The organism is Alteromonas sp. AMM-1, from assembly GCF_047290655.1.
Classification (GTDB): domain Bacteria; phylum Pseudomonadota; class Gammaproteobacteria; order Enterobacterales; family Alteromonadaceae; genus Alteromonas; species Alteromonas mangrovi.
The window spans coordinates 1-57,671 of record NZ_JBLBUE010000008.1; the positions used below are offsets into that span (position 1 = coordinate 1).

The following is a 57,671-nucleotide window of genomic DNA, read 5'->3' on the forward strand; positions in this document are numbered from 1 at the left end:
GCGCACCACTTCTGAAGAATGAAAGAAAAGCATACGTGCGACTTCTGCTAGTGGTAACCAATATACCTTTTCGTCAGTTGAGATTCTGTACAGAACGCAATTGTCGAATTGACCTGAAAGACCATGAGCACGTTTTAAAGTGCCTGGTAAGTCTTTGAAAGTAGCCTTTTGCCAACGTTCCTGAGTTGGCAACATAACTGTTTCCGTCCAACCCTGGGCCTTGTTTTCTGTTGATGTTCTTGGAAAAACGGTCCCTGGAGTTAAAGCGGGAAGTAGGTCAATAGGTAAGGATCTTCTGATGTTACCCGTGTCTTTATTATGGAAATAACAAACAACTCTCCATTCTTTCCCAGGTTTCTGGTACCAATCACCCAGTAAGAGCAACTTAGATTCTTTGGGGATTCCACGAATTCCAATTTCATCGACCTCTGACATAGATCTGGCTATCCGTTCCTTTGTTCTAGTGCTGCTATTTCAGTTTCAATCTTTGGGGTTACCAACTCTTCACGAATGTTAGCAACTCTGAGCAAACGCCATCGCTTAACCTCATGATTATTAGATTTAATTTGTTCATAAGCAATCCTCAATCTGCGGAGTTGAAAGTCTTCTACCGATTCTTCATGGTCAGTGAGCCATTGGCTCGTCGCTGGTAGATCAGACAAATGTTTCTCAACTGAATTTGACCGGGGCAGTTCCTTAATGATTCGAGTTCTTGTCAAACGCGGTCTATTACGCACGTTAGCCATGACCTCATATACTGATTCAAGATGCGTAACGTTTTTTGCATCCCAATCACGGTAGTTGACGGCGTAGTGGCTTTGCGAATTTACTTTTCGTTTTGGCCGATTAGACATCAGCCAGCTCTTGTCGTTGCGATACAACCAAGAATAGATAGCACCGCCACTTTCGATACTTCGAAGCTCTTTAACGCCTGCGCTTGGGTGCCGCCTCAACATGCGTACCCAACTCGATCTGTATTCTGCAACGTCGTCCCGCACTGTCACTTTTTTACTAGAATAGCTGGGCACCAAAATTCTATCCGGAAGACTGCGAACTTTTTCCAATAACTTAGTGACAGACAATTCGGGAACCAGTGCAGTGACAACAAGTAAATGGCGCAAAGGGTGAAATGACTTACGATGTTTTCGAAACAAGTTAGTCAGCCAGTAGTTGTTTTCTGAATAGTTGAATTGATTTTCAAATGTTGTTCCAGCCCATGTTCTCTTAAGTAGCCTATGTATTTCCTGGTGGCAGATCCGGGTCTTCTTCATTAGACCAAGTTCAACTGCTAAATTTCTGTAAAACAATGTCCAGCGATTAAAGCCAAGACCTTCAGATTGAGAAGCTTTAAGTAATTGCTCGTACCGGTCATGCAGTGCCCTTTCGAAACCTTTCAACTCTACTTGTCTGATATCCGCATTCAATTTACTCTCGTTCGCCACAATAAAAAGATGTTTCTTTTTTGGATGGAAAGATATCGTTGAGTATTCCAGAAAGCATGAATGCTTCCCGCAAAATACCAAGGCAGGCAACTGGTGGATTCGCTGCCAATAACACTCACCGAAAATCCCTAACTGCTCTCTCAAGCATTGAGGGCAATAGCGAAAATATTCCTGTTGTTTTACTGCACTTGCGGCAATACCAGATCGAGTATGAATGTCACCTCCTGAATCTGAGCGCATGGAAAGAATCGTTTTCATAGCTTGTTGCTGAGAGAGAAAAGGCAAATAAATTGGCGCCAAAGTGAATGAGTTAATAAGCTCCATCACGGTTGTCGGCCACACAAATTGAATGTTATTAACCAGAGAATTCAAGTGGCTTGGTAAATCTGGGACAGCGACAGCGGTAGAAGAGGAAAATACTTCCCGAACAATAGCTTTTTGATTACCAGCTAAGCCAGTATGTTGCGCATACCTAGCAACCATGCTGTACAGCAATTCGTCCTGATAAGGAACAGGGAAGTAGCCAAGCATGTTATCCAGCCAGTAATTTTTGGACAGGGTAAATAAGACATTTCTCCTTCATCACCGCATACATAGATCCTGATTTATCCGCATAAATCTTCCTGAGGTCTTGCTCAGATAGTTGGCCCCAACTGTCTCGTTTTGTATAGGCTGGCTTGGAGTCATCCTTTGAATTTTTTGCCTTTTCTTCGCCCCTTTGTGTAAGCGCGGTTGTCGCCAATTGTATAATCTGAATCAAGGTAAGATCTGGACTCCTCGTTAAAGCATCTGTAACGAGAGGCATTGCAATGTCTTCGGAAATGCCCATTGAGACGATCGTTTGTATCGCTGAATTAGCAATATTCGTCTCATCAGACTCTCCCAATTCGATCGTTTTAGGTTTTCCTAGAGGCTGTGATACTAGCTTATCCATCGCATTTATCATGCTACTTTCAAATTTTGGAAAAATGAGATCATTGCAATCTTCAAGTTTCTTCCTGTTGCCTGTCCGCAATGCATCAAGCAAAGGTTTAACGATTGAAAACTCATCTTCAAACACTTGCTCCAAGAGTTCGGGAGATAAAATTTCGTCTTCTTGAGTGGATGCTAATAATACGGCGCGAGCCTGGGCAAGACAAAAGAGTTTCACAACAATGTCAGGCACGCCTTGCGTTAACTCGTACAGTTTATTTGTCAGCGTCTCATTTCTCTCAACCTTATTGCTAAGCCACTGGTAAGGCCATAGCTCTTCAAGAAAATCTTCCCAGCTTTCATCTCTAGGTAATCGATCCCAGACCAGACTTCCGTCTCCGCTTGCACGCCTTGCCTGCCGGAACTCGCTCGCAAATAGTCGCAAAGCTTTGGGCGTACCAATCAGTACAACAGAGACTTCTACGACATTTACTAGCGTTACCAAAAAGTTGATCATTTTCTTTTCACCGCCGCTTTTCGCGAGACTCATATGCTGAAACTCATCGATGACAATTAAACCAATGGCGTGTATCAGACAAAGATCAGCAACATCTGCCATCATTTTTGCTATTGTTGGTCTGCCGGATGCATAAGTGCTTCGATAATCGAGATTAAGACGACGGTCTAGTGCGATAAAAAAACTTAAGCAGAAGTCGGAAAGTGAACCATCGTATGGGCAATCAACTTTAAGCCAGGGCACCTGGAGCATATGAAGGTCTGGATGATATATCACGCGCGGATAAGTGTTCAGTACAAGGTTTGTCGTGGTTGATTTCCCCGCTCCGGATATTCCTGCAATCGTCATAGATGAAGCTGGAGAGTCCACATCATCATGCATATAGGTGGTTAGATTTTCGTTCTGAATCAAGCCACGAATTGAATTTAGCTTTCGCTTGAATGTTGCGGTTTTTGGGTTCCTATTGAGGTAGCTGCATCTGATCAGTTTCGACAGCTTCTGCTCGATAATGATGTGGTTGGTTTGGGGAACAAAAAAATCTCGCGTTAAGCGGTTTATTGCATGAGTTCGAATGTGGCATGGTAAATTGATTTCTTCAGGTTGAAAGTGGGGTCTCTTCCTCAAGGACTTTGCCACTTGAATGGGGCTCATTATTGCCGGAAGAGCCGCGATCAGCGGGTTTTCATCGTACTCAGGCAAACCTGTTTTTTTGTATTCTGCTTCAGGGAACCTAGTTGTTTTTGTATTAGTCATCTGAGTCCCCTTCTTTCAATAGATCCTTCAACCGAGTCGGAAGTTTAAAGCTCTTTTGCCCAGCATTTGCACCATGAATCGGTGTTACAGTCGCCGATGTCCTTTCAAAAGGCTCATTCCGTTCTGCTGTTCTATTGCTTCGTTCAAACTGCCTTTCTTTACGTTTATTGTCCGCAATCCCTTTCGCTCTTTTCGCTTTCTCTGTTTTCGTATAATTTGGTTGATTCTGCTTGGATTCGTCTTTGATTTGCTGAAGTTCACTAGCCAAATTAACCGAGCCCGATCGTTTCTTAAGTTTTGATGTGGCAGCTACGTCCAATCGAATGTCCTGAATAACCCATAGCTCCCATATCGTTATATTGGCGTAAGCGCGACTTCGGGACGTTAAGTTTGCAGGTATAAATTCAGCATACGAGTCAGTGGGGCGAAGATAAATTGTATTCGTACTGTATAAGTCATAAGCAACGGTAACCGTTCTGGCTCCTCTGTAATTTTCTTCAAACCAACCCCATTCTAGGGCTTGTTTACAGCTGTAATAACAGCCAAAAAGCTTCAGACCGTGTTCAGTTACAGTTGCATTTGTGTGAGGCAGCAGGTTCACCTTTACCAGTTGAGGAGCAGGTCTTCTTAACATGCCTGTACGATATTCAATACCCCAGTTCCAGAGGGACAGAGGATTCGCTGGGAACTGTTTCGGAATATCAGAGTCAATATCGTAAGTTCTAATAACATGATCATTATTATAGTGAAGCACTATCTTAATCATCATTTTCGTGAACTCTTTTAGAGTAAGTATTCCATCTTGCCGATAATCATTGCCATGCCGTTTCTTGCCAATTGGATTTTTGGTTACATAACCTTCAACAAACGGTTTCATTTTAGTCTGAACAGTTCGGAAATAGCGTTCTACAATTCCTTTCCAGTCAGCTCGGTATGCAGGCGTATTTTGAATCTCGACGTGAAAAGCTTTACTGAGTACTTCGACATGTCGACCAAGCATTTCACCTTTGTCGCCAATTATATGTTCTGGCAAACCCTGCATTGGCCACAGGTCAGGTGTGATATCAATGCCATGCTCTGCACAATAATCGACTTTATTTGCCATAGCATTTCCAAGCGCCTCCATTGCACTGACCCAGGAAGCATTTTCCAAGCCTATGTACATACCAACAATCGCTCGACTGAATACATCGACAACAAAATACATAGTAGGTCGGCCAACTATTTCTGCGCGGTCCTGCTCTGACACAAGGTATAAATTAGCAATGGTGGCATCAATTTGATAAAGGTAGCCAGGGCCTGGCACTTCGGCTGTCGAGGTACCAATACTGGGACTGAAATCTTTCAGGTAATTAATTTCACCTTCACGCTTCTTGGTCACTTCGATAGATGTATATTCTTTCTGAAAAAAATATTTAAATTGACGCTCAGTCGGCACATTGATTAAGTCCTCCGGCGATGCTGGAATTTTAACCCCATAAGCGATCAATAATTGGTTGTACGCATAATCGAAGTCATATTTATTTTCGTTGAGATAACTTTTTTGGATGACCACCCTGAAAAGAGATTTGACTTGATCGGTGATCGGGACACCTTCACCCTGATTACGTGTGCGAATGGGTCCGTTTCTCTTACCTTTAAATGTTTTCGGTTTTCCTCGTCCCCCACACAAATCATAACGTCCACTCAATGAATTTGCACACATACCAAATTGCCAATATTTTCGCAGCCAACGATACAAAGTTTGTTTGGTAACTTTGTTCTCTTCCATGATCTTACACATCAGCAAGCCACGGGCTTTCCTCTCATAAATACCGGGCTCCGACTTGACCATATCCTTGATAGCAATCCATGCTTTTTGTTGCACTTCCTCAGATTTCGAACCTGCCTTAGGCGCGCTCATGCTGATATTTACGTAAGGGTCATTGATTACTTTAAGATCGGCTCTAGCCAACAAGTGTTCAAATTGTGATTTCAGTGTTACTTGTGGTAGGGCTCTTTCGTCATCTATATTTATCCAATAAATTACTTGCGGATTACTCCAGAGTATCCTGATTCTCTGGGTATCCCACTGATAAACATCATTTGGCATGAACATAATTTGCCTCCTGATTTAACCAGTACTCTGACAGTTCTATATCCTTTGCTTTTAGCTTGGTGTGCAGTGTTCCGTGAATATCCCAAAGAAAAGCCTGTTGTGCGGCTAAATGCCTGAAGTATTGGAGGTGAGCGCCGGGCACCTGAGCATAGTTGTCATCCAGCTCTCGTAATGGTACTGGCAATTTTTCCTCTGAATTGCCATCAAGCGCTTTGGCGATTCGTTCGAAAATGCCCATTCTTTCGGAAACTTCAAGGTCATAACTGTGCATGTGAGACGCTAGCCAGCGGATATTTTTTACCGACGTAACTGGCACATCGTGTTCTGTAAATGCGTACCAAGCTACTTTTTCATTCTCCCAAAAGCGACGCTCAATCTCCTGCTTTTCTAGTGTGCGCGCATCCTCTAGATCTTCAGCATACTTTACTGAAACAGCATGGCTAACTAGAACCCCATCAATTTCCATATCAATTAAAAAATCAGTAGTCATAACCTGAAGTATCCCTTTGTATACGGGATGTTTGATTCCTAACCTTTTTGCAATATCAATTGTGGCTTCAGGGTTAAGAGGGAACTGCTCACGTATATCGACCACAGCGTCATTCCAATCAAAAAGTAAAAATGCTGCAAGCTCAAGGTCTGAAAGTAGATGGACGATACGGTTATGAGTAAGAGCTGGACGGCGATGTACCCTTCCCTTGCTCGGAACATCTCGTACAGTTAAAAAGGGCTGATAATCTTTTCCGTAACCTTGGCCACGTTTTTCTTTTTGTAAGCGTCTCAGAATTGCAGGCTGAAGAAGACTCTTAATTTCTTTCGGGTAGGGGCTTAAGAAAGCGGCTTTCATACTCATATTGATAATCCGAGCAAGGCTATTAAGTCAAAGCATAGCTCGGATCATATTAAGTATGATACTTTTTTGTTTAGTATGATACTTTTTTGTAAGTATGATAGTTTTTTGTCAATCTACAACTGGCATGCTTAAGGACGTGTTTTTATTCTACGGTAACTGATTTAGCAAGGTTTCGCGGCTGATCTACGTCGGTGCCTTTAATTAACGCTACGTAGTAAGACAACAATTGCAGCGGGATTGTATAGATAATGGGAGCAATTGGCGCATCGCAATGCGGCACATTAATCACACGCATAGTATCGTCACTGGCAAAAGCGGTATCTTTATCTGCAAATACATACATGATACCGCCTCTGGCGCGCACTTCTTCCACGTTTGACTTTAATTTTTCCAGCAATTCATTGTTAGGCGCAACCACGATAACCGGCATTTCTTCGTCAATTAATGCCAACGGGCCGTGCTTGAGTTCACCCGACGCATACGCCTCTGCGTGAATATAAGATATCTCTTTGAGCTTTAAGGCCCCTTCCATAGCTATCGGGTACTGATCCCCCCGGCCTAGGAACAGGGAGTGGTGTTTATCAGCAAACTCCTCAGCCAAATCCTCAATCCCTTGGGTAATAGTGAGTGTCTCTTCCAGTTTTGCCGGTAAACTATGCAAGGCTTTAACAATAGCATTTTCGTCTTTTGCAGACATGCCATTGTATTTACCCAATGCCAGTGTAAGCATAAGAAATGCAGTTAACTGTGTTGTAAACGCTTTGGTAGATGCCACACCAATCTCAGCGCCAGCGCGGGTCATAAAAGACAGGTCAGACTCACGCACCAATGATGAACCTGGCACGTTACAAATAGTCAGACTGGCCATATAGCCCAACTCTTTTGCCAAACGCAATGCCGCTAATGTATCTGCCGTTTCTCCCGACTGAGAAATCGTCACTAACAGACTATTTTCATGCACCACTGACTTTCGGTAGCGAAACTCGGATGCTATCTCAACATTACACGACACATTGGCATATTGCTCAAGCCAGTATCTGGCGGTCATACCCGAGTGATAACTGGTACCACAGGCTACAATCTGTACGTGTTTTACTTTTTCAAACAGTGCTTCAGCACCGTTACCAAACACGTCGGCAACCAGTCCTTTTTCATCAAGGCGATGCTGCAAAGCATTACGCACAACGGTAGGTTGCTCATGGATCTCTTTTAACATGTAGTGGCGATATCCGCCTTTGTCACCTGCGTCGTGTTCGATATTCGACTCAATCACTTCTCGCTCGACCGGATTTCCCTGCTTGTCGAATATTGACACGCTACGGCGGGTTATTTCAGCAACATCGCCTTCTTCAAGGAAAATGAAACGACGGGTAACCGGCAACAATGCCATTTGGTCAGACGCGATGAAGTTTTCGCCCAAACCCAATCCAATTACCAAAGGACTACCAGAACGTGCTACTACTACGCGCGATGGATCTTGCTTATCCATAATTACGGTGCCATAGGCTCCGTGAAATTGAGGTACAGACTGTTGCACAGCCGCTAACAACGAATCTGCCGTTTTTAACGCGTCGTGAACAGTATGGGCAATAGTCTCAGTATCGGTATCACTGCTGAACCGATAGCCTTTTGCAGACAGACTTTCCCTTAACGTCTGGTAGTTTTCTATGATGCCATTATGCACTACAGCAATGCGCTCTTCAGATACATGAGGGTGGGCGTTGGCCTCTGTTACTCCGCCGTGAGTAGCCCAGCGAGTATGTGCAATACCTGTAGAGCCTAACGCCTCCTGGCCTCCAATTGCATCAACCAACTCTTGCACCTTGCCCGTGCGGCGGATCCGGGTTAGAGCACCGTCTGACTGCAATAAAGCAACACCGGCTGAATCATATCCACGGTACTCAAGACGCTTAAGCCCTTCAAGCAAGATCTCAACCACATTACGTTCGGCTACTGCCCCCACAATCCCGCACATATCTATTCTCCATCAGGTGACGCGGTTAACACTGTCACACCATAATCTGCTAATTGTCTTGCTGCATCGTCAGCAAGACCGGTATCGGTTACCAAAACAGCCACTTGCTGCCAGGTTAATTCTACATTCGGCATTTTGTTTCTTAACTTAGCTGATTCTGCCACAACAATCACCTTTGTTGCTGCATTTGCCATCGCCTGGCTAAGTTGGGTCATTTCGTTGTAAGTTGTGGTACCGCGCTCTATATCAAGACCTGCGGCGCCTACAAATGCCAAATCAAAGTTATAGGCCTGCACCATATTACCCGCCATCTTGCCCTGAAATGACTGGGACCGGGGATCCCAGGTCCCACCCGTCATAATAACGGTTGGCTCGTTCTTAAAAGCGACTAATTGATTCGCCACAGAAAGTGCATTGGTCATAACCACTATATTCTGCTGCGTTTGCAAGTGCTCTACCATGGTTGCCGTTGTACTACCACTATCTATGATAATCCGTTGATTATTTTGAATAAGACTTGCGGCCAATCGGCCTATAGCGGCTTTTACTGGTGAGAGAAAAGTGCGCTGACTACTGCTAACTAACGCAGGCAACGGCGCAGCTCCGCCGTGCTGACGTACTATCGTGCCTTCTGAATCCAACACAGATAAGTCTTTGCGAATAGTCACGGATGAGGTTTCAAACAGCTGCGCAAGCGCCTCCACAGACGTAAGTCCGTATTGATTAACATGCTCGACAATACTTTGTCTTCTTGCGTCGGTGTTTCGCTTTGCCAAAAAAGAAACTTACAATTTACGAAATGAAAGATTAATCTACGCTATTTATTTCGATTCGCAAGATTTATTTATTAATGGCATGCACATTCAGTTCTGCGTGAATCAAATCGACCAGATACAAGATCTTGCTATTTGATAGCTGTCGATAATCGAAGTATGGACACACAACCAAATTTAAAGATGTGTTAATAGCAAACTCTGGCGTAACCCAATAGAGGCTTTGCGCGACATTTGTACTCTGTGCAAACGTTCGTCCGGTAATAATATTCAGTGTATCCGCCTCAAAACTGTTTGGCTCACCGAACATCAGCGCGGTATTCGACCCACCCTGTAAAAGGTGGGTGTCCCGAAATTGTTGCCAACAGTTCCCCTGCTTGAATTGCAGATTGTCTGGCAAGGCAAAGAGAAATTTTGCATACACATTAAATACTTTACGCCAGCCATTGCCACAAGCTTTACCAATTGCGTCTATGTCACCTGCGGTAAGCGGTACAATGCCGTTTCCGAGGCGCTGCAAACTGAAAGCGGGGCGATTTGCAATGAATACACGCATTCTTGCATTGCTATCGCCCAAGCCTTTTATTTTCGAAGAAGTCAGGTCTATCATCGACATCGGTTGGTCATGTTCACGCTACCAGCATAGTGCGCTGATTTTGCGAAGACGCGATTGCCAGTTCAATAAGTTGTATTACCGGTACGACCGTTTTTGCATCGGCGGGCAACGGAGACTCGCCTTGAATAGCATCAGCTAATTGTTGATAAAACTGGATGTACCGCCCCGGCAGTGTAGGGATTATCTTGCTGGAAGTATCCGTGTGTAACTTACCTTGCTCCTCTTCTGGCGTATTCGCCCAACGCGGATCGTTAAAACTCAGCCCAGCTTTAAGTTGCTCCTCCTGAGGATCCAACGCAAACTTTCGGTAACTTCCCTTGTTGCCATGCAGTGCAAAACGCAGTGTAGGGCCAGCCTCAAATGGCGTAGAACCAAGCAACGCAATGTGAGCGCCATAAAACAAGGTTATCTCAAATGCGTCGTTTGCTTCACCGCCATGACGTTGAGTAAGTATGTGTGCGTTTACAGCCTGGGGCATTCCCCATAATTGAATACACTGATCAATCAGATGCGGGCCCAAATCCCAGAAAATACCTGCGCCAGGGCCCGGCTGTTCGCGCCAGCGCTGCCTTAGGTTGGGTCGGAAACGGTCGAACCGGCTTTCAAAACGCTTGACATCTCCAACGGTATCATCGGCGATTAACTGTTTAATGGTAAGAAAATCGCCATCAAAACGCCGATTGTGAAACACACAAAGGTGCTTGCCGGCCTGTTTCGCCAGCGTAACTAATTCTTCACCCTCTTTGCTGTTTAGTGTGAAGGGCTTTTCCACTAATACATGGCAACCTGCTTGCAACGCTGCCTTTGCTTGTGGTGAGTGAAGATGGTTTGGTGTAGTAATAACAACTAAATCGAAACTGGCTGAGCTAAATGCTTGCTCAAGTGACGAGTAAACTGCACAACCGGGTAACTCACTGTTCACTTTGGCGGGATCGGATGACACCACCCCATTAATCTCAAAATCAGCAAGTTGAGTAAGAAAAGGTACGTGAAAGGTTTTGGCTGCATAGCCAAAACCCACCACAAGCGTTGATATTGTCATAAGCTAACTGCTTCCGCGTTGCTGAGGTGGGTGTCCAGAGATTGAATGGATAATCAGGCCTTTTTAGTAGGACGTTTCCAGCCGCTGATATTGCGTTGTTTGCTTCTTGCTACGGCAAGATTATGCTCCGGCACATTGGATGTAATGATAGAGCCGGCCGCCACCGTTGCGCCTGCACCTATTTCAACGGGCGCCACCAGCGCTGAATTGGAACCAATAAACGCATTCTCTCCAATTAGTGTCTTAGACTTATTTACACCGTCATAGTTGCAGGTAATGGTACCGGCGCCAATATTGCTGTTGGCGCCAATAATCGCATCTCCCAGGTAGGTCAAATGATTGGCCTTTGCACCTTCTCCGAGGGTGGCTTTTTTCATTTCAACAAAATTACCCACCTTTGATTTACGCTCCATTACTGCCCCTGGGCGCAATCTGGCGAAAGGACCAACTGTACAGTCTTCGCCAACGCTGGCGTCCTCAATGATGCTATTAGCTTCGATTACTGCACCAGAGGCTACTTCGCAATTGGTAAGTACACAGTTAGGGCCAATTACCACGTTGTCACCCAACTTAACATTACCTGTAAATACGCAATTTACATCGACATAGACATCCTGACCGGTGGTTAATTGTCCGCGCACGTCAATTCGGGCAGGATCTGCCAGCGTAACGCCCGCCGTCATCAATGCTTCAGCCTGCCAACTTTGCAGGGTGCGCTCCAATCGGGCTAATTGCACCCGGTTATTTACACCCTCGACTTCCACAGGTAAGTCAGGATGTGCCGACTGGATACGTTTGCCTTCGGCGGCAGCCATGGCGATAACATCGGTAAGATAATACTCGCCTTGGGCATTGTTGTTAGTTAAAGCTGCCAACCAACGCTTCAGGTCTTTACCACCCATAACCATCATGCCGGTATTAATTTCTGTTATCACACGTTGCGCTTCAGTAGCATCTTTATGCTCTACTATTGCAACAATGTTATCGTCTTTTCTGATAATACGGCCCATGCCTGTTGGATCATCCAAATGCACAGTGAGCAGCGCCAAATCACATTGAGACTTTGCGGCTATTAATCGCTCAAGGGTTTCAGCCTTAATCAAGGGCGCATCACCAACCAAAATCATCACATCTTCGTCATCAGTAATATAATCAACAGCCTGCATAACGGCGTGGCCAGTTCCCAGTTGCTCCTGCTGCAAACACCAGTTTACCTGCCTGCCCTCAACCCTGGCTTTCAATTGGTCAGCACCATGCCCATAAACCAGATGAACGGCAGTTGCGTCCAATGACTCAACTGTGTTGATGATGCGTTGAACCATAGGCACGCCACCTATTGGGTGTAACACCTTTGGCAGCGAAGATTTCATTCTTGTGCCTTTACCCGCCGCCAATACCACTACTGAAAACGCCATATCGAGTCCTTTTCAAAATTGATGCGCCATAGTGTAACCAACTCATCACTGCAAGTCAGTGCTTCCGTAACATTTCTGGACACCCACCTCGATTATGGACACTCACTGAAAAATTGGACATCCACCTTTAAAGTGTTCGAACTAAAAAACCGGTAAAGGCGGGTGTCCCCAAAAAAAGTGGGTGTCCATAAATGAGGAGCATAAACGAGGTGGGTGTCCAGAGATTGAGGTCCGGGCGTCATTAATATGCGACAGTGGCACAACGTGTTCTCAGCGGTTATTATATGCATGGCATAGACATGATATGCCCAAGGAAGCATCCCCCCAATGCAATAACCTCACAGCTTCAAGGAGAGATTAAAAGCCAGTGAACGCATTCAGGACATTACATCGAAGCATTTTGCTGTTGTTCGCCGTGGTTGTCATCGCGATTGTCACGCTGGTACATTTCAGCATCTCAAAAATCGTTGCCGAGCAAAGTCGGGCGCAGCAACAATCATTATCACCCGCGATCTCGCTCATCGTTACACAAATCCTCAAGCCGTTGCACGTATCGGAAGCGCTCGGAAAATCCCGCGAGCTGGTTACCTTAATGGAAAAAAGCCAGTTGGACGAAGCTGAGATTTTCTCAGCGCTGGACAGAATGGAACAAGAATTTGGTCTGACCTTTTTTATTGCCTCAGAAGAAGCAAGAGTCCAGTACAACTCCGATGGAACCAAGCTTGACCTGATTGAAGGTGAAGTATCCTGGTACTTTAAATACCGGGACTACGAAGCCGATGCCATAGCAGACATAGGCAAATGGGAAGATACGCATTTCTACATCGATATTAAAATTTACGATGATTCAGGCAAATTTTTAGGCTTTTTTGGTGTTGGCAAAAGCCTGAAAAGTTTCGTATCCGTGTTTGACACCTACAAACGCCAGTACGGTTATGACTTCCTGTTTGTAGACGGGCAAGGCGACATCATGCTGTCTTCGGATGCCTCGTTAATTGCAGCAAACGCCGATTTTACCAACCTGACTGAATTACCCTGGTACGCAAGCCTGCCCGATAAAGTTATCGCCGAAAACGCCCTGAACAACCAACTAATTACCATTAACGGTAACGACCACCTGATTGCCGAAGTTGCCCTACCACAGTTCGGTTGGACGGTGTATTTACTCAGCCCCCTGGATGCACGTCAGGCTGAAATATCCCAGGGATTCATCTTCAGTGTGGTTACACTGCTGGTTATCATTTTTGCACTATTCTTACTCATTTATAACCTGCTGTATTATTTCCGTAGGGACATGCAGCCAGAGCTAATCATTCGCAATACACACAGGTTGCCAGACAGAACGCAAATTGAAGAGTCGTACAGTGAGCTAACCAACAAACACTCATCTTTGAGTATTATCTTGGTAGACATTGATGATTTTATGAAAATTAATGATCAGTATGGCCGCAATGCTGGCGATGATGTACTCGATAAAGTCTCTGGCTTTATTGCCAGCCATCTGCGGGACAAAGACATTCTGGGACGCTGGAGCAGCGAGGAATTCATTATACTGCTACCTGATATGGGCCCGCATGAAGCGCATGACCTTGCGCAAACATTGCGCCATGGCATTGCTATTTTGCCACCGCCTGCGGAATTTGCCGACATGCAATTAACCGCGAGTTTTGGGGTGTCATTTACCGCCACCAAACGCTCTATGCATGAAGTAACTGCACACGCCGAAGATGCGCTTTATCAGGCGCGACGCGACGGCCGTAATTTAGTACGGGTTCAGCTTATCGACGCATAGTCAGCGCTGTGACTTTGCCATTGCCCAGCGGTAACCCCGTTGGGCAACACCTGATGTCAGGCTTATTCCCAGCAATATCAATCCCCCACCAGAAAAATCAAGTACGCTGAGTCGCTCGCCCAGGAATAAAAGTCCCCAAACAATTCCGAACAGTGGCACCAGATAACCCACCATAATAGCTCTGGCTGGACCTGCCGTAGCGATGATATAAAAATACAGAAGATAGGCTATACCAGTCCCCCCTAACGCCAACGCCAGGGCATTCGCCCAGGCCAACCCAGAAGGCATAACAGAAGGAAAGTCCAGTAATAACAATGGAAAGAGCAAAAGCGATGCCCAGGCCTGACTGCCGCCGGCAATCACTACGGGTTTTACACCTGACAGTGCTTTTTTAAGCAAACATGCTCCTATCCCATAACAGCAAGTCGCCCCCAGCACGGCCAGAATAGGCACAACGCTCAAATTGGCCCCCACGGCCTTTTCAAAGCTGATCAGCACTACACCTACAAAGCCCAAAGCCAGGCCAACAACACCGGCGCGGGTCATTCGGTCATTGAGCCACAACATGGCGATTAATGCCCCGAACATAGGCGCAGTTGCATTGAGTATAGCCAGCACGCCCGACTGCAAGTGCAAACTCGCGTAGTTAAACAAAACAAAGGGTACACCCGTGTTGATGAGCCCTAACACCGCCATCGGCCGCCAGTAGGTTACTAACATGACTCTAGCGGCCTGACCTAACAGAAAAGGCATAAAAACCAATGTGGCGAGCAACGTACGCAGCTCCACCAGCGTAAAGATACCGAATTCCGGCGCAGCCACTCGCATAAACATAAAAGATGCACCCCAGATAGCGCCAAGTAGTAAAAGTGCTGCTAACGCCCGGTTACTCATCGGTATGCAATCCCTTCCAGTTCCAGCAATGCCTGCTTGCGCGACAACCCACCGGCGTATCCAGTTAAGGTGCCATTTTTACCAATAACACGATGGCAGGGCACAATAATACTCACGGGATTCCTGCCATTGGCCATACCGACTGCCCGGGATGCGGTAGGCTTGCCAAGCGCACTGGCAATTTGCCCATAATGTTGTGAGTGTCCAAAAGGTATTTTGCACAGTTGCTGCCATACGCGTTGCTGAAACGATGTTCCCTGAGCATCTACCGGTACCGTAAAAGTGGTTAGCGACCCGGCAAAATACGCATTGAGCTCCTGATAGCACCGATGAGTGATCGGCGATGGTTTGTCATCTTCGGTCTGGCGCTCAACAAATTTAACGGCTGACACACCTTGTTCACTTGCCTGGATCAGAATGGGCCCCAGCGGGCTGGATATATATTGAGTATATTGCATTTATTGTTCGCTCTTAGCCTGTTGTACCGATGCCAGTAACCAGAGTTGAATAGTGAGGTAACTGCGCCAGGGCGCAGCCAACTCTGTGCCTAAGCCCATCCCTTCTGCCTGCCGCCTGGCAATGAGATCACCAGACAGAAACTGATCAGGCTCACTGTCGCCTCGCAATTTTATATATTGCAATGTCCACAGGCCTACCCCGCGAATAGCCAGAATTTGCTCGTCACTAGGAATAGCATCCCCGTATGAATTGTTAAGACTTGCAAAGTCCCGAAGCGCCTGTTTTCGGGCCCCTGGCATCCTGAGCATGGCCAGGTCGCTCGCGGCTAATGCTTCAGGCGAAGGAAAATACACCTGCCCTTCCTGATTATCACCCAACGCAGCCACCAGCGTATTCAATTGCGTAATTGCCGCTTTAATGCTCACCTGCTGCCCAATAATAGCCCGGCAACCGGCTTCATACACACTCCAGGCACCAGGCAAGCGCAATCCGGGTGTCAGCTGATCTGCCGGCAAACCTGTTGCAATAAGTGATTGCGATATAACGGCAGGATTTGTATCCATATCCAGCACTCTTCGCAGTGTAGTGATTGCAGGCTGTATCTGCGCAGGGTTTGAGATAGTCAATTGAATGTCGAACCCACCTTTACTTTCATTAAAGTAAGCACTTACACTCAATACACCGTATTTATCCTTGCAATGACGTTGATAGCCACCTAAATCAACGTACTCAACTCCCTGTACCGCGCGCAACGCCAGAAAAGCACGAACTTGCGGCCAGTTGTATGGCATATGTACCGGTAAAAACAACGATAGTTTGTTTGTTGGTTGCGAGTGCTGTGCGCCGCGAAGCTGACTGGGACTTAATTTACACCATCGTTGTAAGGTGTCCTGTAACCGCCTTGCCGACTGAAAACCACAAGCAATGGCAACATCAGTTACCGGTAGTGATGTTTGCTGAAGCAATCGTTTTGCCTGCAACAACCGGCTATGCAACTGATATCGTTTAGGCGGCATGCCCACCGCTTTATGGGTAAGCTGATTCAAATACCGTTCAGACACACCCAGTCTCTCTGCAATTTGCGTAACAGGCGCAGCTAAATCACTGGAAAGCAATTGCAGGGCGCGCTTTGCTGTGGTCTCTACGCCCTGCCAGGCACACGAGCCAGGAGCGCTGTCAGGCCGACAACGCAGGCACGGGCGAAACCCTTGTTCCAGCGCCTGTTGCGCAAAGTGAAAATACCGTACATTATGCTCAGCCGGCAGGCGTGCAGGACAAACTGGTCGACAAAATATTCCGGTTGATAACACGGCAACATAAAATTGCCCATCGAACCGACGATCCCTCGACAATCGGGCACTGGCATATTGTTGTTGCTGGATTTCAGAGATCATTGTGTTGCCGTGTTGTATTTACCTGAGGGTATATTAGCGGCTTTTTTTCGTTGAGACGCGATGAAATCGGTAGTCACTTAATACTCACTGTAAACGATATTCGCCACACGAGTTGATCAGTTTATGTCGCCGCCGCATAATATGGACGTTTTTGTCAGAATAACAAGCATGTACGTGCGCTACTAACTCCGGAGTGTTGTTTGCCTTTTCGTTTATCACGTTACGTGAACTGGTTATTTGCACTGTTGTCGGCTATCAGTTTACTTCACTCGCAGCGCATTCTGGCCGATGACCAGTGGTTTGCCGATTATGCGGAACATGTAGAGCAAGAAGCCAATAAATACAACGTACCCGGCTACGCCATGGTGTTCTATCAACAGGGCAAAGCACCGGTCATTGTGGTTTACGGTAAAACCCATGCCAATGGCGATGCGGTCACCCCTGACACTGTATTTCGTTTAGCCTCGGTATCCAAAACCTTTACTGCTGTACTTATGGCAAAAATGGTGAGGCAACACCAGTTGGAATGGAACACGCCGGTGGTATCGCTCAGCACGACCTTGCAATCCCAAGGTACCATGAACCCCAATTTAACCCTGGGCCACATTGTCGGGCAGTCGAGTGGTTATATGCCCAACGCTTACGACAACCTGATTGAAGCCAATTACCCGTTAAAGCGCGTATTAGGTCAACTGGCAGGTTTGAAACCATTATGTGAACCAGGCGAATGCTACACGTATCAAAATGCCTTGTTTGGGGTGATTGAAGAATACTTTACGAGCAATAATACCTCTTATCATCGGCAGCTTCGCGAGCAGTTGCTGTATCCATTGGGGATGGAAACCGCCAGTGCAGGTAAAGGCGGTTTATTGGCCTCTGAAGAGTGGGCCAGGCCTCATATTGCGATTGCCAGAAACCGTTGGCGCGAAGGGCAGGTAGAAAGTAATTATTACCGATTTAGTCCAGCGGCAGGGGTAAATGCCAGCATTAAGGACATGACACGCTGGCTACAAGCCATGCTGGTAGAATTCCCAACCGTGGTACCTGAGGATGTCATTGCCGATGTCACCACACCCAGAGTAAAGACCTCACGGGAAGTCTATCGCCGGGGTTGGCGCGATAACTTAACCGATGCACACTATGGCTTTGGCTGGCGGATTTATGATTACGCAGGAGAAACATTGAATTATCACGGCGGGTGGGTAAAGGGATACCGGGCTGATGTATCGTTTTCTCCCAAGTACCGCGCTGGCTATGTGATGTTAATGAACGCGGAATCTAACCTCATTAACACCACTACCGCAGATTTCTGGCGAACCTACTTTCAGGAAGCCAAACGCAAGCAACAAGCTCCGGCCAGCACTGCAAATGAATGAGGGAGCATCAGCGTAGTTTGCTCCCCCAGTAAATACTTACTTCGTTTTTAAATAAGTATATCCGCTTAAACAATCCTCGTAGAAATCAGTCCAGCGTACACCTTCACGTGGTTTGATATTCCCCATGGAAACCTGCTTATCGATGAGACGTTTGACATCGGAAGCCATCGCGCGCGGGTTGTACTGCATGATCGACAGCACATCTTCAACAGACGAGCCTTTGACAATTTCTTCAATGTAAAAATCTTCCGGATCGTCATCGTAGCTGAAAATATGCACTTCGTGCAGTCGACCAAACAGATTATGCATGTCGCCCATTACGTCCTGATAGGCCCCGGTTAAAAACAACCCAATGTAATAAGGCTCGTCTTTTTTCAGCTTGTGCAGAGGTAAAATATCAGTGATTTCACGACCAATGGTAAATTGATCAATTTTGCCGTCACTGTCGCAGGTAATATCTACCAGTGAACAGTTCACCTCAGGTCGCTCGTTCATGCGGGTAATGGGCACAACAGGAAGCAATTGGTCGATTGCCCAGGTGTCAGCCGCTGATTGAAATATCGAGAAGTTACACAGATACTGCGCAGACAAGCTGTAATCAAGCTCCTGAAGCTCTTCTGGCACATAATCAGCGTCGGCGTAATACGCCTGCAAACGCGTAATGATTTGCCAGTACAGCGTTTCGATTTTTGCCAGCTCTTCCAGCGACAACACACGCAATTTAAACGCGTCCAATGCCTGCTCTTTGTATTGTGATATGTCGTTATACACTTCCTGCATACTGGTGAGTTCTTCGAACGACTCGGCCAATTCACGCATATTCGTAACGAAAATATGCTCGCCTTCGCTTTCACTGGTGTCTACCTCAGAACTGTTGGAGCGAATTTCGCCCACAATTTGAGAGATCACACAGCTGTGGTGTGCGGTGATTGCCCGCCCACTTTCGCTCACCAGATTAGGATGCGGCACACCTTCAAGATCACACACTTCCTTCATGCCATACACTACGTCAGACACGTATTCCTGCATGGTGTAATTACGCGACGATTCGCTGGTGGACGCGGTGCCATCGTAATCGATACCCAAACCACCACCTACATCAACATAATCCAGCGGAAAGCCCATTTTATGCAATTCTGCATAAATACGCGCGCCTTCGGAAATGGCGTCTTTTACCGAACGAATATCAGTAAGCTGACTGCCAATGTGGAAATGCAACAGTTTCAGACAGTGCGCCATGCCTTCTTCTTTCAGGTAGCGCGCTGTATTGATAATTTCGGAAATAGTTAAACCAAACTTGGCCCGTTCACCACCCGAACTTTCCCATTTACCGCGGCCTTTCACGGTCATTTTAGCCCGCACACCAATGATAGGTTCGATTTCCAGTTCTTTGGCAATGCGTACTAAAAGCAGTAATTCTGAATATTTCTCTACCACCACGACCATACGACGACCGAGCTTTCGGCCTAACAGCGCCAGACGCATGAATTCTTCGTCTTTGTAGCCATTCAGTACGGTGAGTGAATTTTCATTGCTGTTCATCGCCAGCGCGGTAATTAGCTCGGCTTTTGATCCTGCTTCAAGGCCGTAGTTGAAAGGTTCGCCGGCATCAACGATTTCTTCAACCACTTCACGCATCTGGTTTACTTTTACCGGATATACACCATTGTACTCGCCGTTATATTCGGCTTCGGCAATAGTATTTCGGAAAGTCGTATTCAGATTGGCAACCTGAGAACGCAATACATCGTGGAAGCGAATAACAACAGGCAGCTGCACGCCTTCTTCCAGAATTTCATCAATAACGGCTTTGAAATCGATGAGTACAGACGGGTCCGAAGGATTCGGCACCACATGCACATTACCATTTTCACCAATCTTAAAATAACCGCCGCCCCAGCGGGATACGCCGTAGATGCGCTCAGCTTCTTCGATCGACCATTCTGACGAGAGTCCAACCATGATGTACCTTTTGATATATCCGCTGCCCACATCCAGGAAATGCGCGCAGAATGTTACTTAAAATAAGCCGCGTATTATAACGACCTTTGATGTCAGCGCTATGACTATTTAACCAACTTTATTGCATAAACAATTATTCAGTGGGGTTCGCAAAATTAATAGCGATGCGCGGCTAATCAGATCACAAACCGTAGCATGAATTTTGCGCAAAGTCCTTTATACTGGACAGACTAATTTTTAGTTTGTTCAATTTGGAATGAGGTAATAACTATGCATCACATACAGGGCGAATTCTCCGTTGAACTCTCTCCGCAAGCTGACGAAATAAACACTGGCCGTATGCTATTGAATAAAACCTACAAAGGCGCGCTTTGCGGTACAAGTGAAGGTCAGATGCTTAGTGTCCGAACCGACACGCCCGGCTCGGCGGGGTATGTAGCCATTGAACAGTTTAGCGGCACACTCGATGGCAAGGCCGGTTCATTTGCTCTGCAACATAGCGGTACCATGAATCGCGGCGAAGCTTCACTCACGGTATCGGTGATCCCCGATAGTGCCAGTGGTGACTTAACCGGCTTGAGCGGCAATATGCAAATCACCATAGAAAACGGCGCGCATTACTACGATTTCAACTATGTATTTACCCTGTAGGCTGGCAACCCATCACCAGTAAAAACAAAAAAGCAAAATGTATTCAACACTTTGCTTTTTACATTTACTGCATCAATCCGGGCCGGTTGGCCTGCAGATTATTCGTCGCCGAACTCGCGAATAATGCTGTTAATGGTGTCTTTCGCATCACCCAATACCATGCGGGTGTTGTCTTTAAAGAACAGTGGGTTATCTACACCCGCAAATCCAGCGTTGGCGGAGCGTTTCAACACAAATACGGTTTTCGCGCGATACACCTCGATAACCGGCATACCGTATATTGGGCTGCCTTTCATCTCTTTTGCTGCCGGGTTAACTACGTCGTTCGCACCGATAACGATAACCACATCGTAGTTTTCCATGCGCGGGTTAACATCATCCATTTCACACAGTTGATCGTACGGCACGTCGGCCTCGGCCAGTAACACGTTCATATGGCCAGGCATACGACCCGCAACCGGGTGAATCGCATACTCAACGGTGCAATTATTTTCTTCAAGCAACGACTGCAGTTCACGAACTGCGTGCTGCGCCTGGGCAACAGCCATACCGTAACCCGGCACAACCAACACGGATTGCGCGGCTTCAAGCACGTAGAACGCATCCTGAGCGGCCATGATTTTCACTTCGCCTTCAATCACTGCACCCATCTCAACTGGCTTGGAGAAGCCCGACAGCAATACATTCATTAAAGAACGGTTCATGGCTTTACACATGATGTTAGTCAGGATCAGGCCAGACGCCCCCACCAGCAAGCCGGTTACAATCAGAATGGTGTTAGCAACAGCCAGACCCGCCGCACAGGCCGCAACACCTGAATAGGAGTTCAGTAGCGCAATAACAACAGGCATGTCTGCGCCACCAATTGATATGGTAGCCCACACACCAAAGCTAAGCGCCAGACCAATTGCCAGATACAGCCATAGTGCATTCGACGGGTCGGTTGCAAACAAGTAACCCACGGCAACAAAGCCAATGATATGCAGGATACTTAGCTCACGCAGGCCGGTAAAAATGAACGCCTTGGACGACATTTTGCCCGACAGTTTGCCCCAGGCAATCACTGAGCCCGAGAACGTAACACCACCAATCAGGATAGTCAGGAAAATCGTTACGAATACCAGCTCATCGGTTGTGGCCATAGAGAGTTGGTTCATACCGGTTACGGTTGCCCAGCCCAGCAGCAGTGATGCCAAACCACCAAAACCGTTGAATAGCGATACCATTTCTGGCATTTGTGTCATTTCAACTTTCTTGGCTTTCCACGCACCGTATGCACCACCCAGCACAAAGCCCAGCAGGATCCAGTGATAACTGATGATCTGTTGATCTATCAGAGTAACTACCACAGCGATAAACATACCAATGGCAGAGACAAAGTTTCCGCGGCGGGCGGTACCCGGATGACTTAACAGTTTCAACCCCAGAATGAACAGGGTAGTTGCCACTATGTAGGCAAGATTGATGATCATTGCATTATTACTCACAGCATAATCTCCTTACTTGCCTTGCTTTTTCTTGAACATGCCCAACATGCGGTCGGTTACCATGTAACCGCCTACCACGTTGATGCTTGCCAGTGCTACCGCAGCAGTGCCCAAAATAGTGGTGAGTGTGTCGTTTTCAGCACCCGAAGCCACTAACGCACCTACCAGGGTGATCCCGGAAATGGCGTTTGAACCCGACATCAATGGCGTGTGCAGCGTAGCTGGCACTTTGCGAATCAGTTCAAAGCCTAAAAAGGCGGCCAGCAGTACAATAAAAATCAGGTAAATGGTTTCCATGACTTACTGCCCCCCGTAAGCATTTTTCAGCATGTTATTGATTACGGCGCCACCGTGCGTGATCACACTTTGCGCCAGAATTTCATCTTCCAGATTGAGTTCAAATTGCTTGGTTTCAGCATTAAAGAATTCATCAATCAGGTTAAACAGGTTATTGGCGTACATGTCGGTAGCGTCTTTGGCAACCTGCTGGCTCCAGTTACCGGTACCAATTACCGTTACCCCTTCTACCTGCACGGTTTTACCCGCTACTGAGCCCTCAACGTTACCGCCAGACTGCGCAGCCATATCCACTACCACACTGCCGGGCTTCATAAGCGCCAGCGTATCTTTGCGGATGAGTACCGGAGGTTTGCGACCAAACAACTGTGCCGTTGTGATCACGATATCGGAATCGGCAATAGCGTCGCGTTGTGCGTCCTGCTGCTTGGCTTTTTGCTCGTCAGTGAGTTCTTTGGCGTAGCCGTCTTTGGTTTGACCGGTTTCACCAATGTCGATTTTCAGGAACTTACCGCCTAACGATTCTACCTGTTCGGCCACTACCGGACGGGTATCGTATGCCAGTACGTTCGCACCCATACGTTTCGCAGTAGCAATAGCCTGAAGGCCCGCTACACCTGCACCAATAATGAATACTTTGGCAGGCTTAATCGTGCCTGACGGGGTCATCATCATAGGCAAAATGCTGGGAAGACTGTTGGCAGCCTGAAGCATCATCACATAGCCCGCCAAGCTGGCCTGTGAACTCAGGGCATCCATCTTCTGTGCGCGCGATGAACGAGGGATCATTTCAACAGACAGGGTTGAAACCTGCTTCGCGGCAAGTTGTTCAACCAGCGACTGTTGGAAGAAAGGATCAATATGACCAATCACCAGCGTGTTTTCGCTGAGTTTGGCCAAATGGGCATCTGATGGACGATTCACATACAGCACAATATCTGCGCTGGCTAATGCTTCGGTGCCATCTTCAATTATGGTTGCGCCTTGTTCTGTATAGGCTGCGTTGGTGTAGCCTGAACGCGCACCGGCGTCAGATTCAATCACCACGTTTAGCCCCATACGGCTAAGACGCATTACGGTGTTTGGCGTTACCGCACACCGGCGCTCTGCTACATCTGTATCTACAGCGTGCTTTGCTTCGTTTAGTACTAAGAGTTGCAAGGGTGTTCTCCTCTCCTCCGGGCAAAAAGGTCCCTGGCCAGGCGTAAAGGTACGTCGACCAAGTCAGTATGTATTTGCTGCCACAAGATGCTTAATCCATTAACTACAAAATTGTAAAGCGACCTTACTATAAAGCTCACTTATGAATAACAATTATGTAATCTTCCCGTTCTTGTGGTTTTTATTGGAAAGGACTACGGCTGACGCCAATAATGCATAAATCAAAGCCAAAATGAAAGCAAAAAATAGAAGGTCGGGCCTTATATTTCATTTATGGAATGCATTTTACTTATAATTAATATTTATATGATGTAGGAAGATGATTGTTGCGTTAAAACCGCAAACATAGCTATGAGGCTGACGAGCAGCGCAGTATAGGTTAAACAAGGAAAGTTGAAAGCAGAATTTGAAGGACCGCTTCAGTTACTAACATAGCAATTCAAATATGGAACGTTAATAACAACTTAGTACTACTTTATTGCTATCTTTGTCGTAGGTGTAAAGTGTCATGAAAAAAAAGCACCGCATTGTGCGGCGCTTCATTTAGCATGTCTCAACCCAGTGTTCAGGCAATGAGTACTTACTATTCCTGCGGATTCAGCAACACAGGTTCACCAAATCCCAGTTCAGCCAGTCGTGGCATTTGCGTGTCTGCATCACCGGCCACCAGCCAAATCATGCCATTTGGATTGGCATACTGTTTAGCCAGCTTTTCTATTTCAGGCTGGGTGATTGCCTGAACTACGTTTTGACGCTGCCGCGCATAGTCGGGTTGCCATCCGTACCGACTAATATTATCCAGCATGGATAGCTTGGCGCCTGCCGTTTCAAACTGGCGCGCCGCGCTCTTCGTAAAATAGCTCTTGGTATTCTCCAGGTCCTGCTCCGTGAACGTGGCAGCGTATTCGCCCAGTATGGCTTTTACCAGCGCCAAGGATTCGTACGTTACATTGGTACGCACCCCCGAAGAAATAGTAAATGGCCCAGGGATATCGGTGCCGCTGAAGCCAGACCGCACACCGTAGGTGTAGCCTTTGCCTTCACGCAGGGTTTGCATCAATCGCGACGCAAAACCGCCACCGCCCAACTTATAGTTCATTAAGGTTGCAGGATAAAAATCGCTGTCGGTTTCGGCCAGTGCAACGTAACCGATGCGCAGCTCAGATTGCTTGGCTCCAGGCACATCGTAAAAATACACTTTCGCTGCTCTCGGACGTTCCGGTGTGTCAATGGATGGCTGCACTACCGGTTTCGCTGGCCATGATTGATTTAACGACGCAAGCGAGGCTTTAACCGTATCGGCATCCACCGCACCAACCACCAGGAAATTGGCAACCGATGGCGAGAGAGTTTGTGCATAGTATTGCTTTACATCTTCCAGCGTAATGGCACTGACAGACGCTTCGCTACCCAGCGGATTGTTCGACAGAATATGATTAGAGCCATACAGCAGTTTAAAATAGGCATTATCGGCAATGCTGCCGGGGTCGGCACTTTGCTGTGCAATGGTGCTGAGCACATCCTGCTTTGCAAGCTGAAACTCTTTTTCGTCCCAGCGCGGCGACAACAGCATTTCCTTTAGCAAGGCGATAGTTTCTTCGTAATGCCGGGCTAGCGTAGTGCCAGCAAACGTTATTGACTGACGCCCGCTTGCCACTGATATTTCAGCGCCAAGTAACTCAATGGCTTTTTCCAGCTCTTCAGGTGTGCGGGTTGCCGTACCTTTTTGCAATAACATAGCCAGTAAGTTCGACACGCCCACCTTGTTAGCCTGCTCTGACAACAAGCCACCCTTAAATGTAAGCTCAAAGTCCACAATGGGCAGTTCATTACTTTGAATGCCGAACAAGCCTAAGCCATTGGTTAATTCTGATTGCCACACATCAGGCACCGCAGGCACAGGTAACGCGCCATAAGGCGGCTCTGCACTTCTATCAAACTTAGTTGGCGTTTTTACATATCCGGAATCTTCGGCCACATCAAAAGACTCGCCGCGCCCTTCTGCCACAATTTTTTCTTCTGCTACCTCAGCCAGCGTAGAGCCGGCGATGATAAGATCAGTCTGGCCTTTGGGCACAAAACTAGTGGCAATAAAAGGTTTGCTTTTGATGTACTGATGGTACACGCGCTCGATATCCTGTGGCGTTACCTGTAAATATTGCTGAAGTTCCTTATTGATGTAGCCAGGGTCGTTAGCAAAAATATTGTACTGCGCCAGTTGAAAGGCCTTACCCAGCACACTGGATAAATTGGCGTAAAACTCTGTTTCTATGCCTGCCTTTATACGCTGAAGGTCTTCTTCTTGGATCCCTTCGCGTTCAAAGCGCGCAAAGGCTTCCTGCACTCCATCGTACACATTATTGAGATCCGTTCCGGGATAGGCACGGGTAATAAGCATGATCTCGCCTGCCAACTCGGAATTATTGTTGTATAAAGTAACGTCAGACGCCAGTTGCTTGTCTTCTACGATAACCCGGTTCAGCGGCGCCGTTTTACCTTCAGATAGCAAAGCCATCAGAATATCCAGTGCATAGGCATCGTTGTGATACAAATCCACCCCCGGCCACACCATACGTAGCTCGGGCAGTTGCGCAAAATTGTCTTCGTAATAACGCTTCACCGTTGCCGATAATGCGGCAGGTCTGTCTGCTAATGGCGTGATGTCTTCGCCGCGGGGGATTTCATCAAAGTACTTATGCACCCAGGCTTTAGCTTGCTCCGCATCAAAATCGCCGGCGATCACCAGTGTGGCATTGTTTGGCACGTACCACTTGTTATAGAAATCCTTTACGTCCTGCAGCGTGGCATTTTGCAGATCTTCCAGCGAGCCAATTACCTGCCAGTTGTAAGGGTGATCAGCGGGGTAGAGGTTTTTACCTACCACGTAATTTGCATGGCCATAGGGGCGGTTGTCTGTGCCCTGGCGTTTCTCATTCTTCACAACCTGCTTTTCTTTGGCCAGCACGTCTTCAGTGACGGTATTAATGAAAAAGCCCAGTTTATCGGCTTCCGCCCAAATCATTTTTTCCAATGCGTCATTGGGCACGGTTTGAAAGTAGTTGGTGCGGTCGCGACTGGTTGAGCCATTTGCGCCTGAGCCCCCAATGCGAGAGCTCATTTCATCCAGCCCACCTTTACCTAAATTCTCAGACTCCAAAAAGAGCAAATGCTCAAATAGGTGTGCAAAACCAGTACGCCCTTCCAACTCTCTGGCCGATCCCACATGAAAGGTAAGCGCCACAGCAATAACAGGATCAGAATCGTCCTGATGAAAAACCACTTCCAGACCATTATCGAGCACGAATTTTTCGTACTTCACTTCAAAAGCCGCAGGCTCCGGTAACGCCACCGCGTCATCAGCGGGCTGTTGAGAGCAGGCAGTAAGCACTGTTGCGCTTAGGGCAACAAGTAACGGTGTGATTCGCTTTGGCACGTTCATAATGATGTAGGATAAGTGTGTGTTGAGTAATGGACACTCACTATAGCAATGAGTGATCAGTAAGCCTAGCCTGCCAAGGCGAGACACAGATAAAGCGCGACATGAAAGTGAATTGACGGGTTGGCAGCGATAGTTTAGTTATTTTACGCAGCAATAAAAAAGGCACTCCGAAGAGTGCCTTTCTGAAAAGCGTTTAGCTTATGGGTGGCTTACATCATGCCGCCCATACCGCCCATTCCGCCCATACCGCCCATGCCGCCCATATCTGGCGCGTCATCTTTTGGCAGTTCAGCAACCATTGCTTCTGTCGTGATCATCAGAGATGCGATAGAAGAAGCAAATTGCAGAGCAGAACGCGTTACTTTAGTTGGGTCAAGGATACCCATTTCCAGCATGTCGCCGTAGGTGTCGTTGCCCGCGTTGTAACCGAAGTTACCAGAACCGTTTTTCACTGCATTTACAACTACAGACGCTTCTGCACCTGAGTTGATAGAGATTTGACGCAGTGGCGCTTCCATAGCACGCAGTGCCAGCTTGATACCGTGAGTCTGATCTTCGTTGTCACCGGTCAGGTCAACCAGTTTAGCAGCCGCACGTACCAGTGCTACACCACCACCAGGTACCACACCTTCTTCAACCGCAGCGCGAGTTGCATGCAGTGCATCTTCTACGCGGTCTTTCTTCTCTTTCATTTCAACTTCAGTTGCTGCGCCAACTTTGATTACTGCTACACCGCCAGACAGTTTAGCCAGACGCTCTTGCAGTTTTTCTTTGTCGTAGTCTGATGTTGAATCAGCGATTTGTGCGCGAATTTGCTCACAACGTGCCACGATAGACGCTTCTTCACCCGCTCCGTCAACTACAGTTGTGTTGTCTTTGCTGATCACTACGCGCTTCGCAGTACCTAAGTCTTCTAACTGAACTTTATCCAGTTCCAGACCAATTTCTTCAGAAATTACTGTACCGCCAGTCAGAACAGCGATGTCCTGCAGCATGGCTTTACGACGGTCACCAAAACCTGGTGCTTTAACCGCAGCCACTTTAACGATACCGCGCATGTTGTTTACTACCAGCGTAGCCAGCGCTTCGCCTTCTACGTCTTCAGCAATGATCAGCAATGGCTTGCCGCCTTTTGCTACTGCTTCCAGAGTAGGCAGTAATTCACGGATGTTAGAGATTTTCTTGTCTGCCAACAGGATGAATGGGTTGTCTAATTCAACCGCACCGCTTTCCTGGTTGTTGATGAAGTAAGGAGACAGGTAACCGCGGTCAAACTGCATACCTTCAACAACTTCCAGTTCGTTTTGCAGCGCTTGGCCTTCTTCAACAGTAATAACGCCTTCTTTACCTACTTTTTCCATTGCTTCTGCAATGATGCCGCCCACTTCTGAGTCAGAGTTTGCAGAAATAGTACCTACCTGTGCAATTGACTTGCTGTCGGCACATTCAGTAGACAGGGCTTTCAGTTCTTCAACCGCTGCTAATACCGCTTTGTCGATACCGCGCTTCAGGTCCATTGGGTTCATACCCGCAGCAACTGATTTCAGGCCTTCAGTAACGATGGCTTGTGCAAGTACAGTTGCAGTAGTAGTACCGTCACCCGCTTCATCGTTTGCTTTAGACGCGACTTCTTTAACCATCTGTGCGCCCATGTTCTCGAACTTGTCGTCCAGCTCGATTTCTTTCGCTACAGATACACCATCTTTAGTGATGGTAGGTGCGCCAAATGACTTATCCAGGATTACGTTACGGCCTTTTGGACCTAAGGTAACCTTAACTGCGTTTGCCAGGATGTTTACGCCTCTCAGCATTTTTGTGCGGGCGTCATCACCAAAACGTACTTCTTTAGCTGCCATTTCAAATTCCTCTCAATTCGGTTAAACGGTTTATTACTCTACGATCGCCAGAATGTCGTTCTCGCTCATGATGAGCACTTCTTCGCCATCCAGCTTCTCGGTTTTTACGCCGTAACCGTCGTTGAAAATAACGGTGTCGCCGACTTTTACGTCTAGTGCTTTCACTTCGCCATTCTCCAGAATGCGACCGTTACCCACGGCGATGATCTTACCGCGAGTCGATTTTTCTGCCGCAGAACCGGTCAATACGATACCGCCAGCAGATTTGCTTTCTTGCTCTGCGCGCTTGACGATAACGCGATCGTGTAAAGGACGAATTGCCATTTTCAAATCTCCTGAATAATCTAACTATTCAATTTTTGTGATTAGCCGACGTACACATTTGTCATACGCCGTTTGCCTAGTTTGACCCAGATGGGCCGTAAAATTGTTACTGCGTGGTTAAATGGGGGAGTACCCAGACAAGATCAAGGGGTTTATTAAAAAAAATTTGAATTTTTTTTGGTGAATGTGAGCAATATATGGAGTACCTGCCACCGGAGCCTGAATACCTTAGCTCCGGCAGCACGATTTATTGAATGAGCTGGCGATGCGCCGCCCTGGACAATGTAGTGGGTGTCCAGTGATTCAACACCGCATCTGGGGTGTAATGAGAGAGTTCAGCATCGGATAGCTGGGGTCTGTCGGCGTTGTTATACGCACCCGGCCCATAACTGCCGTATTCACTGAAACGGGCATCGTTCAGTGGCATAAACTGCTTTCGCGTACCGTCTTTAGCGGTTCCCCCCATACTGCTCCACCCTACCTGAGCAATGTGGCTGTCCATAAAGGTATTAATAAAGGTGCTTTTACCAATGGCGTTTGGATTGGCATATCTGCCATCTGCAAATGTGGTGGTGGGGTGCCAGGGTCTGCCAAGCGGTACGCTGTTATTGGGCACACCAATCTCGCGCAGTAACCTGCAATTTAAAAAGGTAAAGCCGTAGTCTTGCTCAATTAACGTGCTGGGCGCAGTCACATAACCGGTGAATGTCATCGGATGCGCTCTGGGGCGAGAGATCACATCCGTATAGTCAAACAACACATTTCCCGCACCAAAAATAAAATCCACATGCCCGAATATTTCGCTATCGGCAATGTAAGTTCGGCCTGACTCGGCGTACAGCGTATCCTGATAACCCATTAGCGCAACGCGTTGCAATACGGTGCGGTCCGCTTGTTCTGCAATCTTTAATGCCACGGCCTGAGTGCCACGGATTTTGTTTGGATGCCCTTTCGGTAACTTGTCATCAGCAGGGTAATCGTAGGTGTTCTCGATGGTTAAATCGAACAGGCTGACGTCGGGCGCCAATACTTCTACCACGGCGGTGCGAAACGTACCCCATGTTTCTTCCGATCCAGAGGTACTGCCGGGCGTCACCGGCTCGCCAGCATAACGGGTATAAGCAATCGTGGTTTCACGTTTTCCGCTACCCACCAGCCTTATACCGGATTTATTTATGATCACCCGTTCCTCAAAGACACCCGGGCCAATAAAAATGGTCCAGCTCTGTCCGTTTGGTGCAGCATCTACGGCAGCTTGTACTGAGGTATAAGTACCGTCACCCGGTGTAGCGAATACTCTGGCATCAATACGCTCATTCAGCGTTTGAGGCTGCGAGCCACAGCCACCAGCAAGCAGCACCAGTAGCGCTAGCAGCCCGGCGATTCGTCCCTGAATAAGCATATTAGATCACCGTGGCCTTGCCGTTAATCACGATATTTTCCTGCGTGATCCCGGCCACATTCTCTATTACAGAGTCTTTTTCGGCTTTTTCGATGGTAATATTTTTCAGCGAAACGCCCGTGATGGGCGTATGAGGATAACCGCGCATCACAAAAGCGCGCTTAGCTTCTACCACATGCAAGCTTTCAATTGAGATCGCTTCAAGCGTAGGCATAAACTGCCCAACATTACCCTCTTCGTAATAGAAGTTGATCACAATGGCGTCTTTTACTTTACCAATGCGCAAGTGACGGTAATTCAGATTTTGTAAATGCCCGCCGCGAATGGAATTGGTTTTAATGCGGATCCCGCGGTCCAGGTCCGGGCTACTCATTTCACAATGCTGAGCATACAAATTTTTCACCCCGCCGGAAATTTCACTGCCGATCACCACACCGCCGTGCCCCGCTTTCATTTTGCAGGCATTAATAAGGATGTTTTCGCACGGCGCTGCCACTCTGCGACCATCCGCATTGCGGCCCGATTTAATGGCAATACAGTCATCACCGGTATCAAACACACAGTTTTCAATTAGCACGTCTTTACAGCTTTCCGGGTCACAGCCGTCAGAGTTAGGTCCATGGCTCTCGCAATGCACGCCGGTAACCGTTACGTTTTCACACAACACCGGATTAACCAGCCAGAATGGCGAATTTTTAACCGTAACGCCTTCAATGAGTACGTTTTTGCATTTATAGGGCTGAATAAACGGTGGGCGCAGGTAGTTCTCCTCGAATACGCGCTCGGCTACCGGCACCTGATCTTCCGCCATTTGACGCAACACATCGCGAGTAAATTTTTGGTTTTCTACCGGATGATCACCCCAACCAGCTTCTTTCCAACTGCCTTTCCAGGGCCACCAGTGGTTAGGGCTACCGCCGCCTTCCAGGGTGCCTTTTCCGGTGATCGCTACATTGGTTTGCTCATAGGCATAAATCAGTGGGGAATAGCCCATTAATTCAGTGCCTTCCCAACGCGTGAATACATAGGGTTTATAGAGTTCGGGGTCGGTTAAAAAGTGCAGTGTTGCCCCTTCTTCGATGTGTAAATTGATATTAGACTTTAAATGCACAGGGCCGGTATGGAATTCCCCTTTAGGCACTACCACGCGCCCACCACCTTGCTGAGCAATCGCATCGATAGCGGCATGAATGGCGGCACTGGCGTTCTCACCGCTACCCGCTTTGGCACCGAACTCGGTAATAACGGCACTACGTGATGGGAAACTCGGTGGCACAATGCGCGCCCGGATCGCGTTGGCCTGCTCATTCCAGGCAAAATCACTGTTTGCAGAAGCACTGCCGGTACAACCTGACATTGTTAGCGCACCCATGGCGGCTGAGCCCGTACCCATTAATTTTAATAAAGACCGACGGTTCATCGACATTGTCACTGGGGTACTCCTTGCGTTGCAACACGCTGTAAAAAGGTATGAATAGTGTCAGTTGTCTGACTCAAATAAGGTTCAAACAACCAAAATGTGTGAATAGTAGGCGGCAGCGCAACAAATTCGTAATGGATGCCGTATTGATTGAGTGCTTGCCCCACTGCCTCATGTCCGGCAGTGAAGCGGATTTGACCGCTGCTGATCACCAGCGTTGGCGGTGCAGCCTTGTTTACGTGCGTAGCAGCAGACGCTTCTTTCCAGCGTGCCGGGTTTGCCTCGTAGTCAGCGCCCAGCCACATCGCCGCCGCTGAGGTTGCTTTGCGTTTGTTCTCAAATTTCAGGGCAAGTGGTGTGGTAAAATCCAGCACACCATCAAGATCAATCACAGCGTTAACGCTGGTGTCACTGTGACTGTCCGATTTGTGGCTGTCAGATTTGTATAAAGAGGTATGCGCGGTATACCCGGCTAACGCGGCCATTTGCCCACCGGAAGAGCCGCCGCCGATAGCGACTTTCTGAGGGTGTATCATCAGCGCTTCGCTGTTCGACTTTACCCACAAAATTGCATCTGTAATATCCTGCATACCGGCTGGATATTGCGCTTCTATCGACAATCGATATTCGGGGGTAAATACGGTATACCCAAGTTGAGCCAGCTTATTGGCCAACGGATAGAAATTGGATTTGTTACCTGCGCGCCAACCGCCGCCATGGATAAATATTATGGCCTGGCCGTTGTGATTTTCGGCCGACGGAAAGAAAGTATCTATATGTAAATCACGACTACCAAGTGACTTGTAGGGCCGTTCAAACTCAACGGTCTGCCCCTCGCGAAATTGCAGTGCTGGCCACTGTAATTCAGGATGTTCGGCTTTGTAACGCGCGAAACGCTCTCCGGGCGTGTAGCCATCATCAACCTGATAGACGCTGTCCTGTGCCAGCGCTGGCAGCCACAGTGTCGCTATCAGGGTTAATGCAAGGGAGATTAGCTGTCGTTTCAACGTGATACTCCGTTTACTCTCTGTTCATCGGAATGAAATTTACGTAATCCACATCCACGAAACCGGCAGGGTGCGCATTAGGCAGCTCCGGCTCTGTATCTAGCGGATTGGTTACCGCAAAGATCCCGGTTTTAGCACCTACCCAACGACCACGCCGAGCAATAAATTGTTCTCCCACTGCCGTAAACGGTTCAGCGTCGTTATAGCGATAACCAAACACGGCGGTGGCATCTGACGCCAAAATATAGCGCAATTCAACGGTGGTATGGGTTAACGGACCATAGTCGTGCACGTTCTCGTCACAACCGGTGCGGGCATTGCGACATTGCACATATACCAGATGAGGCTGACCATGGATTGCTTTAATCCCAACCCAGGCGTAGTCCTCGCCAAACAGTAACAGCCCGGCTTCCAGAGAAGCGGTTTGTGCTGGCACGGTCATTTTCATTCGTACCTGATATTGTTGAGCGGGCAACTTTTGCAGCAATAAATTAGGTGTCATCCACAAATTGTTGCCGGTTTCAGGCACTTTAGGCATGGCTTGCAGGCGAATCTGTGATTCAGTTTCCCAGCTGTACCAGTTCTCTCCCGGATTCGCGTTCCACTGCCATTGTAAGCCAAATTGCTTGTTGTTAAATTCCTCACTGGTGGGCTGAGCAGTTATTTTTACACTATTTAAACTTTTAGGCTTTTTATAGCGATACACCGGTTCACCAATGCTGTCGTTATCGCTATCCTGACCAATAATAGGCCAGTCGTTCTGCCACACAACAGGCTGTAAGTGCACAATCCTGCCGTAAGCTTTGCGAGACTGGAAATGAATAAACCAGTCTTCATTGTGAGCAGTATGCACCCAGGCACCCTGGTGAGGACCATTGATTAGGGTGTTGCCCTGGTCCATTACGATTTTGCTTTCATAGGGCCCGGCAATATTTTTTGCACGAAATACCGACTGCCAGCCCGTTTCAACCCCACCTGCGGGCGCAAAGATATAGTAATACCCATTGCGCTTGTAAAACTTGGGGCCTTCCAGCGTGCGGTAACCCGGTAATGCATGTCCATCCACAACATGAGTGTAGTCGTCTGACACCCAACTGGTGTCATTCGCCATGCTGCGTAAACTCAGTACATTATTAAAGCCGGCGCGGCTTTTGGCCCAACCATGTAGTAGCCAGGCCTGGCCATCGTCGTCCCACAGCGGAGTAGGATCAATTAATCCTTTACCCGGTAAAATGAGACGAGGTTCACTCCATTTGCCTGCGGGATCTTCAGCGGTAACCACGTAAATGCCGAAATCCGGGTCGGGGTAGAAGATCCAGAATTGATTGTCGTGAAACCGAATATTGGGTGCCCACACGCCATTGCCATGTTGTGGACGGGCATAATGTTCTGCCGGCACCTGAATGGGCAACGCGTAGTTAATCAACGTCCAGTTTACTAAATCCGTGGAATGCAGAATTGGCAGGCCGGGCACTGCATTAAAGCTGGATGCAGTCATGTAGTAGTTGTTATTTACGGCTACCACATCCGGATCGGAATAGTCGATATGCAAAATAGGGTTGCGGTAAGTCCCGTCGCCATTATCCGACTGATGCAGTAAAGGCGCACCGGTAATGGGAGGTGACTGCGGTGGATGAGCGCCACCGCAGCCACAAAGGCCGGTTAACAAAATACCCAAGCCCCAAAACTTAACCGCTGACATGAACTACTTACCCAGTTCAACGGCTGCCAGAATGAACGGGCCCACCCCTTTTGGATCATTCGGGCGAATTGGCTCACTCATGTAGTACTCAAAACTTCCATCGCGGTAAGGGTTACCGCCAAGCCCAGCAACTTCACATACCTTCTCAAGCGTAATAACATTGGTTTGCGGATCAACTGAAATCATCTGATCTACCAAGCCAGCAAAGCCTTTCTCAGCATGCTTTTTAAAGTCAGCAGGTAACACGCCCAAATTAACGCCTTTCGCCATGGCATAGGTCAACATAGCCGAACCAGACGCTTCCAGATAGTTACCTTTGCGGTCGCCCAGGTCTGTTACCTGATACCAGGTACCGGTTGAATGTTGGTATTTCACAACCTGCGTCATCAGATTTTCAAAGCGCGAGGCCAACCAGGCACGTTTAGACAGATGAGGCGGCACGATATCCAGCACATCAGCCATTGCCATGGCATACCAGCCCAGTGCGCGAGACCAGTGGTGAGGCGACAAACCGGTAGCGTTGTCTGCCCATTTTTGCTCGCGTGATTCATCCCAGCCATGACGCGGCAGGCCAGTTTTAGCATCATAAAGGTGCTTTTCAATCAGTTCGAATTGCAGAAAAACGTCGTCCAGTTGCTCCGTTTTTCCACTGCGCATAATGTATTCGGCATAGAAAGGCGCGCCCATGTACAGGCCATCCAACCACATCTGGTAGGGATAGCGTTGCTTATGCCAGAATCCGCCTTCGCTGGTGCGTGGATGCTCGTCAAACTGTTCACGCAGCTTGTCAGCCGCCAGCATGTATTTCTTATCACCGGTTTGATCGTACAGGAAGAACAGTACCTTGCCTGCGTTGATCATATCGATATTAAACTTCTCTTTTTTATAAGTGGCGATATTGCCCTTATCGTCAATCAGTGTGTCGTAGTACCCTTTCAGGTAATCAAAGTAACGCTGATCGCCGGTTTGCTCATACACACGGGAAAAGGCAAGCAGGTTTAAACCATGAACATAATCCCAGGTTGGCTTTTCATCCCAGTCCATCATCCAGGCTTGTGGAAAGCGAACCATTTCAGATTCCACCATACGTTGCGACCAGGCCTTAGTATTATCCAGTGGCTCTGCCTGAACCATGCTGCTGCCCACTGCCATTCCTAGTGACATAAGGACAACCTTGATTAGCTTGTTAGCCATTATCTACCCCTGTGTTAACAAAATTGAAACGCTTATTGCTACCGGTAGCATTTTGGTTAACTTGAACCATGTTGTCAAGTTGTAAATGGAATTCCTCACAAAAGCCAGTCAATCGTCAAAAATAAATTAAATTATTGTTTAATATAGCTTAAAAATGCATTCACCGCTAAATACACACCATTCATCTGAGTGTTTTTTATTCTGAAACAGCATTACCAATTGTGAAATTGTGTGCAAAAAATGTAAAAAATTAAAAACACCCTATTGCCACCGGTAGCATAAAGGCATATATTGTTAATCGCTTGTAAACTTCAAAAATAAAAATAACAGGTGATGCAAGCATTAGTACCCATGCACACAATGTGTCTGCTATTAAACAATGTCTGAAGCAGGCGCGATAAAACGTGAGGAACCACGAATGAAATTTGCCAAGTCCTTTAAAAAAGCACCTATTAGTATTGCTGTAGCGTGCGCTATGCTTTCTCCTACTGCTGTATTTGCTCAGAGTGCCGAAACCAACGAAGATATGGTTGAGGTAATTGAAGTTCGCGCGTCGAGCTTTGCCGACAGCTTGCAAAAAGCGCTGATCACCAAGCGCGCGTCTACCAGCTCCGTTGATACCATTCTGGCGGAAGATATTGCCGACTTCCCGGATCAAAACATCGCAGAATCACTGCAACGTATTCCAGGTATTGCAATTAGCCGTGAGGCAGGTGAAGGACGTGAAATTACCGTTCGTGGCTTAAGCTCAGATTTCACCCGTGTTCAGCTTAACGGCATGCAAGCGCAATCGCTGTCTGCGGGCACCGGTGGTGTACGTAAAGACCGTGCGTTCGACTTTAACGTATTTGCCTCTGAACTGTTTAACCAAATCAAAGTATACAAAACAGCCTCTTCAGAACTGGAAGAAGGCACATTAGGTGCAACAGTTGATCTGACTACCGGTCGCCCTTTCGATTTTAAAGAAAATGTTGTAGTGCTAAATGGTCAGGCGTCTTACAACGACCAGTCTCAAGAAGCGACACCGCGCTTGTCTGCATTGGCAAGTTACACTAACGATGACCGCACACTGGGTTTCCTGGTATCGGCTTCATTTTCATCACGTATGGTGAATAACGTTGGTTCTGATACGGGCCGTTGGGAAGATGACGGTTTCTGTACTGATTCAAGCTGCCTGGGCACACAAACTGAAGATTTAAGCAGCTACTGGCACCCTCGTTTCCCGCGTTTTGCTGACAAAACGCACGATCAGGATCGCACTGGTTTAACAGCCTCTCTCCAATTTGCGCCAAGCGACGATACAACCATTACCGTTGACGCTTTATACGCTACTATCGAATCAGTGCGCAATGAGCCCTTCATGCAGGCTATTTCACTGGCTCGTACAAACTCTTTGGGTGTTGGTCAGTCATATTTAACCGATTACACAGTAGACGCAAACGATAGTCTCATTGCTGCAACTGTTCATGAAGTTGACGTCCGCTCTGAACACTTCGTATCAAACTGGGAATCTGAATTTACACAATTCAGCGTTGATCTGAAGCAGCACATTGGTGACAACTTAACCGTTAATGCTTTAATCGGTACGTCGTCTTCTGATTTGGATAACCGTGAAGTAACCGTGATCTATGAACACTTTGGTGTGAATGATTCGCGCCGTATGCTCGATTATGCAAACAGCACATCTGCGGTAACCTATGACTTTACTAATCAAATGAGCCCGCAAATTGATTACAGCTTTGATACAACAAACCCTGCAAACTGGGAACTGTCAGAGTACCGTGACCGTTTGTACAAAGCGAGCTCCAGTTATGACAACGCCCGCGCAGACTTTGAGTACATCGTAAATGACATCGTAACCCTGAAAGGTGGTGTAACGTACAAAGATTACTCCTATGAAATCGACGGCTGGCGTGCAGACAAAACATTTGAATCTGCCGATGCAGCAGACGGCGCAGCAGATGGCGTAGCATATGGTATCAGCAACGTACTGACTGCTTCTGACGGCAGAACAATCAACGCTGGTGGACAATCCTTCTTTATGGCATCCAATGCTCAGATCCCACAGTTTCTTGCAAGTGGCGGCTGGTCTTATGCGCCTAACAGCGGTGATACCTATGAAGTAAACGAAGAAAACTTAAGCTATTTCATTCAGGCTGACTTCTTCGTAGAGCTGGGCGACATGGACCTACGCGGTAACGCAGGTGTTCGTTACGCTACAACCGACGTAGAATCTAAAGGTCTGGTAAATGGCGATGAAACTTCGGTTAAAAACGATTATTCAGACACCCTACCATCAGTTAACTTAGCGCTGGATGTAACTGAAGATCTGGTGCTTCGCGCTGCATATGCAGATGTTATGTCACGTCCAAGCCTTAGCACACTGTCTCCAGGTGGAAGTGTTGATGCATTTAACCTTACAGTTAGCTATGGTAACCCGTTCATCGACCCATTCCGCGCAACAAACTTTGATTTGTCTGCCGAATACTACTTCGATGAAGGTGCACTGTTCTCAGTTGCGTATTTCGTGAAAGATATCGAATCATTCCCAACCAGCGAAACTACAACGCTTAACTGGCAGCAAGTAGGCTTACCAGACAGCGTACTGGGTGGACAGGCTGATATTGCTAACAATCTTGACTTCCAGGTTCGTCGCACTGTAAACGGTGAAGGTGGCAAGCTTGATGGTACTGAGTTCCAGTATCAGCAAGTGTTGAACTTCTTGCCAGGACCTGAGTGGATGCAGAAATTTGGTATCCTGGCCAACATGACGTTTGTAAACTCAGATGTTAAGTTAACCGGATTGTCTGAAAAGTCTTCTAACTTCACCGTTTATTGGGAAGATGATGTATTCAGTGCGCGTATTTCGATTGCCAACCGCGACGAATTTACCACGTCATTTAACAATGACCTGAATAAACAACGTTATGTAGGTGCAACGACTCACGTTGATTTCTCGGCCAGCTACAACGTATCTGAGAACTTAAAGATCACTCTGGAAGGCATTAACCTTACCGATGAGCCAATCGTAGACTACACATCACCAAACGTTGGTGGTCGCGTATGGAGCGTTGCTCAAACAGGTCGCCAGTTCTTCCTGGGCGCCAGCTACAGAATGTAATTTTTTAGTGTCCTAAGCAAAGGCCATTATTCTTAATGGCCTTTTTTCGTTTTAAGGAAATCGCATGAATAAACTCTTTGCTCTTATTGCACTTATTGCCGTGTGTGTCCCCGCCAGCGCCTGGGATCCGACCCGTGTTGCACTTCACCTGGTGGGCGACTCTACCATGGCCGACAAGCCTAACCTTGCTTACCCCGAGCGCGGCTGGGGGCAATTACTCCCGGAATACACGAACGAAGAACTGGAAATTGTGAACCATGCAGCCAATGGTCGCAGTACCCGACGGTTTATTAACGAAGGACGCTGGGCACTGGTGTTGTCGGAACTGAAAGCGGGTGATTACGTGTTAATTCAGTTTGGTCATAACGACCAGAAAGCCGATGATCCCGCCCGCTATGCATCGGTAGAGAAAGATTACCCCGCGTTTCTGAAGCAATACATTGCTGATGTGCGCGCCAAGGATGCCATTCCCATGATTGCCAGCTCTATTTGTCGCAGACACTTCGACAGTGAAGGGAAATTACAGCGCAAGCTAATTGATTATGCCAATGCGGCTAAACAGGTAGCACAGGAAGAAAACGTAACTTTTTTTGACCTGAACGACCAAACCTGTAGCTTCTTACAGGAGATTGGCGAGCCGGCCAGTCAGCAATACTTTATTCAGGTACCGTCCGATCTGTACACCCGCTATCCAGAAGGGAAAATCGATAATACGCATTTAAACGTGGTGGGCGCGTCTAAAGTGGCGCAGTTCTTTGTGCGCGATTTACGCGCCAAACAGCATCCATTGGCAAAATACGTTTACCGCGATTCCTTGTAACGTAATAACATTCAGCGCGGTTTGGCCTTGTCCCACCGCGCTAAAAAGGTGAACACTTCACCTGATTGCGCCCGGCACGTTTGGCAGCCAACAGTTGCCGATCTGCCAGTTCAAACGCTTCATCAAGCCCTTCTACCGCCTTCACAGGCGCGACACCGAAGGAGCAGGATACGTCGATATCCTCAAATTGAGCTGATACATGGCTAACCGCATTGCGTATTTGTTCTGCTACTTTTACGCCCGCCTCTAACGGGGTATTGGGCAACAGGATCAAAAACTCATCACCACCAAATCGACCGAATAAATCACTCTCGCGACATACCGAACGAGCAACGCTGGCAACCGATTTCAGCACCGCATCGCCCACCGTATGTCCATGAGTATCATTTATCTGCTTAAACTTATCGATATCAAACACAATGAGCGACAAAGACTCGTGATAACGCACAGCTTGTTTGGCCAATTGCTCAGCGGTATTAAAAAACGAATGGCGGGTAAGCGCTTTAGTAAGACTGTCGAAATGGGCTTGCTGATGCAATTCCCGGTTATCTGAAATCAATGCTGGTACGGCCATGGAAAAATAGGTACTGCAGGCCATAACACACAGAGCAAACTGGAAAATGTACGCTTGGGTTGCAATGCCCAGTAGGGCAACCAGGCCCGCCATGGCAAAGCCAAGTAAGGCAAGGCTGATAGCTGCATATAAGGGCGACTCTGTATATACAATCCACATTTGTGGCATCGCCAGAAAAAACACAAAGCAGGCGATCTCCGGGGAATTAAAGTAGTAGGCGGCGCACGAGGTCACTACGAGCCCCAGCATACTCAGGAGCAGCTTAATGCTATAGGGAAAGTCATTGGCATGCACAATGGGCGTGAACGCAATACCCGCCAGAAAATTGCGAGCAGGATACCAGCGCTGCAACAGCGCGATAAAGATAGGGGTAAGTACTAACATACCCGACATATCGCCTATCCACCAGGCGATTAGCGTTTCTTTAAGGGTAGGCGACTGTAACCCTTGGTATAGCACCAGCGTACCCAATAAAGACACCAGCAGTGTGGTGGCAGCGCAAATAATTAAAAAACGCATCACCACACTGTAAAGATTGTACGACGTAATGCTCGACAGCGTTGTGCGTAACAAGGCTGCCCCAGCACCGTAAATGCCTACATGCAATGCCGCAAATAACACACCCGATGTAAGCAGCGTCTGCACATTGCGATGCGTTTCGAATATGTAATCTTCCCAAAAGGTAGACAACACACAGGCTAAACTAATAGTGATACAGGCACGCCAACCCAAAAACACAATGGCGGTAAAGGTGAGGGCGACAGGGGGGAACCATATACTGGCATGAGGTGCGTATTCCATTACCACCGACAACCGCCAAAGCAGTAGCCAAATAAGCAAAAGCGCAGTGTGCCGCAGCACGCGTGCAGGGACGGAATCAGCTAGTAATATAACTTACCGGCCACACTAAACAAATGTATTACTCTGTTAAGAATAACATCTGAAGAAAAATACAAATCACAAAAACCACACAGGGTTTTGTGCTGATAGTGTGGTCTTAAACTGCTGCACACACTCAATACTCCCGTAACGCTACAAAGCGGCAACCAGCATCTTTGAAATACCGGTATCTCCACGCATTAGTGTATAGGGAATACGGAGTCAGTGCACGATTTCCGTGCACAATAAACTTGCAGAATTGATACGTATCAAGGGTAACTAAAGACGGTTTACCGCTTCGCGTAACGTACTGGCCGGAATAATAGCACCGGGGTGCTGGATCACGGTACTGGCCACTTTCGCGCCATAGCTGGCCGACTCTGTTACGCCCTTCCCGCTGATACGCGCAGCCAGATACCCCCCGTTGAACGCATCGCCAGCCGCGGTGGTATCAACCACCTGAGCAACTTTTTCAACCGGCACAATAAACTGGCCCTGGGCATTTTTAATACGCACACCTATCGCGCCGTTTTTCATCACGGTTTCGTCAATGTTCATGGGTGCTAAGTGCGCAAATACATCATCGGGATTGGTATGGCCATACAACGCCAGGTGATCGTCGCCGCCCGGAAACGCCGTATTGGCAACAGAGTAACACCTGTCCATCCAGGCCTGGGCGATTTCACGGTCTGGCCACAAGCGCGGACGGTAATTGGGGTCAAACACAATTTCGCAGCCCTGCTCTTTCAGTGTTGCAATTAGATCAAACAATTTTTCGCGCTGAACGTCATCCAGAATGGCAACTGAAATCCCCGAAAAATAGAACATATCAATGTGCGATGGCGGTTGCGACATCACATTCAGGGTTTGTGTCGCGGCAGAATTATCACGCCAGTAGGCAAAGGTTCTCTCACCTTGCTTGTCGGTACGCACCATATACAGGCCAAGGTTGCGTTTGCTGCAACGATACACCTGGTCAGTATTAATTTGTTCGTCACCCATGGCAAACAACAATTCGTTGCTAAGGAAGTCCTCACCAATCGCCGTCAGGTAACTCACCGACACATTCGGTGCAGAGCGTTTTAAATAGACTGCGGTGTTATAGGTATCACCCGCAAAACTTTTAACCATGTCGTTGCCGCCTTTCGACACCAACTCCACCATGCATTCACCGAATATGACGATTTTTTTCACGCGGCATCCTCAATAAACTGACCTTGCGCTACCACACAGGCATCGGTAATAGCCTGCCAGTTACTTGCTTTAACGCACTCTTTAGGGATCATCCACGAACCGCCCACTGCAAATACATTTGGCAGAACACTAAATTCATGCAGGTTATGGTCGGCAATACCGCCTGTCGGGCAAAAACTCACTTGCGGAAAAATAGCGCCGAAGTTTTTAAGCATACCCACGCCACCGCATAGGGTAGCCGGAAAGAACTTTGCTTCCGTTAAGCCCGCTTCTACCGCCAGCAAAATATCTGAAGGTGTTGCAGTACCTGGCAGAAAAGGTAATTTGGCATCCGCTAAATAGCCCAGCAGTTTTTCGCTGAGCGTTGGCGTAATAATGAACTGGCTTCCTGCGTCTTTGGCTTCCTGCACCTGTTCGGCATTCAGAACCGTACCCATGCCTACCAGCATATCGGGGAATTGTTCACGTATAGCAGTCACTGCGGCAGCCGCTGCCGGGGTGCGTCTTACCACCTCAATACTGCGCAATCCACTGTTGTGCACAGCACGGGCAATGTTAAGAGCCTGCTCTACGCTGTCTGGCTGCAAAATAGGTAATAATGGCGTGCCTTGGATCAGCGCGCGAAATCCGCTCATAGTAGGGTCTCCAGAGTCTCGGAAATAGTGTTTTTATTTAACGCGGCCAGCTGTTCTACGTGTTTGAGTACGGTTTGCTTAAAATTATTATTAACCGTTAATTCGTCGAACACCTGGGTAAGATTAAGAATGGCATTTGCCAGATCTTTTACGCTGCCCTGATGATGCCGAGCCAGTTCCAGCAGTGTATCTGCCAGTGGATCCACCAGTTTTTCCTGGTCTTTATGGCGTTTGGCAATAAACAGGATCCAGGCGGCAATAGGCACACACAGCAGCGACACTGGATTGCCTTTTTTGTAATTGTCACGCACGGTATTCAAAATGCGGAAAGGCAGCTTTTGTGAGCCGTCCCAGGCTATTTGCGATAGCAAATGACGAATATGACGATTCTGATAACGGCGAACGATATCATCTGCATAACTGGCAAGGTCCATCACGCCTTCGGCATTGATCGACGGCATGATTTCACTCACCAGCAATTTGCGAATAAAGCCGTGCAGCGTATCATCGCTGATAGCTTCAAAAACGGTTTCCTTGCCGGCCAGTGTACCCACGTAGGCCAGAGTTGAGTGTGTACCGTTAAGAATGCGCAACTTAGCATTTTCAAACGCCGCAACATCGTCGGTAAAGGTCACGCCGACTTTGTCCCAGGCAGGGCGCGGGCCACTGAACTTATCTTCTACTACCCATTGTGTAAAGGCTTCACGCTGAATTGGCCAGGCATCACTGACCCCCAGTTTTTCCTGCGCAAGCGCTATCAGCGCTTCATCAGTAGCTGGTGTTATGCTGTCTACCATTGTGCACGGGAAACAGATGTTTGCCTTGATCCAATCCGCCATTGCCGGATCCAGTTTCTGAGCAAACTGATATACCGCTTTACCGAGTTTTTTACCGTTGTCGGCCAGGTTGTCGCAGCTAATTACCGTCATGTCAGCCACACCTTGTTCAAAGCGCTCTTTTAGTGCACAAACAATCAGGCCGACAGCCGAAACCGGCTGGTCGGGGTTAACCAGATCATTGATGATATCGGGGTGCGAGGTATCCAGTTCGCCACTACTGGTCAGGCAATAGCCTTTCTCGGTAATGGTTAACGAAATGATATGCGTATTAGCATCAGTGAGCGCGGCCAGAATGGCATCGCGGTCTTCTTCCAGCACCAGTATTTCATCGAAGGCACCAATAACCTGCACATAGGGCTCGTTATCGAGTACAACCAGTGAGTATAAATTGTCTTGTTCGGCCAGCTTTTGTTTAAGCGTGGCGCTGCGCATTGACACTCCCGTTATCCGCCAGTTACCGCCATAAGCCATGGCCATATCGGTATACACAGCCTGATGGGCACGGTGAAATGCACCAGGGCCGATGTGTACGATGCCGCGGCTGCGTTCGCCACGAACATAGCCAGACTGCTTGATGTCAGCCGGTAAACCGGCCAGCGACTGCTCAGTTAACGGGATAGCCATTATGCGTTTCCTAAGTTGTATGCGTTTTTGGCGAAGTCGTACGACAATTTCTTGATCAGATCGCCTGCTTCTTCTTCGCTAATTCTGTGTTCTGCCACCATCGACGCCAGGAAACGGCAGTCAATACGGCGGGCTACGTCATGACGAGCCGGGATCGACAGAAACGCGCGGGTATCGTCGTTAAAACCTACGGTATTAAACAATCCTGCGGTTTCTGTAACCTGATGACGGTAGCGCAACATCCCTTCAGGGCTGTCGTGGAACCACCATGCCGGGCCCAGCTTCAAACAAGGGTAATGACCAGCCAGAGGCGCGAGCTCACGTGAATACACTGTTTCATCCAGCGTAAACAGAATAATTTTCAGGCGCGGATCATTGCCGTATTTGTCGAGCAATGGTTTAAGGGAATTAACGTATTCGGTTTGCATTGGAATATCGGCACCTTTATCGCGGCCGAATTTCTTAAATACTTCTTCATTGTGATTGCGGAATGCACCCGGATGGATCTGCATTACCATGCCATCTTCAATGCTCATACCCGCAAGTTCGGTGAGCATCTGGCCACGGAACAGTTCCTGTTCAGCGGCAGTAGACTTACCGGTAAGGCACTTGTCGAATAACGCCTCGCACTCAGACAACGACAAATCTGCTGTCAGTGCTGTTGGATGTCCGTGATCCGTTGCGGTTGCGCCGTGATCGCGGAAAAAGGCACGGCGCTGGCGAATGGCTTCCAGATAACCTGTCCAGGTTGTGGTATTCAACCCGGTGATTTCACCCAGTTTATTGATGTTATCTACAAAATCTTCACGCGATGCGTCAACTATATCGTCAGGGCGGAAGGTTGTAATCACGCGTTTATCCCAACCTGTGCCTTTCAGAACATTGTGATGTTTCAGTGAATCCAACGCCCCTTCTGTAGTGGCAATCAGTTCAATATTGAAACGGTCCATCAGCGCGCGAGGTTTGTATGCTGCCTTGGCCAGTTCGGCCGTGATGAACTCGTAGTAGTCCATGGCATTTGCGCTGCACAACATGTCAGACAAACCAAATACATTTTTAAATACAGTGTCCAGCCACATGCGGGATGGCGTACCTGCAAACAGGTGATAATGATCTGCAAAAATCTGCCAGATTTTCTTTGGATCGCTTTCGGTCTCACCGCCATCCCAGCGACGAATGCCCAATTGTTGCAAGGAAATGCCCTGGCTATAGAGCATTCTGAACACATAGTGGTCCGGCAGAATGAACAATTCGGTAGCATTACCAAAGTTCTCGTCATAGGCAAACCAACGTGGATCAGTGTGACCATGCGGACTGATAATAGGCAGATCTTTCACAGTCTGATACAGCGAACGTGCAATGTTGCGTGTCTTTTCGTCCGCCGGAAACAATCTGTCTTCGTGTAATAATATTGGTTTCATATCAATCTCTTTTTTACAAGGTTACGCCACGTTTCCAGATTGCTATCTCGTGACTGCCATTCTTTTCGTTACAGGTTTGCTGGCCCGACGCAATGTTCAGGCACTGCTGGTACAACTGTGCTGCGCAGTCGTCAATACTGACGCCCTGCAACACCTGACCTGCGTTAAAATCAATCCAGTGTGGCTTCTTCTGAGCAATTTCACTGTTTGATGAGATTTTTATTGTGGGTACAGGGAAACCAAGCGGTGTACCGCGCCCGGTTGTAAAAAGCACTATGTGCGCGCCACTGGCGGCCAGCGCAGTTGAACTCACTGCGTCGTTGCCAGGGGCTTGCAACAGGCTAAGGCCTTTTTGCTTCATGGGTTCACCATACTTAAGCACGCCATTAACCGCCGCCTGACCGCCTTTTTGCACGGCGCCCAGGGATTTTTCTTCCAGTGTGGTTAATCCACCGGCTTTATTACCCGGAGAAGGGTTCTCATAAACCGGTTGATTGTTGTCCAGAAAATACTGTTTGAATTCGTTTACCAGGTGCACTATTTCATTGAATACCGGTTCGCTGGTAGCGCGATTCATTAGCAACTGTTCCGCACCAAACATTTCAGGTGTTTCGGTTAACAGTACCGAGCCACCCTGTGTGCACATCAGATCGGTCATACGTCCAACCAATGGATTAGCGGTAATGCCACTAAACGCATCACTACCACCGCACTTCATCCCCAGTACCAGTTCGGTAGCAGGGATAGGTTCGCGTTTATCTTTACCCACTTCACCCAGCATTTCGTGGATCAGGCGAATACCTTCCTCCACTTCATTACCTACCTGCTGTGAGTTGAAGTAACGAATGCGGTTGGCGGGTCTGTCTACTTTTTCAAGTAAAGACGACAGTTGGTTGTTCTCACAGCCGAGGCCCACAATCAACACTGCACCGGCATTAGGGTGTGACGCCAGTGACGCCAGAATAGTTTGAGTGTCGTTCAGATCGTCGCCTAACTGCGAGCATCCAAATGGGTGAGTAAATGCACGGAAGCCATCACATTCACCAAAAAAGCGGCGCTCGCATTCAGCAGCAATGCGCTCTGCGGTGCGGTTAACACAACCTACGGTATTGATGATCCAAATTTCGTTGCGAATACCCACTTTGCCGTTCTCACGGCGGTAGCCCATAAACGACGCCACACTTGGACGGGTAATGGGTGCAGGTACCGACTTAGGTGAATAGGTATACGATTCCTGGCCACTTAAAGCAGTTTTTAAATTGTGACTATGCACATGCTGGCCCTGGGCAATGTCGGTTTGGGCAATACCAATGGTAAAGCCGTATTTTACCACTGCCTGACCTGCTGATATGGCCCGCAACGCCACTTTATGGCCAGCAGGAATATCTTCCAGCAACGTCAGCGCCAGTGAATCAATGTGTTCGCCTGCCGAAAGCGGCATGGTGGCAACTGCGACGTTGTCGTTTGGATGAACTTTAATCAACTGAGTCTGAGTTGTCATAGCGAATCATATCTCACGTTAGTGCAAGGCTTGGTTACTGATTTTAAGATAGCACATTTTTAACATGTGTGCCACCGGTGGCATTTTAAGACACAATTAAATGCTCTTTCAAGCAAAATCTTTTTATTTTGTGACTTTGCGGGTAGATTCCCGAATGATCAGATGCGGCTTTACAATGTAGTCGTCAACGTCTTCAGTAGGTTTATTTTCAATTAATGCAACAATTTTTTTCGCTGCAAGACCCGCCATCGCCACAACCGGACGTTGTACCGTAGTGAGTGACGGAATCACCCTGGAAGCAAATAAGTTGTCGTCGAATCCGGCTACCGATAATTCACCAGGTACATCAATCCCCATTTCATGGGCAACTTTTAGTACTCCGGCAGCCATTTCATCGTTGTTGGCAACAATTACCTGCGGGCGAGGAGTTTGAATTAACAGCGTTCTGGCGCACTCTATGCCGCTTTCGTAACTGTTTTTACCTTCAATAATACGTTCAGGAGGCACAGGCATGCCCAGTTCAGCCAGAGTATGAGTAAGCCCTTCCAAACGTTCTACGGTTGAATAGTAATGCTTTGGACCACTGATAATGGCAATGTCTTTGTGCCCCAGCGATACCAGGTAACGCGCCATGTCGCTAAGCGCAGCGCGGTCATCCGACACCACAATATTCTCTTGCTCGTCAATTTTCACCGACGCCATACGCACATAGTTTATACCGTGATTTTGCAAGGCCTTGGCAAGCTCATTCGCTTCTGACGCCGGCGGCAGCACAATGACACCATCGATATTGGAGCGTCTCACAAAATTAACGCAGTTGCTGATAAAGTCGTCGCTGCGATAGTGGCAAGGGTGCACAACCAGTTCATAGCCCTTTTCGGAGCACACGCTCAACACACCGCGCTGAACCTGGTCGATATACAAGGCATCCGGGTTATCGTAAATCAACCCGATTAAATAGGAGCGACTGGCAGCCAAGCCACGAGCCTGCTTGTCGGGCGAAAAACCCAGCTCATCAATAACCTGCTGAATCCGTTCACGGGTGGCCGCACCAACGTTAGTGGCACCGTTTATTACTCGCGATACCGTTCGCTTGGACACACCGGACAGTCTGGCAACGTCATTAATGGTAGGTTTCTTTTCCATCTGGCAATTCTCGTTTTATTGTTATTGTGCGCCTGCGAGTCTACCCGGAGTGTCACCAAAGTGCCACAAGGCCAGACCACAAGCGTTTATACCGTTATTGACACGCCCTGTCTATAAGCCAAATACAGCAGGCAACGCTTCGCTAAACCAGGCCACATAGGTTACCAGCATCAGCACTACAAACATGGCGCCATACAATGGCAATAACGGTTTAATAATTTTGTCGAGACGCGTTTTCGCAATGGCACAGGTAATAAACAATACCGCACCCACAGGCGGCGAACACAAGCCGATCGACAGGTTAAGTACAATCATGATCCCGAATTGCAGCGGTGACATACCCAGTTGCATGGCTACCGGCAGGAATATCGGGGTAAAGATAAGTACTGCTGGTGTCATGTCTAAAAATGCGCCCACAACAATCAATAGCAGATTGATCAGCAACAGGATCATTATCGGGTTGTCGCTGATATCCAGCAAAAATGCGCTGATATTCTGCGGAATATTTTCAAACGATAGCATCCACGACATGGCGGTAGACGCACCGATCAGCAGCATAACAATCGCCGTGGTTTCCGCAGACTTAAGCAGAATATCGGGCAATTGTTTAACCTGCACTTCCCGATACACACCAACCGCCAGCACGAGGGAGTACACTACCGCAATGGCGCCAGCTTCAGTGGCAGTGAAAATACCACCTACAATACCGCCAATTACCAGCACAATCAGGAATAAACTTGGCAAGGCTGCCGCAACCTGCTTTACCACTACATTTAACGGCAAGCGCTCTGTAGTTGCATAGCCCTTTCGCTTAGCGTGGAAATAACACACTATCATTAAACTCAGGCCAACCATAATACCTGGCAAATAACCCGCCATAAACAGCGCGGCAATCGACACCCCGCCACTGGCAATAGCATAAACAATCAGGATATTACTGGGTGGGATCAGCATACCGGTGGTTGACGCCGCCGCGGTAACGGCGGCACTGAAGTTTTCGTCGTAACCCTGCTTTTTCATCTCTGGCAACATAAAACTGCCAATCGCCGAGGTTGTAGCAACCGCAGAACCAGAAATGGCACCAAACAACATACACGACACCACGTTTACCAGTGCTAACCCACCCGGTAACGAGCCAATTAGCGCGAGCGCGCAGTTGATCAGGCGTTTAGCGATACCACCACGTCCCATGATCATGCCCGATAGCACGAAAAACGGAATGGCAAGCAAGGCAAAACTGTCGAGGCCCCCCGCCATTCGCTGAGCGATGGTGGTTACGGCGGGCGTAAAGTCGATGTTCATTAGCATGGCAATAAGCGTTGCAATACCAATGCTAAAAGAAATCGGTACGTTTAATACCAGTAAAGCAAAAAACGCAACAACCAGTACAATTGCGGTCATGTCCATTACAGCGCCTCCACATCGTCGGCAACCCACAGATTGCGGATATTTATCAGGCAATACAGCATGATCAGCGCACCGGTAATGGGCAGTACTGTGTACACATACCCAATTTTTACTTCCAGCGCTGCAGAAATCTGCTCAAGTTGCAGAGTCAAGCTAACCAGTTGGTTACCGCCATACAGCAGTGCTGTTGCGCAAAAGCCAAACACTAATAGCTCAACCAAGGTGAGGATGACTTTACGTCGTTGTGCTGGTTGCTTTTCAACAATCAGATTAAAGCCCAGGTGCACCTTCTGGCGATAGGCGTATGCCGCTCCCAGCAAGCCAATCCAAATCAGGAAAAAGCGCGACAGTTCTTCGGTTACTGACGCTGGATCCTTTAAAATGTAGCGAGATATAACCTGCCACACGACCGCCAACAGAATTCCTAACATTGCCAGGATAAGTGCACCCGCTACTGTGCGGTCGATAAATGCAATAATTGAGCGCATATTACATAGCCTTAATTTGTTCGATTAACGCACCAATTTCGGTGTCGCGCAGACTGTCGTGAAACGGTTTAACCGCTTCAACAAAAGGGCCTTTGTCGGGGTAGATCACCTCTACGCCGTCGGCAATCACCATTTCAAGCGATTCCTTGGTTGATGCCTGCCAGGCTTCGCGTTGAAATACCACAGACTCTGCCATGGCCTGAGCTACCCATTGTTGTTGCTCCGGGTTGAGATTTTCCCAGGTGCGCAACGACATCAGCATCACATCTGGTACTGACGTATGTTCATCAAGGGAGTAATAGCGCGCGATTTCGTAGTGACGTGAAAGGTAATAGCTGGGCGGATTGTTTTCAGCGCCATCTACTACACCTTGCTGCAATGCCGTATACAGTTCGCCCCATGCCACCGGCGTGGCGGCAGCACCGAGTTCACGTACAGTTTGTACTGCAGTAGGGCTGTTCAACACACGAATTTTCAGGCCGGCTAAATCGGCCGGTGAATGGATAGGTTTGTCATTGGTGTAAAAACTGCGGCTACCAGCATCGTAGTACGCCAAACCTTTCAGTTTAAAATCCTCTATCCCCTTCAACAAATTTTTACCGATATCACTGTTTAGCACAGTCCAGTAGTGATCGTTATCGCGGAAAATATAGGGGATGCTGAAAATTTTCATGGCCGGAGCAAAGCCTTCAAGCGGGCTTGCTGATACCTTTGTCATGGATAGTGATCCAATTTGCAGCAGCTCAATCATTTCCCGCTCTGTACCCAACTGGCTACCGGGATAAATTTTTACATCCATCTGGCCGTTCGACAGTACAGCAAGGCGCTCACCAAAAAACACCATGGCTTTGTGAACCGAATGCTGAGTGTCCAGGGTATGACCCAGTCTTAGCACGACTTTGTTATCAGTTACTGCGTTGTCGCTGCATCCTGCAATCAGGAATAACGAGGTCAGCAACGCAAACGGTAAGGTTTTAAACAAGCTCATTGCCAACTCCTAGCGCAGCTCACTGGCGGGAAACTTGTCCATATCGTCATAGTCGAGATTCTCCCCGGCCATACCCCATATAAACGCATAACTTGCCGTGCCGCAGCCGCAGTGAATCGACCAGGGGGGTGACAATACAGCCTGTTCGTTTTGCACGAACAGGTGGCGGGTTTCCTTTGGCTCACCCATAAAATGGCATACCGCTTGTTGTTCTGCGATATCGAAATAGAAATACACTTCGTTACGGCGGTCGTGCTGGTGCGCTGGCATGGTGTTCCATACACTGCCCGGATACAGCCGGGTAAGGCCCATTTGTAACTGACAGGTTTGCACTACGCTGTTAATGATCAACTGATGAATATCGCGTTCGTTGGCCGTTTCAGCAGACCCCATATGCAGCACATTGGCATCGTCTTTACCCACTTTTTTACACGGGTAGCTTGCATGTGCTGGTGCAGAATTCAGGTAAAAGTGCGCGGGGTTTTCAGCACTGTCGGAATAGAACGTAACATCGTACTCGCCTGCTCCAATGTAAAGTGCCTCGCCTTTTTCCAGCGCATATTCGGCATCGTTTACAGTAATCTTGCCGGGGCCGCCTACGTTTATCACACCCACTTCCCGACGGGCCGTGAAGCTTGCTGATTTAAGAGCATCCAGTGTTTCCAGTACCAGCCCATTTTCCAATGGAACAGCACCGCCCACCATAAAGCGTTCGTAGTGGCTATAAATCCAATACACTTTGCCTGGTTGCATAAGTTTGTCAGCCAGGAAGGCATTGCGCAGTTCCTGGGTATCGTATTGCTTTGCTTCGCGCTGACCGATGGCGTATCGCGTTTCGTATTCTGTAGTCATGAGTTATACCACCTGGCTATCGGGCTAAAAATCCACCGTCAACTGCCAACACATGGCCATTGACATACTGACTGGCTGGGCTGGCTAAAAACACCACAGCCCCTTTAAGGTCTTCTGTTTCACCCCAACGACCGGCGGGAATGCGGGCACATATTTCGGTACTGCGTTTAGCGTCGTCCTGAAGGGCTTGGGTGTTGTCGGTGCGAATGTATCCGGGCGCAATGGCATTTACCTGCACATTTGACGCGCCCCACTCATTTGCCAGGGCTTTGGTTAACCCGGCAATAGCGTGTTTACTTGCTGTGTACGCAGGAACGGTAATGCCGCCGCTGTAGCTGAGCATAGACGCGGTATTGATGATTTTACCGCCGCCTTGAGCAATCATGGCTTTACCGATTTTTTGGCTAAGCAGAAACGCCGCATCCAGATTCACGGTTAACACCCGTTGCCAGGCGTCCAGCGGAAAGGTTACCGCAGGCTCGCGATATATTGTGCCGCCATTATTTACCAAAATATCGATCCCGCCCCACAGCGCCAGGGCTTGTTCGGCCATCGCCTCTACCGCCTGCATGTCTGACAAATCAGCATAGACCTGTTCCGCTCTCACTGTCCCCAGACTATTGATTTGCTCAACTGTGTGGTCGCAACCACCGGCTCCCGAACTGGCACAAATGACATCTGCGCCCGCTTCCGCCAGTGCAATGGCCATTGCCTGCCCAATTCCCCGGCTTGCACCGGTTACCAATGCGCGCTTTCCCGCTAAACTAAAATTCGGCATCACAACCCTTTTACTGTGTTTTAGCGCCACTCACTCTGTATATATATTGAACAAGAGTGGCGACAATAACGGTGCGCATATCCCAACCTGTTTAAAAGAAGAAGATTGGTATACCACACCTGGTCAATTGTTAATAATATTTAAAATAATTGCCACCGGTGGCATTTGTCAATATGATAGGTAAAAAATATGTTGATTTTAACCCTCGGAGACCGTCATGAATCGCACGACTTTAGCCGCTATTATTGCTGCCAGCATTAGCTTAACAGCCTGTAATAAATCTCCAGAAACCGTAAAAAATTCAGTTACTTCTGCAGAGCCTGTACAACGAACACACGCCGAACTGTCTGTTCGTCAGGGCGGTGCCTGGGAAGGTCAGAAGTATGTTGCTGATAATTTTACATTTGAACCAGTGACTGCCTTCACTTCACCTGCACAGCTTACCGATCACTCTTACTATTTGCGTTATGAAGGGCCAGGCTGGGAAAACGATCTTGTGGGTTATCGCTTATACCTTGATTGGCGCAATGGCATTGATGTGTTTGTAAAAACCACCAGCGATATGGTGCTGAGCAAGGTAGGTCAGGATGGCTACGACAGCTACCACGAACTGTCAGATTGGGGCGGCGATGCATTAAAAGTAGGTAAATCCGTGGGTCTTGGCGCACTGGGTCGTTGGGTGGTTGATAATGTTGAGCACTTTAAGCAGGTAAACAACACACACTGGTCACTGCTGAAAGATGGCGGCGACACCAGCGAATTTGAAGTGCGTTATGAGGGTTGGGACGTAGCAGGTGTTAGTGCTGATGTAACTACTCACTATCAGATTAACGCAGGCGATCCTTCAACATTAGTGACAGTAACATCATCCGTTCCCCTGGATAATCTGGTTACGGGTTTAGTGCGTCACGACAATGTAAACTACATTGAGAAGCACGGTGAACACTGGACGATGATTGCAACTTACGGCAAGCAAAATCTGTTGGGCGATGAGTGGGATTTAGGTTTGGCGTTGTTTGTTAAAAATGATCAGATAGCGGAGCAGTTTGAAGGCCCACACGATTATTTATTCAAATTTGTACCACAAGCAACTTACCAGTACGGCTTCTTTGCTACCTGGCAGGGTCACCCTGAGCAACCTCAGACTCAACAGGAATTTGAGGCGTTTATGGAAGACAAACTAAAACGCCTTGATGCCGCTACAAATAACTAACTAAATTAACGGTCCAGACGTTTGGATTCGTCGGTGCGGGTAGTGTCGGTATATTCTCCTTCAATAGGGTCGCCGTCATTACCCTGGCGCTGTTGTGTATTCGAATAGTAAAACTGTTGATTACCGCCCTGCACCGCGCGCACAGTGAGGTGTTTTGCCAACCTGCCTGCCATAAACTGACGGCTGAATGGCAACACAAACAAAAATCCAATAATGTCGGTTATAAACCCCGGTGTTACAAGCAGCACCCCGGCAATCACCAGCATCATCCCTTCCACCATCTCTTTGCCGGGCACTTCGTTTTTTGCCAGTTTTTGCTGGGCTTTTTGTAGCGTAGACAAGCCTTCCTGACGCACCAGGTAGGCACCCACAAATGCGGTAACCAGAATGAGCCCAACGGTATTCCACCCGCCAATCATATCGCCTACCTGAAGCAGTAGTGCTATTTCAGCAATGGGCATTAAGATAAAAAGCAGTAGTAAAATTTGCAAAGTGCTATCCCGTTTCGAGTAAAAGAAAAACGATGGCGTTCTCTTAAGGTTATTTTAATTAAAATGGGGTACGTTTGGATAATTCCAAGTCATCGATTTTATATACTGTGTCGTAATGATTCAGTTAGGTACCACCGTAACCAGTGCAGCCAGTTAATAAATGAATAGTTTTTGTTGTTTTATCGGTCTAGTGAGGCAAGGATGAATCCACTGTGTATAGTGTTAACCACCACCCATTCCACAACGTCGGCTAATGAAATTGCCGAAGCATTGCTCGAACGCCATCTGGCTGCCTGTGTGCAAATTGTACCTGGGATTCGTTCACTGTATCGGTGGGAAGGTAAAGTGGTTAGCGACGAAGAAGTGCAGTTGATCATTAAATCTACGCCTCAGGTGATCGATGAGGCTTATAACGTTGTAAGTGCCATACACCCTTATGAAATCCCACAGTGGGTAGTGTTAAACTCTGTGCAGGCCAGCGAGGACTACTTGCACTGGGTACAACAAGTAATAATCAGGAAGTAAGAAGGACAACCATTTGTGATACGCAAGCCAATGCTACTACTGCTGCTATTATTGAGCAGCTTACTGAGTCAGGTCGCCTCAGCCCAGTTAAGTAATGACAACATGCAGGATTTATTCAGCGACGAGCCACAATTTCTGCCCGTTGATGAAGCGTTTGTATTCGATTTTTCGCAGCAAGGCGACAAACTGGTTGTGACGTTTGATATTGCTGAAGGCTACTACCTGTACAAGAAGCAATTTAAAACCGTTACCAAAAACGCCACCGTGGGTGAGCCGGTTTTTCCCCCCGCCGATCAGATAGAAGATGAATTTTTTGGTATTTCTGAGGTGTTCTTTAATCGTCTGGCGTTTACTTATCCGATTGAGAATAGTGTAAAAGATGGTGTAGTTAAGCTGCGTTATCAGGGCTGCGCCACAGCGGGTCTGTGTTACCCGCCCACGACCAAGGTTATTTATTTAAATGCCGTTGGTACAGAGAGCCAGGTAACGGCACCGCTCAGCGCGCCTGATCAAACAGAGCAATCCGCTATATCCACATCAGAGCAACCTGCGGTTAGTCAGCAATTCGATCTGGCATCAAAATTACAGCAGGATAGCCTGCCTATTACACTCGCGTTATTTTTACTGTTAGGCGTAGGTCTGGCATTCACGCCATGTGTATTCCCCATGTACCCCATCGTTAGCGGTATTGTGATAGGGCAAGGGAAAGAGGTAAAAGCTTCCCGGGCATTTACGTTGTCGTTTGTGTACGTTCAGGGTATGGCAATCACTTATTCAGTACTCGGACTGGTGGTTGCATCGGCGGGTGTACAATTTCAGGCAGCTTTGCAGCATCCGGCTATCCTGATCACCTTTATTGTATTGTTTGTTGCCCTTGCCGTTGCCATGTTTGGTGCCTACGAAATACAGTTGCCCAGCAAATGGCAGGAAAAACTCACCGGAGTAAGTAATGCTCAGCAGCGCGGAAGCCTGACAGGCGTGTTTGTGATGGGAGTATTGTCGGGCCTGATTGCTTCACCGTGCACCACGGCACCGTTAACCGGTATTCTGCTGTTTATCGCGCAAAGTGGTGATTTACTGCTGGGATTCCTTGCGTTATACGCGCTGAGCCTGGGCATGGGTATTCCGTTAATTATTTTTGCCATGACTGGCGGAAAGCTGCTGCCCAAAGCGGGCAACTGGATGAACGTGGTAAAAACCACCTTTGGCTTTATGCTGTTATCCGTTGCAATCTTGTTTGTGGAGCGCTTGTGGAATTCAGATCTCACCCTGTTGCTGTGGGCAGGCTTAGGTTTGGCCACTTTCGGTTATTTCCAAATTATTAACCAGTCCTCTGCCAGCAGCTTCTGGAAAGGCGTGCGAGCGGTAGTCATATTTGTAGGCCTGTTTGGCAGTGCCATGCTGGGCTATAAAACGCTGTTTGGCTCGGTGCACTTACCCACCAGCACAACGTCGCAAGGGACGTCTGCATCGAAAACGCATCCTGAGTTTTTAGTGGTGAAAGACCTGTCAGACTTTACGCAAAAGCTGGCCGACGCCAATGCCCAGGGTAAGTCGGTAATGGTAGATCTTTACGCCGACTGGTGTGTGGCGTGCAAAGAATTTGAGAAGTACACGTTTCCTGATCCGGCTGTGGTGGAAGCGCTCAGTAATACCGTGTGGATGCAGATTGATCTCACCGATAACACACCCACCAATCTGGCGTTTCAGGAACATTTTTCGATTCTCGGGCTTCCCACCATTTTATTTTTCGACGATCAGGGCAATGAACTAAGCAAAGCGAGGATCACCGGATTTATGCGCGCGGAACCCTTTGCCCAACACGTAAACGCAGCGCTTAACTAACGATTATCGCCCACCTTTGGACCGGTGCCTTTTGATTGATTAAAGGCACCGACATTCCGTCATTAAACTGGCACACACGCCGTAAAATTGACGTAAAGCCAGACTTTACAGCTTCAA

Annotated in this window: 46 protein-coding genes; 8 read left to right on the forward strand and 38 right to left on the reverse strand. The window is 47.9% G+C overall.

All coding sequences use genetic code 11. The features are described from left to right. The 10 genes from ACLR2L_RS03090 to glmU all read right to left on the reverse strand — a co-directional run. A partial coding sequence (locus ACLR2L_RS03090; RefSeq protein ID WP_413365592.1) for a hypothetical protein occupies positions 1-435 on the reverse strand: 435 nt, incomplete at its 3' end. Between the two features lie 8 nt (positions 436-443). After that, positions 444-1,973, reverse strand: a complete 1,530-nt coding sequence (locus ACLR2L_RS03095; RefSeq protein WP_413365594.1) for a TnsD family Tn7-like transposition protein — start codon at positions 1,971-1,973, stop codon at positions 444-446. Between the two features lies 1 nt (position 1,974). Next, positions 1,975-3,624: an ATP-binding protein gene (locus ACLR2L_RS03100; RefSeq protein WP_413365596.1), complete on the reverse strand. Its 1,650-nt coding sequence runs from the start codon at positions 3,622-3,624 to the stop codon at positions 1,975-1,977. Next, positions 3,617-5,722 carry a Mu transposase C-terminal domain-containing protein gene (locus tag ACLR2L_RS03105; RefSeq protein ID WP_413365598.1) on the reverse strand — a complete coding sequence of 702 codons (2,106 nt, stop codon included), beginning with the start codon at positions 5,720-5,722 and terminating at the stop codon, positions 3,617-3,619. Before ACLR2L_RS03105 ends, ACLR2L_RS03100 begins: the two co-directional genes overlap by 8 nt. Beyond that, on the reverse strand, positions 5,706-6,575 hold the full coding sequence (locus ACLR2L_RS03110) for a TnsA endonuclease N-terminal domain-containing protein (RefSeq protein WP_413365600.1): 870 nt from the start codon (positions 6,573-6,575) through the stop codon (positions 5,706-5,708). Before ACLR2L_RS03110 ends, ACLR2L_RS03105 begins: the two co-directional genes overlap by 17 nt. A 142-nt stretch (positions 6,576-6,717) precedes the next feature. After that, a complete protein-coding gene (gene glmS, locus ACLR2L_RS03115) occupies positions 6,718-8,550 on the reverse strand; it encodes a glutamine--fructose-6-phosphate transaminase (isomerizing) (RefSeq protein WP_413365602.1) in 1,833 nt (610 codons plus the stop codon). 2 nt (positions 8,551-8,552) lie between these two features. Further along, a complete protein-coding gene (locus tag ACLR2L_RS03120; RefSeq protein WP_140957725.1) occupies positions 8,553-9,326 on the reverse strand; it encodes a DeoR/GlpR family DNA-binding transcription regulator in 774 nt (257 codons plus the stop codon). 64 nt (positions 9,327-9,390) lie between these two features. Continuing rightward, a complete protein-coding gene (locus ACLR2L_RS03125) occupies positions 9,391-9,939 on the reverse strand; it encodes a DUF6942 family protein (RefSeq protein WP_413365604.1) in 549 nt (182 codons plus the stop codon). 13 nt (positions 9,940-9,952) lie between these two features. After that, positions 9,953-10,981, reverse strand: coding sequence for an oxidoreductase (locus ACLR2L_RS03130; RefSeq protein WP_413365606.1), 1,029 nt, complete (start codon positions 10,979-10,981; stop codon positions 9,953-9,955). Between the two features lie 53 nt (positions 10,982-11,034). Then, entirely contained in the window at positions 11,035-12,396 is a 1,362-nt protein-coding gene (glmU, locus tag ACLR2L_RS03135) for a bifunctional UDP-N-acetylglucosamine diphosphorylase/glucosamine-1-phosphate N-acetyltransferase GlmU (RefSeq protein WP_413365608.1), read from the reverse strand. 367 nt (positions 12,397-12,763) lie between these two features. Between glmU and ACLR2L_RS03140 the strand changes: the two genes are divergently transcribed. Next, positions 12,764-14,188: a diguanylate cyclase domain-containing protein gene (locus ACLR2L_RS03140; protein ID WP_413365610.1), complete on the forward strand. Its 1,425-nt coding sequence runs from the start codon at positions 12,764-12,766 to the stop codon at positions 14,186-14,188. Here the strand turns inward: ACLR2L_RS03140 and ACLR2L_RS03145 are convergent, their stop codons facing one another. Genes ACLR2L_RS03145 through ACLR2L_RS03155 form a run of 3 tightly spaced genes read right to left on the reverse strand, consistent with a single transcriptional unit; the run spans position 14,189 to position 16,935 of the window. Beyond that, a complete protein-coding gene (locus ACLR2L_RS03145; protein ID WP_413365612.1) occupies positions 14,189-15,082 on the reverse strand; it encodes a DMT family transporter in 894 nt (297 codons plus the stop codon). Continuing rightward, positions 15,079-15,540 carry a methylated-DNA--[protein]-cysteine S-methyltransferase gene (locus ACLR2L_RS03150; protein ID WP_413365614.1) on the reverse strand — a complete coding sequence of 154 codons (462 nt, stop codon included), beginning with the start codon at positions 15,538-15,540 and terminating at the stop codon, positions 15,079-15,081. Before ACLR2L_RS03150 ends, ACLR2L_RS03145 begins: the two co-directional genes overlap by 4 nt. Further along, positions 15,541-16,935, reverse strand: coding sequence for a DNA-3-methyladenine glycosylase 2 family protein (locus ACLR2L_RS03155; protein WP_413365616.1), 1,395 nt, complete (start codon positions 16,933-16,935; stop codon positions 15,541-15,543). It abuts the gene before it with no gap. A gap of 200 nt (positions 16,936-17,135) precedes the next feature. On the opposite strand from ACLR2L_RS03155, the gene ACLR2L_RS03160 reads away from it, so the two are divergent. Continuing rightward, complete coding sequence (locus ACLR2L_RS03160) at positions 17,136-18,311, forward strand: serine hydrolase domain-containing protein (protein WP_413365618.1); 1,176 nt, start codon at positions 17,136-17,138, stop codon at positions 18,309-18,311. A 36-nt stretch (positions 18,312-18,347) separates the two neighbouring features. Here ACLR2L_RS03160 and speA read toward each other — a convergent pair whose 3' ends face one another. Next, the gene (gene speA / locus ACLR2L_RS03165; RefSeq protein WP_140957739.1) at positions 18,348-20,273 is read right to left on the reverse strand and encodes a biosynthetic arginine decarboxylase; all 1,926 of its coding nucleotides are present in this window, start codon (positions 20,271-20,273) and stop codon (positions 18,348-18,350) included. Between the two features lie 264 nt (positions 20,274-20,537). Between speA and ACLR2L_RS03170 the strand changes: the two genes are divergently transcribed. Continuing rightward, complete coding sequence (locus tag ACLR2L_RS03170) at positions 20,538-20,924, forward strand: DUF3224 domain-containing protein (RefSeq protein ID WP_140957741.1); 387 nt, start codon at positions 20,538-20,540, stop codon at positions 20,922-20,924. Between the two features lie 98 nt (positions 20,925-21,022). Here ACLR2L_RS03170 and ACLR2L_RS03175 read toward each other — a convergent pair whose 3' ends face one another. From ACLR2L_RS03175 to ACLR2L_RS03225, 11 genes are all read right to left on the reverse strand, one after another. After that, a complete protein-coding gene (locus tag ACLR2L_RS03175; RefSeq protein ID WP_370298031.1) occupies positions 21,023-22,396 on the reverse strand; it encodes an NAD(P)(+) transhydrogenase (Re/Si-specific) subunit beta in 1,374 nt (457 codons plus the stop codon). 27 nt (positions 22,397-22,423) lie between these two features. Continuing rightward, complete coding sequence (locus tag ACLR2L_RS03180; protein ID WP_413365621.1) at positions 22,424-22,708, reverse strand: NAD(P) transhydrogenase subunit alpha; 285 nt, start codon at positions 22,706-22,708, stop codon at positions 22,424-22,426. 3 nt (positions 22,709-22,711) lie between these two features. Continuing rightward, positions 22,712-23,869, reverse strand: a complete 1,158-nt coding sequence (locus ACLR2L_RS03185) for an NAD(P) transhydrogenase subunit alpha (protein WP_413365623.1) — start codon at positions 23,867-23,869, stop codon at positions 22,712-22,714. Between the two features lie 583 nt (positions 23,870-24,452). Continuing rightward, positions 24,453-27,302, reverse strand: a complete 2,850-nt coding sequence (locus tag ACLR2L_RS03190; RefSeq protein ID WP_413365625.1) for a M16 family metallopeptidase — start codon at positions 27,300-27,302, stop codon at positions 24,453-24,455. A 215-nt stretch (positions 27,303-27,517) separates the two neighbouring features. Then, positions 27,518-29,164 carry a chaperonin GroEL gene (gene groL / locus ACLR2L_RS03195; protein WP_140957750.1) on the reverse strand — a complete coding sequence of 549 codons (1,647 nt, stop codon included), beginning with the start codon at positions 29,162-29,164 and terminating at the stop codon, positions 27,518-27,520. 33 nt (positions 29,165-29,197) lie between these two features. Continuing rightward, the gene (locus ACLR2L_RS03200; RefSeq protein ID WP_140957752.1) at positions 29,198-29,488 is read right to left on the reverse strand and encodes a co-chaperone GroES; all 291 of its coding nucleotides are present in this window, start codon (positions 29,486-29,488) and stop codon (positions 29,198-29,200) included. A 247-nt stretch (positions 29,489-29,735) separates the two neighbouring features. Beyond that, positions 29,736-30,890 (reverse strand): pectinesterase family protein, encoded by a 1,155-nt coding sequence (locus ACLR2L_RS03205; protein ID WP_413365628.1) that lies wholly within the window; start codon positions 30,888-30,890, stop codon positions 29,736-29,738. A 1-nt stretch (position 30,891) separates the two neighbouring features. Beyond that, entirely contained in the window at positions 30,892-32,316 is a 1,425-nt protein-coding gene (locus tag ACLR2L_RS03210) for a glycoside hydrolase family 28 protein (protein WP_413365687.1), read from the reverse strand. 2 nt (positions 32,317-32,318) lie between these two features. Further along, positions 32,319-33,317: an alpha/beta hydrolase fold domain-containing protein gene (locus tag ACLR2L_RS03215; RefSeq protein ID WP_413365630.1), complete on the reverse strand. Its 999-nt coding sequence runs from the start codon at positions 33,315-33,317 to the stop codon at positions 32,319-32,321. Positions 33,318-33,330: 13 nt separating this feature from the next. Beyond that, entirely contained in the window at positions 33,331-35,019 is a 1,689-nt protein-coding gene (locus tag ACLR2L_RS03220; RefSeq protein WP_413365632.1) for a glycoside hydrolase 43 family protein, read from the reverse strand. 3 nt (positions 35,020-35,022) lie between these two features. Next, positions 35,023-36,183: a glycoside hydrolase family 88/105 protein gene (locus ACLR2L_RS03225; protein ID WP_413365634.1), complete on the reverse strand. Its 1,161-nt coding sequence runs from the start codon at positions 36,181-36,183 to the stop codon at positions 35,023-35,025. Between the two features lie 448 nt (positions 36,184-36,631). Here ACLR2L_RS03225 and ACLR2L_RS03230 point away from each other — a divergent pair, with 448 nt between their 5' ends. Next, positions 36,632-39,334: a TonB-dependent receptor gene (locus ACLR2L_RS03230; RefSeq protein WP_413365636.1), complete on the forward strand. Its 2,703-nt coding sequence runs from the start codon at positions 36,632-36,634 to the stop codon at positions 39,332-39,334. A gap of 64 nt (positions 39,335-39,398) precedes the next feature. After that, a complete protein-coding gene (locus ACLR2L_RS03235) occupies positions 39,399-40,154 on the forward strand; it encodes a rhamnogalacturonan acetylesterase (RefSeq protein ID WP_413365638.1) in 756 nt (251 codons plus the stop codon). A gap of 40 nt (positions 40,155-40,194) precedes the next feature. Here the strand turns inward: ACLR2L_RS03235 and ACLR2L_RS03240 are convergent, their stop codons facing one another. From ACLR2L_RS03240 to ACLR2L_RS03295, 12 genes are all read right to left on the reverse strand, one after another. Beyond that, a complete protein-coding gene (locus ACLR2L_RS03240) occupies positions 40,195-41,568 on the reverse strand; it encodes a diguanylate cyclase (RefSeq protein WP_413365640.1) in 1,374 nt (457 codons plus the stop codon). A 318-nt stretch (positions 41,569-41,886) separates the two neighbouring features. After that, positions 41,887-42,801: a sugar kinase gene (locus tag ACLR2L_RS03245; RefSeq protein WP_413365642.1), complete on the reverse strand. Its 915-nt coding sequence runs from the start codon at positions 42,799-42,801 to the stop codon at positions 41,887-41,889. Beyond that, a complete protein-coding gene (gene eda / locus ACLR2L_RS03250; RefSeq protein ID WP_140957767.1) occupies positions 42,798-43,436 on the reverse strand; it encodes a bifunctional 4-hydroxy-2-oxoglutarate aldolase/2-dehydro-3-deoxy-phosphogluconate aldolase in 639 nt (212 codons plus the stop codon). Before eda ends, ACLR2L_RS03245 begins: the two co-directional genes overlap by 4 nt. Then, entirely contained in the window at positions 43,433-44,899 is a 1,467-nt protein-coding gene (locus tag ACLR2L_RS03255) for a mannitol dehydrogenase family protein (RefSeq protein ID WP_140957768.1), read from the reverse strand. The genes eda and ACLR2L_RS03255 overlap by 4 nt, the downstream gene beginning before the upstream one ends. Next, on the reverse strand, positions 44,899-46,320 hold the full coding sequence (gene uxaC / locus ACLR2L_RS03260) for a glucuronate isomerase (RefSeq protein WP_413365645.1): 1,422 nt from the start codon (positions 46,318-46,320) through the stop codon (positions 44,899-44,901). The genes ACLR2L_RS03255 and uxaC overlap by 1 nt, the downstream gene beginning before the upstream one ends. 13 nt (positions 46,321-46,333) lie before the next feature. After that, positions 46,334-47,821 (reverse strand): UxaA family hydrolase, encoded by a 1,488-nt coding sequence (locus ACLR2L_RS03265; protein WP_413365647.1) that lies wholly within the window; start codon positions 47,819-47,821, stop codon positions 46,334-46,336. Positions 47,822-47,944: 123 nt separating this feature from the next. Further along, positions 47,945-48,967 (reverse strand): LacI family DNA-binding transcriptional regulator, encoded by a 1,023-nt coding sequence (locus tag ACLR2L_RS03270; RefSeq protein WP_413365649.1) that lies wholly within the window; start codon positions 48,965-48,967, stop codon positions 47,945-47,947. A 111-nt stretch (positions 48,968-49,078) separates the two neighbouring features. Continuing rightward, positions 49,079-50,374, reverse strand: a complete 1,296-nt coding sequence (locus ACLR2L_RS03275) for a TRAP transporter large permease (RefSeq protein ID WP_413365651.1) — start codon at positions 50,372-50,374, stop codon at positions 49,079-49,081. Beyond that, the gene (locus ACLR2L_RS03280; RefSeq protein ID WP_413365653.1) at positions 50,374-50,862 is read right to left on the reverse strand and encodes a TRAP transporter small permease; all 489 of its coding nucleotides are present in this window, start codon (positions 50,860-50,862) and stop codon (positions 50,374-50,376) included. The genes ACLR2L_RS03275 and ACLR2L_RS03280 overlap by 1 nt, the downstream gene beginning before the upstream one ends. A gap of 1 nt (position 50,863) precedes the next feature. Continuing rightward, on the reverse strand, positions 50,864-51,850 hold the full coding sequence (locus tag ACLR2L_RS03285) for a TRAP transporter substrate-binding protein (RefSeq protein WP_413365655.1): 987 nt from the start codon (positions 51,848-51,850) through the stop codon (positions 50,864-50,866). 9 nt (positions 51,851-51,859) lie between these two features. Then, positions 51,860-52,702 (reverse strand): 5-dehydro-4-deoxy-D-glucuronate isomerase, encoded by an 843-nt coding sequence (kduI, locus tag ACLR2L_RS03290; protein WP_140957775.1) that lies wholly within the window; start codon positions 52,700-52,702, stop codon positions 51,860-51,862. 16 nt (positions 52,703-52,718) lie between these two features. After that, a complete protein-coding gene (locus ACLR2L_RS03295) occupies positions 52,719-53,480 on the reverse strand; it encodes a glucose 1-dehydrogenase (protein ID WP_140957776.1) in 762 nt (253 codons plus the stop codon). A gap of 217 nt (positions 53,481-53,697) precedes the next feature. Here ACLR2L_RS03295 and ACLR2L_RS03300 point away from each other — a divergent pair, with 217 nt between their 5' ends. After that, positions 53,698-54,693, forward strand: coding sequence for a DUF4861 family protein (locus ACLR2L_RS03300; RefSeq protein WP_413365658.1), 996 nt, complete (start codon positions 53,698-53,700; stop codon positions 54,691-54,693). Between the two features lie 5 nt (positions 54,694-54,698). Here the strand turns inward: ACLR2L_RS03300 and ACLR2L_RS03305 are convergent, their stop codons facing one another. Beyond that, entirely contained in the window at positions 54,699-55,184 is a 486-nt protein-coding gene (locus tag ACLR2L_RS03305) for an FxsA family protein (protein ID WP_413365660.1), read from the reverse strand. A 201-nt stretch (positions 55,185-55,385) separates the two neighbouring features. On the opposite strand from ACLR2L_RS03305, the gene cutA reads away from it, so the two are divergent. Further along, positions 55,386-55,709 (forward strand): divalent-cation tolerance protein CutA, encoded by a 324-nt coding sequence (gene cutA / locus ACLR2L_RS03310; RefSeq protein WP_140957779.1) that lies wholly within the window; start codon positions 55,386-55,388, stop codon positions 55,707-55,709. 30 nt (positions 55,710-55,739) lie between these two features. After that, a complete protein-coding gene (locus tag ACLR2L_RS03315; protein WP_413365690.1) occupies positions 55,740-57,554 on the forward strand; it encodes a protein-disulfide reductase DsbD in 1,815 nt (604 codons plus the stop codon). Positions 57,555-57,671 lie beyond the last annotated feature (117 nt).

Excerpts from the sequence above, each read along its gene's own strand:
- ACLR2L_RS03225 (WP_413365634.1), bottom strand. The coding sequence starts at position 36,183 with ATGTCACTAGGAATGGCAGTGGGCAGCAGCATGGTTCAGGCAGAGCCA.
- ACLR2L_RS03110 (WP_413365600.1), bottom strand. The coding sequence starts at position 6,575 with ATGAGTATGAAAGCCGCTTTCTTAAGCCCCTACCCGAAAGAAATTAAG.
- cutA (WP_140957779.1), top strand. The coding sequence starts at position 55,386 with ATGAATCCACTGTGTATAGTGTTAACCACCACCCATTCCACAACGTCG.
- ACLR2L_RS03265 (WP_413365647.1), bottom strand. The coding sequence starts at position 47,821 with ATGACAACTCAGACTCAGTTGATTAAAGTTCATCCAAACGACAACGTC.
- glmU (WP_413365608.1), bottom strand. The coding sequence starts at position 12,396 with ATGGCGTTTTCAGTAGTGGTATTGGCGGCGGGTAAAGGCACAAGAATG.
- ACLR2L_RS03155 (WP_413365616.1), bottom strand. The coding sequence starts at position 16,935 with ATGATCTCTGAAATCCAGCAACAACAATATGCCAGTGCCCGATTGTCG.
- ACLR2L_RS03235 (WP_413365638.1), top strand. The coding sequence starts at position 39,399 with ATGAATAAACTCTTTGCTCTTATTGCACTTATTGCCGTGTGTGTCCCC.
- ACLR2L_RS03150 (WP_413365614.1), bottom strand. The coding sequence starts at position 15,540 with ATGCAATATACTCAATATATATCCAGCCCGCTGGGGCCCATTCTGATC.
- ACLR2L_RS03180 (WP_413365621.1), bottom strand. The coding sequence starts at position 22,708 with ATGGAAACCATTTACCTGATTTTTATTGTACTGCTGGCCGCCTTTTTA.
- ACLR2L_RS03270 (WP_413365649.1), bottom strand. The coding sequence starts at position 48,967 with ATGGAAAAGAAACCTACCATTAATGACGTTGCCAGACTGTCCGGTGTG.
- speA (WP_140957739.1), bottom strand. The coding sequence starts at position 20,273 with ATGGTTGGACTCTCGTCAGAATGGTCGATCGAAGAAGCTGAGCGCATC.
- ACLR2L_RS03130 (WP_413365606.1), bottom strand. The coding sequence starts at position 10,981 with ATGACAATATCAACGCTTGTGGTGGGTTTTGGCTATGCAGCCAAAACC.
- ACLR2L_RS03300 (WP_413365658.1), top strand. The coding sequence starts at position 53,698 with ATGAATCGCACGACTTTAGCCGCTATTATTGCTGCCAGCATTAGCTTA.
- ACLR2L_RS03175 (WP_370298031.1), bottom strand. The coding sequence starts at position 22,396 with ATGATCATCAATCTTGCCTACATAGTGGCAACTACCCTGTTCATTCTG.
- ACLR2L_RS03210 (WP_413365687.1), bottom strand. The coding sequence starts at position 32,316 with ATGTCGATGAACCGTCGGTCTTTATTAAAATTAATGGGTACGGGCTCA.
- ACLR2L_RS03100 (WP_413365596.1), bottom strand. The coding sequence starts at position 3,624 with ATGACTAATACAAAAACAACTAGGTTCCCTGAAGCAGAATACAAAAAA.
- ACLR2L_RS03230 (WP_413365636.1), top strand. The coding sequence starts at position 36,632 with ATGAAATTTGCCAAGTCCTTTAAAAAAGCACCTATTAGTATTGCTGTA.
- ACLR2L_RS03315 (WP_413365690.1), top strand. The coding sequence starts at position 55,740 with ATGCTACTACTGCTGCTATTATTGAGCAGCTTACTGAGTCAGGTCGCC.
- ACLR2L_RS03280 (WP_413365653.1), bottom strand. The coding sequence starts at position 50,862 with ATGCGCTCAATTATTGCATTTATCGACCGCACAGTAGCGGGTGCACTT.
- glmS (WP_413365602.1), bottom strand. The coding sequence starts at position 8,550 with ATGTGCGGGATTGTGGGGGCAGTAGCCGAACGTAATGTGGTTGAGATC.
- kduI (WP_140957775.1), bottom strand. The coding sequence starts at position 52,702 with ATGACTACAGAATACGAAACGCGATACGCCATCGGTCAGCGCGAAGCA.
- ACLR2L_RS03200 (WP_140957752.1), bottom strand. The coding sequence starts at position 29,488 with ATGGCAATTCGTCCTTTACACGATCGCGTTATCGTCAAGCGCGCAGAG.
- ACLR2L_RS03255 (WP_140957768.1), bottom strand. The coding sequence starts at position 44,899 with ATGGCTATCCCGTTAACTGAGCAGTCGCTGGCCGGTTTACCGGCTGAC.
- ACLR2L_RS03145 (WP_413365612.1), bottom strand. The coding sequence starts at position 15,082 with ATGAGTAACCGGGCGTTAGCAGCACTTTTACTACTTGGCGCTATCTGG.
- ACLR2L_RS03105 (WP_413365598.1), bottom strand. The coding sequence starts at position 5,722 with ATGTTCATGCCAAATGATGTTTATCAGTGGGATACCCAGAGAATCAGG.
- eda (WP_140957767.1), bottom strand. The coding sequence starts at position 43,436 with ATGAGCGGATTTCGCGCGCTGATCCAAGGCACGCCATTATTACCTATT.
- ACLR2L_RS03275 (WP_413365651.1), bottom strand. The coding sequence starts at position 50,374 with ATGGACATGACCGCAATTGTACTGGTTGTTGCGTTTTTTGCTTTACTG.
- groL (WP_140957750.1), bottom strand. The coding sequence starts at position 29,164 with ATGGCAGCTAAAGAAGTACGTTTTGGTGATGACGCCCGCACAAAAATG.
- ACLR2L_RS03095 (WP_413365594.1), bottom strand. The coding sequence starts at position 1,973 with ATGCTTGGCTACTTCCCTGTTCCTTATCAGGACGAATTGCTGTACAGC.
- ACLR2L_RS03295 (WP_140957776.1), bottom strand. The coding sequence starts at position 53,480 with ATGCCGAATTTTAGTTTAGCGGGAAAGCGCGCATTGGTAACCGGTGCA.
- ACLR2L_RS03285 (WP_413365655.1), bottom strand. The coding sequence starts at position 51,850 with ATGAGCTTGTTTAAAACCTTACCGTTTGCGTTGCTGACCTCGTTATTC.
- uxaC (WP_413365645.1), bottom strand. The coding sequence starts at position 46,320 with ATGAAACCAATATTATTACACGAAGACAGATTGTTTCCGGCGGACGAA.
- ACLR2L_RS03205 (WP_413365628.1), bottom strand. The coding sequence starts at position 30,890 with ATGCTTATTCAGGGACGAATCGCCGGGCTGCTAGCGCTACTGGTGCTG.
- ACLR2L_RS03220 (WP_413365632.1), bottom strand. The coding sequence starts at position 35,019 with ATGTCAGCGGTTAAGTTTTGGGGCTTGGGTATTTTGTTAACCGGCCTT.
- ACLR2L_RS03125 (WP_413365604.1), bottom strand. The coding sequence starts at position 9,939 with ATGTCGATGATAGACCTGACTTCTTCGAAAATAAAAGGCTTGGGCGAT.